This window comes from Sulfitobacter sp. G21635-S1 (assembly GCF_027213915.1).
GTDB lineage: Bacteria > Pseudomonadota > Alphaproteobacteria > Rhodobacterales > Rhodobacteraceae > Sulfitobacter.
Genome location: NZ_JAPWGV010000009.1, coordinates 113,397 through 166,744 on the forward strand (window position 1 = coordinate 113,397; position 53,348 = coordinate 166,744).

52 protein-coding genes and 1 tRNA gene (1 of these 53 only partly in view) are annotated in these 53,348 nt (G+C 64.0%); 28 read left to right on the forward strand and 25 right to left on the reverse strand.

All coding sequences use genetic code 11. The features are described from left to right. Nucleotides 1-344, forward strand: partial view of an alpha/beta hydrolase family protein gene (locus O4H53_RS11110; protein ID WP_269363798.1) — the 3' end only. Its footprint begins 628 nt before the window's first position; 344 of the gene's 972 nt are visible here — the last part of the coding sequence; the start codon falls outside the window, past its left edge; the stop codon is at nt 342-344. 64 nt (nt 345-408) lie between these two features. Here O4H53_RS11110 and folE2 read toward each other — a convergent pair whose 3' ends face one another. Continuing rightward, on the reverse strand, nt 409-1,503 hold the full coding sequence (folE2, locus tag O4H53_RS11115; RefSeq protein WP_269363800.1) for a GTP cyclohydrolase FolE2: 1,095 nt from the start codon (nt 1,501-1,503) through the stop codon (nt 409-411). A gap of 113 nt (nt 1,504-1,616) precedes the next feature. After that, on the reverse strand, nt 1,617-2,795 hold the full coding sequence (locus tag O4H53_RS11120; RefSeq protein WP_269363801.1) for an aminotransferase class V-fold PLP-dependent enzyme: 1,179 nt from the start codon (nt 2,793-2,795) through the stop codon (nt 1,617-1,619). Nucleotides 2,796-3,093: 298 nt separating this feature from the next. On the opposite strand from O4H53_RS11120, the gene O4H53_RS11125 reads away from it, so the two are divergent. Together O4H53_RS11125 and O4H53_RS11130 are read left to right on the forward strand one after the other, a co-directional pair. Further along, nucleotides 3,094-4,011, forward strand: coding sequence for a hypothetical protein (locus O4H53_RS11125; RefSeq protein ID WP_269363803.1), 918 nt, complete (start codon nt 3,094-3,096; stop codon nt 4,009-4,011). After that, nucleotides 4,008-4,664 carry a glutathione S-transferase N-terminal domain-containing protein gene (locus O4H53_RS11130; RefSeq protein ID WP_269363804.1) on the forward strand — a complete coding sequence of 219 codons (657 nt, stop codon included), beginning with the start codon at nt 4,008-4,010 and terminating at the stop codon, nt 4,662-4,664. Before O4H53_RS11125 ends, O4H53_RS11130 begins: the two co-directional genes overlap by 4 nt. Nucleotides 4,665-5,321: 657 nt before the next feature. Here O4H53_RS11130 and O4H53_RS11135 read toward each other — a convergent pair. Next, the gene (locus O4H53_RS11135) at nt 5,322-5,924 is read right to left on the reverse strand and encodes an inner membrane-spanning protein YciB (RefSeq protein ID WP_269363806.1); all 603 of its coding nucleotides are present in this window, start codon (nt 5,922-5,924) and stop codon (nt 5,322-5,324) included. 14 nt (nt 5,925-5,938) lie between these two features. Beyond that, the gene (locus O4H53_RS11140; protein WP_269363808.1) at nt 5,939-6,841 is read right to left on the reverse strand and encodes a DMT family transporter; all 903 of its coding nucleotides are present in this window, start codon (nt 6,839-6,841) and stop codon (nt 5,939-5,941) included. Between the two features lie 71 nt (nt 6,842-6,912). On the opposite strand from O4H53_RS11140, the gene O4H53_RS11145 reads away from it, so the two are divergent. Further along, entirely contained in the window at nt 6,913-7,413 is a 501-nt protein-coding gene (locus tag O4H53_RS11145) for an MgtC/SapB family protein (RefSeq protein WP_269363809.1), read from the forward strand. A gap of 3 nt (nt 7,414-7,416) precedes the next feature. Here the strand turns inward: O4H53_RS11145 and ftsY are convergent, their stop codons facing one another. Further along, nucleotides 7,417-8,859, reverse strand: coding sequence for a signal recognition particle-docking protein FtsY (gene ftsY, locus O4H53_RS11150; RefSeq protein ID WP_269363810.1), 1,443 nt, complete (start codon nt 8,857-8,859; stop codon nt 7,417-7,419). Nucleotides 8,860-8,964: 105 nt separating this feature from the next. Here ftsY and O4H53_RS11155 point away from each other — a divergent pair, with 105 nt between their 5' ends. Continuing rightward, nucleotides 8,965-9,843: a lytic transglycosylase domain-containing protein gene (locus O4H53_RS11155; RefSeq protein WP_269363812.1), complete on the forward strand. Its 879-nt coding sequence runs from the start codon at nt 8,965-8,967 to the stop codon at nt 9,841-9,843. A 57-nt stretch (nt 9,844-9,900) separates the two neighbouring features. Here the strand turns inward: O4H53_RS11155 and O4H53_RS11160 are convergent, their stop codons facing one another. Then, complete coding sequence (locus O4H53_RS11160) at nt 9,901-10,200, reverse strand: SH3 domain-containing protein (RefSeq protein WP_269363814.1); 300 nt, start codon at nt 10,198-10,200, stop codon at nt 9,901-9,903. A 180-nt stretch (nt 10,201-10,380) separates the two neighbouring features. Continuing rightward, nucleotides 10,381-12,093 (reverse strand): NAD(P)H-dependent oxidoreductase subunit E, encoded by a 1,713-nt coding sequence (locus tag O4H53_RS11165; protein ID WP_269363816.1) that lies wholly within the window; start codon nt 12,091-12,093, stop codon nt 10,381-10,383. 184 nt (nt 12,094-12,277) lie between these two features. On the opposite strand from O4H53_RS11165, the gene O4H53_RS11170 reads away from it, so the two are divergent. Genes O4H53_RS11170 through O4H53_RS11180 form a run of 3 tightly spaced genes read left to right on the forward strand, consistent with a single transcriptional unit; the run spans nt 12,278 to nt 14,140 of the window. Continuing rightward, nucleotides 12,278-13,291, forward strand: coding sequence for an alkane 1-monooxygenase (locus O4H53_RS11170; RefSeq protein ID WP_269363817.1), 1,014 nt, complete (start codon nt 12,278-12,280; stop codon nt 13,289-13,291). A gap of 49 nt (nt 13,292-13,340) precedes the next feature. Continuing rightward, the gene (locus tag O4H53_RS11175; protein ID WP_269363819.1) at nt 13,341-13,745 is read left to right on the forward strand and encodes a hypothetical protein; all 405 of its coding nucleotides are present in this window, start codon (nt 13,341-13,343) and stop codon (nt 13,743-13,745) included. Then, on the forward strand, nt 13,742-14,140 hold the full coding sequence (locus O4H53_RS11180; RefSeq protein ID WP_269363821.1) for a hypothetical protein: 399 nt from the start codon (nt 13,742-13,744) through the stop codon (nt 14,138-14,140). Before O4H53_RS11175 ends, O4H53_RS11180 begins: the two co-directional genes overlap by 4 nt. A 9-nt stretch (nt 14,141-14,149) precedes the next feature. On the opposite strand, the gene xseA is transcribed toward O4H53_RS11180, so the two are convergent. Continuing rightward, nucleotides 14,150-15,697 carry an exodeoxyribonuclease VII large subunit gene (gene xseA, locus O4H53_RS11185; RefSeq protein ID WP_269363822.1) on the reverse strand — a complete coding sequence of 516 codons (1,548 nt, stop codon included), beginning with the start codon at nt 15,695-15,697 and terminating at the stop codon, nt 14,150-14,152. Nucleotides 15,698-15,768: 71 nt separating this feature from the next. On the opposite strand from xseA, the gene purD reads away from it, so the two are divergent. Further along, nucleotides 15,769-17,031, forward strand: coding sequence for a phosphoribosylamine--glycine ligase (gene purD, locus O4H53_RS11190; RefSeq protein ID WP_269363824.1), 1,263 nt, complete (start codon nt 15,769-15,771; stop codon nt 17,029-17,031). Nucleotides 17,032-17,068: 37 nt separating this feature from the next. Here purD and O4H53_RS11195 read toward each other — a convergent pair whose 3' ends face one another. The 3 genes from O4H53_RS11195 to O4H53_RS11205 are packed head-to-tail and all read right to left on the reverse strand — an operon-like array spanning nt 17,069 to nt 18,595. After that, complete coding sequence (locus tag O4H53_RS11195; RefSeq protein WP_269363825.1) at nt 17,069-17,440, reverse strand: hypothetical protein; 372 nt, start codon at nt 17,438-17,440, stop codon at nt 17,069-17,071. Nucleotides 17,441-17,462: 22 nt separating this feature from the next. After that, the gene (locus O4H53_RS11200) at nt 17,463-18,272 is read right to left on the reverse strand and encodes an FG-GAP repeat domain-containing protein (RefSeq protein WP_269363827.1); all 810 of its coding nucleotides are present in this window, start codon (nt 18,270-18,272) and stop codon (nt 17,463-17,465) included. Beyond that, entirely contained in the window at nt 18,272-18,595 is a 324-nt protein-coding gene (locus O4H53_RS11205) for a 2Fe-2S iron-sulfur cluster-binding protein (RefSeq protein ID WP_269363829.1), read from the reverse strand. Before O4H53_RS11205 ends, O4H53_RS11200 begins: the two co-directional genes overlap by 1 nt. Nucleotides 18,596-19,267: 672 nt before the next feature. Between O4H53_RS11205 and O4H53_RS11210 the strand changes: the two genes are divergently transcribed. From O4H53_RS11210 to O4H53_RS11225, 4 genes are all read left to right on the forward strand, one after another. Beyond that, on the forward strand, nt 19,268-19,825 hold the full coding sequence (locus O4H53_RS11210) for a peptidoglycan-binding domain-containing protein (protein WP_269363831.1): 558 nt from the start codon (nt 19,268-19,270) through the stop codon (nt 19,823-19,825). Nucleotides 19,826-20,057: 232 nt separating this feature from the next. Beyond that, nucleotides 20,058-20,378 (forward strand): ArsR/SmtB family transcription factor, encoded by a 321-nt coding sequence (locus tag O4H53_RS11215; protein WP_269363833.1) that lies wholly within the window; start codon nt 20,058-20,060, stop codon nt 20,376-20,378. Next, entirely contained in the window at nt 20,375-20,821 is a 447-nt protein-coding gene (locus tag O4H53_RS11220) for an SRPBCC family protein (RefSeq protein ID WP_269363834.1), read from the forward strand. Before O4H53_RS11215 ends, O4H53_RS11220 begins: the two co-directional genes overlap by 4 nt. 35 nt (nt 20,822-20,856) lie before the next feature. Then, a complete protein-coding gene (locus O4H53_RS11225) occupies nt 20,857-21,213 on the forward strand; it encodes a GFA family protein (RefSeq protein WP_269363835.1) in 357 nt (118 codons plus the stop codon). A gap of 325 nt (nt 21,214-21,538) precedes the next feature. On the opposite strand, the gene O4H53_RS11230 is transcribed toward O4H53_RS11225, so the two are convergent. The 10 genes from O4H53_RS11230 to O4H53_RS11275 form a co-directional block, all read right to left on the reverse strand. Continuing rightward, the gene (locus O4H53_RS11230; protein WP_269363837.1) at nt 21,539-21,742 is read right to left on the reverse strand and encodes a hypothetical protein; all 204 of its coding nucleotides are present in this window, start codon (nt 21,740-21,742) and stop codon (nt 21,539-21,541) included. Nucleotides 21,743-21,981: 239 nt separating this feature from the next. Continuing rightward, nucleotides 21,982-23,463 (reverse strand): DegQ family serine endoprotease, encoded by a 1,482-nt coding sequence (locus tag O4H53_RS11235; protein WP_269363839.1) that lies wholly within the window; start codon nt 23,461-23,463, stop codon nt 21,982-21,984. Nucleotides 23,464-23,687: 224 nt separating this feature from the next. Then, on the reverse strand, nt 23,688-23,882 hold the full coding sequence (locus O4H53_RS11240) for a DUF2065 domain-containing protein (RefSeq protein ID WP_114275723.1): 195 nt from the start codon (nt 23,880-23,882) through the stop codon (nt 23,688-23,690). Next, on the reverse strand, nt 23,879-24,778 hold the full coding sequence (hflC, locus tag O4H53_RS11245; protein ID WP_269363842.1) for a protease modulator HflC: 900 nt from the start codon (nt 24,776-24,778) through the stop codon (nt 23,879-23,881). The genes O4H53_RS11240 and hflC overlap by 4 nt, the downstream gene beginning before the upstream one ends. Continuing rightward, on the reverse strand, nt 24,778-25,992 hold the full coding sequence (gene hflK, locus O4H53_RS11250) for an FtsH protease activity modulator HflK (RefSeq protein WP_269363843.1): 1,215 nt from the start codon (nt 25,990-25,992) through the stop codon (nt 24,778-24,780). The genes hflC and hflK overlap by 1 nt, the downstream gene beginning before the upstream one ends. A gap of 86 nt (nt 25,993-26,078) precedes the next feature. Further along, nucleotides 26,079-27,524 carry an FAD-dependent oxidoreductase gene (locus O4H53_RS11255; RefSeq protein ID WP_269363845.1) on the reverse strand — a complete coding sequence of 482 codons (1,446 nt, stop codon included), beginning with the start codon at nt 27,522-27,524 and terminating at the stop codon, nt 26,079-26,081. A gap of 20 nt (nt 27,525-27,544) precedes the next feature. Further along, nucleotides 27,545-28,333: a ribose-5-phosphate isomerase RpiA gene (gene rpiA / locus O4H53_RS11260; RefSeq protein ID WP_114275726.1), complete on the reverse strand. Its 789-nt coding sequence runs from the start codon at nt 28,331-28,333 to the stop codon at nt 27,545-27,547. Nucleotides 28,334-28,754: 421 nt separating this feature from the next. Continuing rightward, the gene (locus tag O4H53_RS11265; RefSeq protein ID WP_114275727.1) at nt 28,755-29,153 is read right to left on the reverse strand and encodes a pentapeptide repeat-containing protein; all 399 of its coding nucleotides are present in this window, start codon (nt 29,151-29,153) and stop codon (nt 28,755-28,757) included. Nucleotides 29,154-29,474: 321 nt separating this feature from the next. Next, the gene (locus tag O4H53_RS11270; protein WP_269363848.1) at nt 29,475-30,086 is read right to left on the reverse strand and encodes a hypothetical protein; all 612 of its coding nucleotides are present in this window, start codon (nt 30,084-30,086) and stop codon (nt 29,475-29,477) included. Between the two features lie 82 nt (nt 30,087-30,168). Then, nucleotides 30,169-30,825, reverse strand: a complete 657-nt coding sequence (locus O4H53_RS11275; protein WP_269363849.1) for a phage minor head protein — start codon at nt 30,823-30,825, stop codon at nt 30,169-30,171. Between the two features lie 821 nt (nt 30,826-31,646). Here O4H53_RS11275 and O4H53_RS11280 point away from each other — a divergent pair. The 3 genes from O4H53_RS11280 (at nt 31,647) to O4H53_RS11290 (ending at nt 34,275) form a co-directional block, all read left to right on the forward strand. Continuing rightward, nucleotides 31,647-32,351 (forward strand): glutathione S-transferase family protein, encoded by a 705-nt coding sequence (locus O4H53_RS11280; RefSeq protein WP_269363850.1) that lies wholly within the window; start codon nt 31,647-31,649, stop codon nt 32,349-32,351. Beyond that, the gene (locus tag O4H53_RS11285) at nt 32,351-33,724 is read left to right on the forward strand and encodes an L-serine ammonia-lyase (protein ID WP_269363851.1); all 1,374 of its coding nucleotides are present in this window, start codon (nt 32,351-32,353) and stop codon (nt 33,722-33,724) included. Before O4H53_RS11280 ends, O4H53_RS11285 begins: the two co-directional genes overlap by 1 nt. 344 nt (nt 33,725-34,068) lie before the next feature. Next, nucleotides 34,069-34,275: a cold-shock protein gene (locus O4H53_RS11290; RefSeq protein WP_067293393.1), complete on the forward strand. Its 207-nt coding sequence runs from the start codon at nt 34,069-34,071 to the stop codon at nt 34,273-34,275. Between the two features lie 67 nt (nt 34,276-34,342). Here the strand turns inward: O4H53_RS11290 and O4H53_RS11295 are convergent, their stop codons facing one another. Beyond that, complete coding sequence (locus O4H53_RS11295) at nt 34,343-35,287, reverse strand: NAD(P)-dependent oxidoreductase (protein ID WP_269363856.1); 945 nt, start codon at nt 35,285-35,287, stop codon at nt 34,343-34,345. Nucleotides 35,288-35,554: 267 nt separating this feature from the next. On the opposite strand from O4H53_RS11295, the gene O4H53_RS11300 reads away from it, so the two are divergent. Next, a complete protein-coding gene (locus O4H53_RS11300; RefSeq protein ID WP_114275733.1) occupies nt 35,555-36,466 on the forward strand; it encodes a pirin family protein in 912 nt (303 codons plus the stop codon). A 71-nt stretch (nt 36,467-36,537) separates the two neighbouring features. Here the strand turns inward: O4H53_RS11300 and O4H53_RS11305 are convergent, their stop codons facing one another. Both O4H53_RS11305 and O4H53_RS11310 read right to left on the reverse strand, forming a co-directional pair. Then, a complete protein-coding gene (locus O4H53_RS11305; protein WP_269363880.1) occupies nt 36,538-36,795 on the reverse strand; it encodes a hypothetical protein in 258 nt (85 codons plus the stop codon). A gap of 329 nt (nt 36,796-37,124) precedes the next feature. Further along, nucleotides 37,125-37,709 carry a TetR/AcrR family transcriptional regulator gene (locus O4H53_RS11310; protein ID WP_269363881.1) on the reverse strand — a complete coding sequence of 195 codons (585 nt, stop codon included), beginning with the start codon at nt 37,707-37,709 and terminating at the stop codon, nt 37,125-37,127. Between the two features lie 77 nt (nt 37,710-37,786). On the opposite strand from O4H53_RS11310, the gene O4H53_RS11315 reads away from it, so the two are divergent. The 10 genes from O4H53_RS11315 (at nt 37,787) to O4H53_RS11360 (ending at nt 49,393) form a co-directional block, all read left to right on the forward strand. Next, nucleotides 37,787-38,077: a hypothetical protein gene (locus O4H53_RS11315; RefSeq protein ID WP_269363883.1), complete on the forward strand. Its 291-nt coding sequence runs from the start codon at nt 37,787-37,789 to the stop codon at nt 38,075-38,077. A gap of 93 nt (nt 38,078-38,170) precedes the next feature. Beyond that, nucleotides 38,171-39,457 carry a homoserine dehydrogenase gene (locus O4H53_RS11320; RefSeq protein WP_269363885.1) on the forward strand — a complete coding sequence of 429 codons (1,287 nt, stop codon included), beginning with the start codon at nt 38,171-38,173 and terminating at the stop codon, nt 39,455-39,457. A 1,168-nt stretch (nt 39,458-40,625) separates the two neighbouring features. Beyond that, nucleotides 40,626-41,666: a hypothetical protein gene (locus O4H53_RS11325; protein WP_269363887.1), complete on the forward strand. Its 1,041-nt coding sequence runs from the start codon at nt 40,626-40,628 to the stop codon at nt 41,664-41,666. 5 nt (nt 41,667-41,671) lie between these two features. Next, nucleotides 41,672-42,322 carry a hypothetical protein gene (locus O4H53_RS11330; RefSeq protein ID WP_269363890.1) on the forward strand — a complete coding sequence of 217 codons (651 nt, stop codon included), beginning with the start codon at nt 41,672-41,674 and terminating at the stop codon, nt 42,320-42,322. A gap of 133 nt (nt 42,323-42,455) precedes the next feature. Beyond that, nucleotides 42,456-43,424, forward strand: a complete 969-nt coding sequence (gene glpX / locus O4H53_RS11335) for a class II fructose-bisphosphatase (protein ID WP_269363891.1) — start codon at nt 42,456-42,458, stop codon at nt 43,422-43,424. Nucleotides 43,425-43,512: 88 nt separating this feature from the next. After that, nucleotides 43,513-45,252 carry a single-stranded-DNA-specific exonuclease RecJ gene (recJ, locus tag O4H53_RS11340; protein WP_269363893.1) on the forward strand — a complete coding sequence of 580 codons (1,740 nt, stop codon included), beginning with the start codon at nt 43,513-43,515 and terminating at the stop codon, nt 45,250-45,252. A gap of 79 nt (nt 45,253-45,331) precedes the next feature. Next, nucleotides 45,332-45,406: transfer RNA gene (locus O4H53_RS11345), tRNA-Glu, on the forward strand. Nucleotides 45,407-45,952: 546 nt separating this feature from the next. Beyond that, nucleotides 45,953-46,717 (forward strand): sugar transferase, encoded by a 765-nt coding sequence (locus O4H53_RS11350; RefSeq protein WP_269363895.1) that lies wholly within the window; start codon nt 45,953-45,955, stop codon nt 46,715-46,717. A gap of 76 nt (nt 46,718-46,793) precedes the next feature. Continuing rightward, complete coding sequence (locus O4H53_RS11355) at nt 46,794-47,855, forward strand: CpsD/CapB family tyrosine-protein kinase (RefSeq protein WP_269363896.1); 1,062 nt, start codon at nt 46,794-46,796, stop codon at nt 47,853-47,855. A 227-nt stretch (nt 47,856-48,082) separates the two neighbouring features. Then, on the forward strand, nt 48,083-49,393 hold the full coding sequence (locus O4H53_RS11360) for a DUF874 domain-containing protein (RefSeq protein WP_269363897.1): 1,311 nt from the start codon (nt 48,083-48,085) through the stop codon (nt 49,391-49,393). Between the two features lie 879 nt (nt 49,394-50,272). Here the strand turns inward: O4H53_RS11360 and O4H53_RS11365 are convergent. Beyond that, nucleotides 50,273-51,577 (reverse strand): oligosaccharide flippase family protein, encoded by a 1,305-nt coding sequence (locus tag O4H53_RS11365; protein ID WP_269363898.1) that lies wholly within the window; start codon nt 51,575-51,577, stop codon nt 50,273-50,275. Between the two features lie 151 nt (nt 51,578-51,728). Here O4H53_RS11365 and O4H53_RS11370 point away from each other — a divergent pair, with 151 nt between their 5' ends. Then, a complete protein-coding gene (locus O4H53_RS11370; protein WP_269363899.1) occupies nt 51,729-52,925 on the forward strand; it encodes a glycosyltransferase in 1,197 nt (398 codons plus the stop codon). The last annotated feature ends 423 nt before the right edge of the window (nt 52,926-53,348 follow it).

The following is a 53,348-nucleotide window of genomic DNA, read 5'->3' on the forward strand; positions in this document are numbered from 1 at the left end:
GCCTGGCAGCCATGGGCAGAGATCCCCGCGTCACCTCGGTGATCGCGCTCAATCCGGAATATCCGGCCCTCCTCTCTGCCCCCCCTGCCGATCTGCGCAGCCTGCGGATCTCTCTGGGCAGTTCCGATGACGCGTCGGGGGATCAGAAGTTCACCCAGGCTGTTGAAATCCCTGGATCATCTGCCTTCGATGCCTTCGCGGCCTGCACCAGAGCCGGACCGGATATCCTGATCGAGGAAGACGGAGATGCGGCGCTCTGCGGGTTTTCAGCAGAGGCCCGCCAGACCATCCATCAGGAAATCTCCGGGGTGATCCTGTCTTTCCTCACCGGTGACAGCGAATAGGCCGGTACGAACCGTCCGCCGACAACGCCCGGCAGACCCTGCCGCGCGCTGCTGCCTTCGATGGTCAGCCGACGTGGAAAAGCGTGTTGAACAGCTTGGGGTCGATGCTGGCCACCTCGAAGGTCGGACCCTCCGTCAGGACCGAAATCGCATCATGCGAATGCAGGCTTTCCTGATGGCTTGCGATCACCCGGAAATCACCGATCCGCCCGTCCCGCTGCAACTGCTCGCAGAACAGCCGTGCCGCATCCTCGACAAAGATCGGATTGGCCGCATTCAGCTCGGCAAAGGCCTGTTCGTCCTCGCGCTTGACCATCACCTGCGTTTCCGTCGGCACCGCGCGGCGGCAGGCGTCGATCAGATCCTCGAACCACAGGCATTCGCGGGCGCAGTCGATCACCGCCGATATCCGCGCGACCGAGCGCTGCGAATGCGGCGTGGCCAGCTGCCCCCGGGTGGCGCGCGCATGTTCGCTGAGCTCCAGTGAACAGGGGCAGGTGCTGGAATAGACATAATCGAGGTGGATCATCTTCTGGCGCAGCCCGCCCTTTTCCACCAGTTCCAGCGCGATATCGTAATATTGATAACCCGACAGGCCGGAACGCAGGCTTTCGATCTTCATCGGGAAGGAAAACCGCATCTGGATGCGCGCATCCATGCTGTCGAGATCGGCCTTGTAATCGTCCAGCGCCTTTTCGATCACTTCAAAGCTGAAGGTCGCCTCCGCATGTTTGTAAAAGCTGCGCATGATGCGGGACATGTTGATGCCCTTCTTATCGGCCTCAAGGCTGACGGAACCGGTCACCGATGTCTCAAGCGTCAGATCGCCATTGTCGCGGGTGCGAAAACGGATCGGCAGCCGGAAATTGGAGATGCCGACATGCTGGATCTGTTGCTGCGCCCCCCGGATCAGGCTGCTGGGGCCGTTCTGAAGGTCCGGGAGCGTGGATTTATAGACCTCTCCCACCGCGAAATCATCCGGGTAGTCGCGCCGGAACACCGGATATTCCGGTGCATCGGACAACAGCCGGGCGACCGATGGATCAAGGGCTGCCACCTCTTCCGGGCTGGCGGTGCTGGCCCATGCCTTCAAAACGCCGAGCGCTTTTTCCGCGTCAGACCGCTCCGGTGCTTTTTCAACTGATGTGATCGCATTCATGGCTCAGGCTCCCCTTGTCCTTGCAGGCTCAATTTAGGGTGCCTTGACCGGATTACCAATCAAGATACCGCATTTCCGGCAGGCTGCGTGGCGAAACCCGACACGCCGGATGCTCAGACCGTCAGCGCCTGCATGAGATCCGCAATCAGGTCGTCCACATGTTCCAGACCCGCAGAGAGGCGCACCAGACCCGGCGAGATGCCCAAAGTGTCCTTTTGCTCCTGCGGCAGGCGCTGGTGGGTCGTGGTCGCCGGATGGGTCGCAATCGACTTCGCATCGGCGAAATTGTTGGAGATCGTGATGATTTCCAGCGCATTGAGGAAACGGAAGCAGGCTTCCTTGCCGCCCTTCACCTCAAAGGCAAGGACAGTGCCCCCGGCAGGTGCCTGCGCAAGTGCCAGCTCCTGCTGCGGATGCCCCGCATGGGTCGGATAGCGCACCGCTTCGACCATCGGATGGCCCGTCAGCGCTTCGGCCAGTTCATGGGCGGTCTGCGCCTGTGCGCGCACGCGCAGGCTCATGGTTTCCAGCGCCTTGAGGTGGGTCCAGGCGGTAAAGGGGTTCATCGCCCCGCCCGTGTGTTTCATATAGGCCTCGATCGGGCCCCGGATCAGCTCGCGCGGACCGCAGATCGCCCCGCCCAGCATCCGCCCCTGCCCGTCCACATGTTTGGTGGTAGAGACAATGGCGATATCCGCGCCACAGGCCTGCGCATAGGAAAACACCGGGGTTGCCATGGCATCGTCGGCCAGCACCAGCGCGCCGACCGCATGGGCCGCCTTGACCACATGACGGATGTCCACGATTTCCAGCGTGGGGTTCGAAATGCTCTCGAAAAAGACCAGACGGGTGTCGGGGCGGATTGCGGCATCCCATGCGGCGTTGTCGGTGCCGTCGATCAGGGTGATCTCGACCCCGAAACGCGCCAGCACGTCCTCAAGCACGTAAAGGCAGGATCCGAACAGCGCCCGGGAGGCCACCACATGGTCACCGGCCTTGACCAGCGCGGTCAGCGCCCCGCTGACGGCTGCCATGCCCGATGTGCAGGCGAAACAATCCTCATACCCCAGCAGATCCGCGATGCGGTCCTCGAACATGCGCACGGTCGGGTTGCCATAGCGGGCATAGATGAATTCATCCTCGCCCAGCGCCTGGAACCGCGCCTCGGCCTGTTCGGCGCTGTCATAGACGAAGCCCTGGGTCAGGAATACCGCCTCGCTGACCTCGCCGTATTGGCTGCGGCGGGTGCCCGCGTGAACCGCGCGGGTGCTGGGGTGCCAGTCTTTGCTCATGTGTTATCCTTCCGGCCCGGCCTTGCGGGCAATAAAAAACTCCAGACGCGGTCAAGCGAAAGGAGTCTTTCCTCGACCTTTTAGCAGTTCTTGACGGGTCTGGCCCGTCGTGGCCCGCAATCCGGTAACAAATCACCACGCAGGCTTGCTACTGCGCGGCTCCGGTCAGGTCAAGTGCGCAAAAGCGGCCGGCCTGTTGCGCCGGCGCATCGTCACGGTGGCGTAACCTGCGGGTAATCCCTGTGACATATGTTTGCGTCACCAAGCACCCACCAGATATAGTGGCAAGAGGCCCCGCATGGCCGTGATGCACCTCAATCTCGCGTTGCCGGAGGCGCCGATCCCCCGGGATGGCAACACCGCGCCCCTTGCGGCCGTCATGCGCCGCGCGGCGGCGGGTCACGGGCCAATCGTGGTGATGCTGCACGGATACAAATATGCGCCCGGCCTGGGGCGGCATTGCCCGCACCGGACCCTGTTTGCCGGCGGCGACAACTGGGCCCGGGGCCTGGGACTGGACCGGGATCAGGGCCCGCTGGGCCTGGCGGTGGGATGGGCGGCACGGGGATGGCTGCACGAAGTCCATGACCGCGCACAGCGGGTCGGGGTGGAACTGGCAAGACTGCTGAGCGCATTGCACCGCAGAGCGCCGCACCGGCCGATCCAGATCATCGCCCATTCGCTGGGGGCCGAAGTGGCGCTCAGCGCGCTGGAACACAGCGACGCAGGCGCAATCCGGCGGATCGCCCTGCTGACCGGGGCCAGCTTCAGCCAGCGGGCAACAGCGGCGCTGGACACGCCGGCAGGACGCCAGGTGGAACTGCTGAACGTCACCAGCCGGGAAAACGACGTTTTCGATTTCCTCTTTGAACGCATGATTGCGCCCGGGCAGCAGGCCGGCAGCGCATTGGGTCAGGGGATCCTGGCCCCGAATGTCGTGAACCTGCAACTGGACTGCCCTGCAAGCCTGCGCGGGCTGGCGGGTCTTGGCCTGCCCATCGCCCCGACGCGCCGCCCCGTCTGCCATTACTCCAGCTACCGCAGGCCGGGCACCATGGCGCTTTATGCCCGTTTCCTTGTGGCCCCGGGGGCCTTGCCCTTCGACCTGCTGCGCACTGCCCTTCCGGCACAGACAGACCCGCGCTGGTCCCGCCTTGGCATTCGCGGCAAAACCGGCATGATGACCTGGCCCCTGTCAGGAGACGCCACCCCATGACCGCCCCGATCGACCTTTACTACTGGCCCACGCCGAACGGCTGGAAAATCTCCATCGCGCTGGAGGAGATGGCCCTGCCCTATGAAACCCATCTTGTGAACATCGGCGCGGGTGAACAATTCGACCCCGGCTTTCTGAAAATCGCACCCAACAACCGGATGCCCGCCATTGTCGATCCCGAAGGCCCCGACGGCGCACCGATCCCGATCTTCGAATCCGGTGCGATCCTGCAATATCTCGCGCGCAAGACCGGGCTGTTCTGCGGCCGGACGGAGCGTGAACGCATCGCGGTGGACCAATGGCTGATGTGGCAGATGGGCGGTCTGGGCCCGATGGCGGGTCAGGCGCATCATTTTCTGAAATTCGCGCCGAAAAAGGATCCGCCGCAGGACATCCCCTATGCCAAGGACCGCTACCGCGCAGAGACCGCGCGGCTATACGGCGTGCTGGACCGGCAGCTTGCGCATCATGAATATGTGGCGGGGGATTTCGTCTCGATTGCGGATTTCGCGATCTGGGGCTGGGCCTCGCTCTGGGAGGGCCAGCAGCAGAGCCTGGAGGACAAGCCGCATATGGCGCGCTGGCTCGGGGTGATGGGCGCGCGCCCCGCTGTGCAGGCCGGCCGGGCGCTGCACGCTGACAAACGCCCTTAGCCACGGGTTTCGTTTTCTTCAAAGAAAACGGTCCGGACTTTTCAAAAAGTCCGGCACCTCAGCCCTTTTCCCACGCCAGAGAACAATGCCCCTTGCATCGGTGCATCTCACCACGGCGCAGGCCTGATACGGAACCCCGGCAAACGCCCGCAGCCGCCGCCGTTTTCTTCAAAGAAAACGAACCGGACTTTTCAAAAAGTCCGGCACCTCAGCCCTCTTCCCGCGCCAGAGAACAATGCCCCCCGCATCGGTACATCTCACCACGGCGCAGACCCGATACGGCACCCCTGCAAACGCCCGCAGCCGCCGCCGTTTTCTTCAAAGAAAACGGTCCGGACTTTTCAAAAAGTCCGGCGCCTCAGCCCGCTCCCCGCGCCAGATACAATGCCGCCTGCATCGGTGCATCTCACCACGACGCAGACCCGATACGGCACCCCTGCAAACGCCCGCAGCCGCCGCCGTTTTCTTCAAAGAAAACGAACCGGACTTTTCAAAAAGTCCGGCACCTCAGCCCGCTCCCCGCGCCAGAGAACAATGCCACCTGCATCGGTGCATCTCACCACGGCGCAGGCCTGATACGGCACCCCGGCAAACGCCCGCAGCCGCCGCCGTTTTCTTCAAAGAAAACGGTCCGGACTTTTCAAAAAGTCCGGCACCTCAGCCCTCGTCCTTCTCCACCCCGTAGTCCTGAAACAGCTTCCCCTGCATCATGAAAAAGGCGAACATCGCCACAGGCAGGCCGAAGGTCTTGAAATAGACCCAGGTCTCGGTCGCGAAACTGCGCCAGATCAGCTCATTCGCCACCGCCAGGCCAAAGAAAAACAACATCAGCCGCCGGGTCAGCAGCATCCAGCCCCCGTCCTGCAAGGGCATCATCTCTTCCATCACGTATTTCAGATAGGATTGCCCGCGCAGCAGCCCCACGGCGAGGATGCCGCCAAACAGCAGGTAGATCATCGTCGGTTTCATCTTGAAGAACCGGTCATCGTTCAGCCAGACCGACAGCCCGCCAAACACCACCACCAGGATCACGGTGGCCACCTGCATCCGGTTCAGCTTGCCGGTAAGCGCCCAGATCGCCCCGGTCGCCGCAACCAGCAGCGGGATAAAGGCGGCGGTCACCACGATGAACCCCTCGTAATCGGTCCCGCCGATGCTGAATGTCCGGTCCTTGAGCCTGAGATAGGCGATAAAGAACAACAGGATCGGCCCGTATTCGAGGGCCGATTTCACAAACGGGTTCACTTCCCTGCGCGCCATGTCCTGCTGCTCCTTTATCCGCCCATTTCCACTATCATAGCACCCGCTGCGATCAATGCCATCAGTGCCACCCGGCGCGGGCCAACCGTCTCTTTCAGAAAGACAACGCCGATCACGGCGGCAAAGACTGTCGATGTCTCGCGCAGCACGGCCGCCTCGCCCACCTTGTCGAGCCTTGTGGCCATCATGATCGCGCCAAAGCTGGCAAAGGCCACCAGCCCGCCGATAAACCCGCGCAGCATCAGCGGCCCCGGTTCGGGCGGTTCGGCCATCCGCCGCCAGCGCAGCGCCGCGATGACAGGCATCACCAGCCCGTCGATCATGAAAAACCATGCCAGGAAGGTAAAGGGATTCGCCGTGGCCCGGATGCCATAGGCGTCAAAGGTGGTATAAAGCGCCACGAAAAGCCCGGTCAGCACCGCCAGCCCCAGCGCCGCGTTCAGCGTGTCGCGCTGTGCCTCAAGCTTGCGCAGGTTATAGACCGCAAGGCCAAAGATCCCCGACAGCAGCACCGCCACGCCCAGCCATTGCACCCCGGTAAAGCGTTCGCCAAAGATCAGATAGGCCCCGATCACCGCGAACAGCGGCCCGGTGCCGCGCACCACCGGGTAGACGACGGTATAGGCCCCCTTGGTATAGGCCCAGGCCTGCAGCAGCTTGTAGACGATATGTATCGCCCAGGCCCCGACAAAGATCACCCACATATGCGGCTCGGGCCAGGGCACCACAAAAAGCGCAAAGGGCGCGGCCATCGCGCAATAGCAGAAATCAATCGCGCCGCGGGTCATCCAGGGGTCGTGACGCCCTTTCTGCAAGGCGCCGAAAACCGCATGCAGCACAGCCGCGGACAAGGCCAGGAACAGCGCCATCTGATGCCCGGCAGCGGTCCCTTCGATGGAAAGCAGCCAGTCGGTCATGGGCGCATCCCCGGAACCGGGGCCGGTCCGGAACCGTTACAGTCATGCGTGTTCACGACAAAGGCACCCCGATGTACGAAACAATCTTCGCGGATCTGACCAATACCTTCTCGGAGGTTCCGATGCCGGTTGCGGCCCTGCGCATGGCAACCGCGCTGGTTTTTGGCGCGGTCATCGGGCTGGAACGCGAATGGCGGACCAAACCGGCGGGCCTGCGCACGCATATGCTGATCTCGCTGGCCGCCTGCATCTTCATCCTGGTCGCCTTCGAGATCACCGCGCTGGATTTCGGCAGCAACGAGACCAAGCGGGTGGATCCCCTGCGCCTGATCGAGGCGGTCACTGCCGGTGTCGCCTTTCTGGCGGCGGGAGCGATCTTTACCTCGGGCGGCACCGTCAAGAACCTGACCACCGGGGCCAGCATGTGGCTGGCCGGGGCAATTGGCCTGTGCTGCGGCGCAGGGCGGATTCCGCTGGCGGTACTGGCGACCGTCCTGGCGCTTCTGGTGCTCACCATTGTGACATGGGTCGAAAAACAGGCGCCGCTGGACTCAGAAGAGCAGGATGATTGACCGTCATCGTTCGTAGCCCACCAGCGCATCGGCAAATTCCTGCGGGTCGAAGGGCGACAGATCGTCGATCTGCTCGCCCACGCCGATGGCATGGATCGGCAGGCCGAACTTGTCCGCCAGGGCCACCAGCACGCCGCCCTTGGCGGTGCCGTCAAGCTTGGTCATGACCAGGCCGGAAACATCGGAGATCTCCTGGAACACCTTGACCTGGTTCAGCGCATTCTGGCCCGTGGTCGCATCCAGCACCAGCAGGGTGTTATGCGGCGCGCTGGGGTCCTTCTTGCGGATCACACGCACGATCTTGGCCAGTTCCTCCATCAGGTCGCCCCGGTTCTGCAACCGTCCCGCCGTGTCGATCAGCAGCAGATCGGCGCCGTCTTCCTGCGCCTTGCCCATGGCGTCAAAGGCCAGGCTTGCCGGGTCCGATCCCTGCGCCGCCGTCAGCACCGGCACGCCGGCACGTTCGCCCCAGACCTGCAATTGTTCCACCGCCGCTGCGCGAAAGGTATCGCCGGCCGCGATCACCACCTTCTTGCCCGCCGCGCGGAACTGGCTGGCGAGTTTGCCGATGGTGGTGGTCTTGCCCGATCCGTTCACCCCCACCACCAGCACCACCTGCGGCGTTTTGGGATAGATCGGCAAGGGCCGCGCCACCGGATCCATGATCCGGGTGATCTCATCGGCCATCAACTGCTTGATTTCAGAGACGGAAAGTTTCCGCCCGAAACGCCCCTCGGCCATATTGGCGGTGACCCGCAGCGCGGTATCGACCCCCATGTCCGCGGTGATCAGCAATTCCTCAAGCTGTTCGAGCATGTCATCGTCCAGCACCCGGCGCACGACGGTCTTCTGCGCAGGGCTGCGGCCCATCAGACGGCCCAGAAGCCCGCCTTTCCTGACCGGTTCGGTGACCGTCTCGGCCAGTTCCGGCGCAACCGAGGTCATGGTGCTGCGCAGCGGTGCAGGTGCCGCCGGGGGCAGCACCGGATCAGCTGTTGGCGTGACCTCGGGCAGCGGGTCATCCTGTGGGATTTCCTGCGGCATCTCATGCGGCAAAGGCTCTCGCGGCGGGGTCGGATCCTGCGGCTGCGGCACCTCCGGCGGCGGGGTCGGATCAGGCAGCGGCTGCGGCGCGGGTTCCGGTATCGGCTGTGGCGCTGGCTCAGGCTCAGGCTCAGGCTCAGGCTCAGGCTCAGGCTCAGGCTCAGGCTCAGGCTCAGGCTCAGGCTCAGAAACCGTCACTTCGGGCGCGGGGTCAACCGGGGCCGGTTCAGGGTCCACAGCCTCCGGCATCGCGGCAGCAGCCGCGGCGGGGGCCTCTTCCATGATCTCGTCCAGGGCAACGGCATCTTCTTCACCGCCATCGCTGACAATCGCCTCCAGCCCTTCGTCGATCTTCGACGAGGACTTGAACAAACGGTCTTTGAGCTTCTTGAAAAATGCCAAGGGGGGTCTCCGTTCCGGTTTCCCCTGATCTATAGGCTCACCTGCCGGGATGGAAGGGCGGCCCGCGCAATTGACATGCCCGCGCGCACGTTTCACCAAGGGTCCATGATACGCCGGCTGATCCTGCTCCTTGCCCTCACGGTCCAACCCGCACTGGCCGATGCGCCGGGGCGGATGTGTTCTTCGGGCAAATGGGGCCATGTGGAATGCATCCGGCCCGCGCATTTCGTCTATGACACCTGCAACGCCATCCGCAGCTTCGCCAACCGCCACGGGCTGAACCGCGACTTCTTTGCCCGGCTGATCTGGCAGGAAAGCCGGTTCGATCCGAATGCCCTGTCCCATGCGGACGCGCGTGGCATCGCGCAGTTCATCCCCTCCACCGCAGCGCTGCGGGGCCTGAAGGACCCCTACAACCCCGCCGAGGCGCTGGAGCATTCGGCGCAATACCTGGCCGAAATGGTCACGCGCTATGGCAATGAAGGGCTGGCCGCCATCGGCTACAACGGCGGCGAAAGGCGCGCCGAAGGGTTCCTTCAGGGCGGCGAACTGGCCCCGGAGACGGTGAATTACGTGCCCATCATCACCGGATTGACCGCCGAGGACTGGCGCGACACCCCGCCAAAGCGCCATGACATGCGCCTGTCAAAGACATCCGCCTTTCTGCCTGCCTGCTATGAGATGGCCCGCAACCGCCGAATCACCGCGCTGGCCCGGCCCGAACCGCGCGTGAAACCCTGGGGCGTGCAGGTCGCCTTTGCCACCTCGAAAAAGCTGGCCCGCGCCCGGGTGATCGAACGCACCAGCACCTGCCGCGCGGCTGTACAGGGCGAAAAGACCGATCTGATCTACAAGAAGAACCGCGTCTCCGGCAAAAAGGGCTATTACTTTGCCCAGTTCGGGCGCAACACCCAGGCGGGCGCGCGCAAACTGTGCGACACCCTGCGCCGCCAGCGCTGCATCTGTCTGGTGGTGCAGAACTGAGCCGGGCGGAATTTTCGAAAATTCCGGCCCGATCTTTTCGAAAAGATCGGCGCCCGCCTATTTCCGCCGCAGGTAGGCGTAGGAGGCATAGCCCCGGACATCGCGGGCTTCCGCCAGTGTCACCGCGCACCACCGGGTCGGGCCGGTGGATTCGCAGCGCCCCACATCCACCTCGGTCCCGTTCGGCATCCCCAGAAGCTCGACAAAACCGGTGCCGGGGCCTGCCCGCAGCTTGAGCATATCGCCCTCTTCAACGCCAAACACCTCATAGCGGCCCGGCGATATGCCCGCCGAGGGTTGCGCGCAGCCACTGACGATTGCGCTGCTCAACAGCACGGCTCCGATCCATCCTCGCATGACATTCTCCTTTGGCGGCTTCGCCCCCCTTTTGGCAGCGCTTTGCCGCGAAGAAAACCGGCATCGCACAGGCGGCGGCAGATTTTCACCGCCGCCCGCCGGATCAGTTCGGCAGCGCGGCGGGAACCGGAATTTTCGAAAATTCCGACCCGATCTTTTCGAAAAGATCGCTGTGCCGCCTCAGATCTCGTCGGGGAAATGCTTCATCACCATCCGGATCGGATTCGGCGCCGCCTGGCCCAGCCCGCAGATCGAGGCATCGACCATCGCGGTGCTCAGCTCTTCCAGCAGGCCGGTATCCCAGCGCTCCGCCTGCATCAGCTTGACCGCCTTTTCGCAGCCGACCCGGCAGGGCGTGCACTGGCCACAGCTTTCATCCTCGAAGAACCGCAGCATGTTCAGCGCCGCTGCCCTTGCGCTGTCGGCCTCCGAGAGCACCACCACCGCAGCCGACCCGATGAAGGAGCCATGCGGTTGCAGCGTGTCGAAATCCAGCGGGATGTCGTCCATCGAGGCGGGCAACAACCCCGAGGACGGCCCGCCCGGCTGATAGGCCTTGAACGCATGACCCTCTGCCATGCCGCCCGCGGCCCCGATGACATCGGTGATGGTGGAACCCGCGGGCAGCAGATACATCCCCGGCTTTGCCACACGGCCCGAGACCGAATAGCTGCGCAGCCCCTTGCGGCCGTTCTTTTCGGTGCCTGACAGCACCTCCGGCCCTTCGCGGCACACCTTTGCGACCCAGTGCAAGGTTTCGATGTTATGCACCAATGTGGGCCGGTCAAAGATGCCCACCTGCGCCACATAGGGCGGGCGGTGGCGCGGGATGCCGCGCTTGCCCTCGATGCTTTCGATCATCGCGGATTCCTCGCCGCAGATATAGGCTCCGGCCCCGCGCCGCAGGTCGATATAGCCCGCCTCGGCGATGCCCGCCGCCTCCAGCGCCGCAATCTCGCGCGCAAGGATTTCCAGCACCGCCGGATATTCGTCGCGCATGTAGAGGAACACTTTTTCCGCCTCGACCGCCCAGGCGGCAATCAGCATGCCTTCCAGAAACAGATGCGGCGTGCGTTCCAGATACCAGCGGTCCTTGAAGGTGCCCGGCTCGCCCTCGTCCCCGTTGACCGCCATGTAACGCGGCCCGGCATTGCCGCGCACGAAGCCCCATTTCCTGCCCGAGGGGAAACCGGCGCCGCCAAGGCCGCGCAGCCCGCTGTCCAGCACCTTTTGCTGGACCGCTTCCCAGTCGCCGTTCAGGCGCAGGGCCGCAAGCGTCTCGTAACCGCCAGCCGCCGCATAGGCCGCGTAATCCTCATAGGCCGGCACATGGGCATGGGTGTCACCCGCCGCGATGGCCGCCTGCACCTTTTCCGGGGTGGCGTGGTCGATGTGGTTATGGCCGATCTCCAGCACCGGCGCGGTATCGCAGCGGCCCATGCAGGGCGCGCGCAAGACACGGACCTGAGCCGGGTCCAGCCCCTCCTCCAGCGCGGATTTCAGGGCCTGGGCGCCCGCCAGCTCGCAGGACAGGCTGTCGCAGACGCGGATGGTCAGCGCGGGCGGCGGGGTTTCCCCCTCTTTCACAACGTCGAAATGCGCATAAAAGGTCGCAACTTCATAGACTTCGGCCATCGACAGGCGCATTTCCTCGGCCAGCGCCCGCAGATGCGCGGCCGACAGATGGCCAAAGCTGTCCTGGATCAGATGCAGGAATTCGATCAGCAGGTCCCGGCTGCGGGGTCGGTCGCCCAAAAGCGCGCGCACCTCGTCCCAGGGCCCGTCCTGCAACTGCCGCCCCTTGGTGTGGTGCCGGCCCTTGCCCTTGCCCGATTTCCAGACGCCTTTTTCCGGCCCCTTGCCCTTGGTGTCCTTGTGATCGTCCAGCGCCATGTCACGTCCCCTTGTGCCCTGCCCCCGAGGGGTTGCGCCGACCCTAGCAAAACACGCCACCGCCCCACGATCAAAAAGCGACGATTTCACCGCAGTTTGCGCGGGGCAATTCCGAAATCCCTGTCTTTGCGTGACCGCATTTCGCCTATAAGAAACTCCCGACCCTGAACGGAGCCGCGACACGATGCCTTGGTTTGTCTTTGCCAGCCTGCTGCCTGCGGGGCTTTTGGCCCTGGCCTGCCTGCTGGGCGGCATCTGGCCACTGCTGGCGGTGCTCTCGATCACGGTCTTTGTCTTTTTCATGGACAAGCTGCCGCGCCGGGCCCAGGTCAGCGATGCGACGGGGCGCGCGCTTTGCCTGACCCTGGCAGTGGTGCATTTCCCGCTGCTGGCGCTGGGGGTCCGGGCGCTGGCGGCAGGGCAACAGCTCGACCTGACCGACAAGCTGCTGATCTTTGCCGGGCTGGGGCTGTTCTTTGGCCAGGTTTCCAATTCCAACGCGCATGAGCTGATCCACGCGGGCCGCCGGTTGCCCCGGCGCATCGGTGTGGCGATCTATGTCTCGCTTCTGCATGGGCATCACGTTTCGGCGCATCTGCGGGTCCACCATGTGCATGCCGCCACCGATGCGGACCCCAATTCGGCCCCCATGGGCATGGGGTTCTGGCGCTATTGCGGCCATGTGCTGCGCGGTGAATTCACCGCAGGGCTGCGCGCCGAGACGGCACATCGCGCCCGCGCGGCAACATCCCCCCCGGCATGGAGCCACCCCTACCTCGGCTATCTGGCCGGTGCGGCGGCCGCACTGCTCTGTGCCTTCCTGCTGGCCGGGTTCCGCGGTCTTGTCGTCTATGTCGGGATTGCCGCCTATGCCCAGTGGCAGTTGCTGCTGTCGGATTACGTGCAGCACTACGGGCTGCGCCGCCGGGTGCTGGAGACGGGCAAACCCGAGCCGGTCGGCCCGCAGCACAGCTGGAACGCGCCGAAATGGTATTCCAGCGCGATGATGCTGAACGCGCCGCGCCATTCGGATCACCACATGCGCCCCGCCCGCGCCTTTCCGGCGCTTGAGGTCACCCCCGAAACCATGCCGGTCCTGCCCCACAGCCTGCCGGTGATGGCGGTGGTGGCACTGGTGCCGCCACTCTGGCACCGCCTCATGGACCGGCGCGCGGCGCGCTGGCAGGATGTCGCGTGACCCGCGATGACCACTGGCAGCGGCGGCGGCTTTCTGGCACTCTGACCCCATGAAACACATCGCCCTGACCCTGTCGCTCCTGCTTGCCCTGCCCGCCCTGCCTGCCGCCGCGCAGGACCTGATGACAGCAGAGGAATTCGACGCCTACACCCGGGGCAAGACGCTCTTTTACGGGCGCAACGGCAGCGCCTATGGCGCGGAAGCCTACCACGGGAACCGCCGTGTCGAATGGTCCTTTCTCGACGGGGAATGCCGCGCGGGGGAATGGTATCAGGACGGCGAGCTGATCTGTTTCGTCTATGAAGACAACCCCGATCCGCAATGCTGGAGCTTCTCGCGCGGCACCGGCGGGCTGATCGCACGGTTCCAGAACGATCCACAGACCACCGAACTTTATGAAGCCCGGGATGTGGGCGAGGAAATGCTCTGCCTCGGCCCCAAGGTCGGCGTGTGAAACCGCTGCTGGCAGCGCTGCTGCTCTGCGCGGGCATGGCGCAGGCGGAACCGCTGGACACCGCCGAGGCCTTTCAGGCCTATGTCGGCGGCAAGACCCTCTATTTCGATCGGGGCGACGGGCGCGGTGTGACCGCTGCCGAAAGCTATCTGGAGGACCGGCAGGTGCGCTGGTCCGAACGGGGCGGCACCTGTATCGAAGGGCAATGGTATGCCGAGGGCGGGCTGATCTGCTTTACCTACGAAAACAACCCCGACCCGCAATGCTGGGCGGTGGAGCGGACCGCAACCGGGCTGGTGGCGGTGCTGCGCAACGGCGGCTTCCCGACCCGGATTTTCGAGGGTGATCCGGGCAATGATCCCTTTGAATGCCTGGGGCCAAAGGTCGGCGTCTGAGCCAGCGCTTCAGAACAGCGAGCCTTGTTCGGGCGGTTTGCCCGCCTTGCGCGGCGCGGGTTTGGCGCTGCCGGCCCCCACCGTGATCCGGCCATCGGCGAATTCGATCTCAAGACTTGTGGCCTTTCCTGCCGCCGCCTTGCCGGTCACCACCGCACCATCGCCGCGCACCACCGCATAGCCGCGCGCCAGTGTCGCCTTGTAGCTCAGGGTCTCGCGCAGCCGGTCCAGCGCGTCGATCCGCTGCCGCCAGCCGCGGGTCTGGCGCTGGCCCGCATCCGACAGGCGCGCAACCAGCGCGGCAAAGGCATCGGCCTTGCGCGCGCGGTCCTGCGCCAATGCGGCAGGGCGGAATCCCCGTGCCCGGCTTTCAAACCGGTCGCGCCGCGCCGCAACCCCGCGCGCCAGCGCCGGGGCAAGCCGCGCCGCGATTTCCCCCAGCCGCCGCCGGTCCTGCGCCAGGCGCTGGCGCAGGGTCGCGGGCCGCAGGGAGCCGGAGACATCCGCCAGCCGAACCCGCCGCCGCTGCACCCCGGCGATCAGCGCCGGTTCCAGCTTCTCGCCCGCGCGGTCCAGCCGCTGGCGCGGCCCGTCCAGCAGCGTTTCGGCACGGGGCAAGGCACGCGCCATGTCGCGCAGCCGCTGGTCACGGCGGCTCAGCCCCTGGCTGAGCAGCACCCGCATCCGCGCCTCCTGACTGTCGAGCCAGGCCGCCAGTTCGTGCCGCACCGGCACCGCCAGTTCCGCCGCCGCCGTCGGCGTGGGCGCGCGGCGGTCCGAGACATAGTCGATCAGCGTCGTATCCGTCTCATGCCCCACCGCCGAAATCAGCGGAATCTGCGAGGCCGCCGCCGCCCGCGCCACGATTTCCTCGTTGAACCCCCAGAGATCCTCGACCGAGCCGCCGCCCCGCGCGACAATCAGCAGGTCGGGGCGCGGCAGGGCGCCGCCGGGGGTCAGCGCGTTGAAGCCTTCGATGGCGCGGGTCACTTCGGGTGCGCATTTCGCGCCCTGCACCGCCACCGGCCAGATCAGCACCTTGCGCGGAAACCGGTCACGCAGACGGTGCAGGATGTCGCGGATCACCGCGCCGGAGGGCGAGGTGACCACGCCGATCACATCCGGCAGATAGGGCAAGGGCCGCTTGCGCGATGCCTCGAACAGCCCCTCCGCCGCCAGTGCCTTCTTGCGCTTTTCCAGCAGGGCCATCAGCGCGCCCATGCCTGCAGGTTTGATATCCTCGATCACGATCTGATATTTCGACTGGCCGCCGAAAGTGGTGATGCGCCCCGTGGCGACCACCTCCATCCCCTCTTCGGGCTGGGTGTCCAGCCGCGCCGACACGCCTTTCCAGATCACCCCGGAGATGACGGATTTGTCGTCCTTGAGGTCCAGATAGATATGCCCCGACCGGGGCCTGCTGACCCGGCCCACCTCGCCGCGAATCCGCACATGGCCGAATTCGCCCTCGATCACCCGCTTGATCGCACCGGACAGTTCGGTGACAGAGAATTCCGGGCTGTTCTGCCCCTCGCGGGGATCGTCGATCAGGTCCATGTCCTGTCCTTGTGTCTTGGGCAGCTGCAGAATAGAACGCGGGCAGACAAAGGCCAAGGGAGTGCAGCCCCATGAATATCCTCATTTTGGGCAGTGGCGGACGCGAACACAGCCTCGCCTGGGCGACGTTACAGAACCCCAAGTGTGACAAGCTGATCGTGGCGCCGGGCAATGCGGGCATCGCGATGATCGCGGATTGCGCGGATCTGGACATCATGGATGGCGGCGCGGTCACCGTGTTCTGCGACGAGAACAACATCGACTTCGTGATCGTCGGGCCGGAGGCGCCTCTGGCCGCCGGTGTCGCGGATGATCTGCGCGGCGCGGGCTATCCGGTCTTTGGCCCTTCGGCAGCGGCGGCAGCCCTTGAGGCCTCCAAGGCCTTTACCAAGGAAATCTGCGATGCCGCAGGCGCGCCCACGGCGGCCTATGGCCATTTCACCGATGCCGATGCCGCCCGCGCCCATGTGCGTGAACACGGCGCGCCCATCGTGATCAAGGCCGATGGCCTGGCGGCTGGCAAAGGCGTGATCATCGCCATGACCGACGAAGAGGCGCTGGCAGCGGTCGACACGATGTTCGACGGCACCTTTGGCGATGCCGGCACCGAAGTGGTGATCGAAGAGTTCATGGAGGGCGAGGAAGCCTCCTTCTTCGTGCTCTGCGACGGCGACACCGTGCTGCCCATCGGCACCGCACAGGACCACAAGCGCGTGGGCGACGGCGACACCGGGCCGAACACCGGCGGCATGGGGGCCTATTCCCCCGCCCCGGTGCTGACCGATGAAATCGCGGAACGTGCCATGGCCGAGATCATCCGCCCCTGCATGGCCGAGATGGTCCGCCGGGGCACGCCCTATCAGGGGGTGCTCTATGCCGGGTTGATGATCAAGGACGGCGCCCCGCGTCTGGTGGAATACAACGTGCGCTTCGGCGACCCGGAATGCCAGGTGCTGATGATGCGGCTGGGCGCGCAGGCCTTTGACCTGATGCATGCCACCGCCCAGGGCCGCCTGTCGGAGGCCCGCGTGAACTGGGCCGAGGATCACGCGGTCACTGTTGTGATGGCCGCAAACGGCTATCCCGGGGACTACGAAAAGGGCAGCGTGATCAAGGGGTTGGAAAGCCTGCCCGAGGACAGCGCCAATATGGCCTTCCATGCCGGCACCGCCCGCAAGGACGGGCAGTTCCTGGCCGCCGGTGGCCGCGTGCTGAACATCACCGCGCGCGGTGCCTCGCTGGCCGAGGCACAGGCCCGGGCCTATGCGATGGTGGACCAGATCGACTGGCCCGAAGGGTTCTGCCGCCGGGACATCGGCTGGCGCGCCCTGTGAGCCAGCTGCCCGCCCTGGACGTGACCGGCGACGCCGGTCAGGACAGCGGCGCGTCCTGGCAGGCCACCGGCAGGTCGGTGATCCGGGTGACCTCCTGAACCGACCCGCGCAGGGATTGCATGACCAGGGTGCCGTTGCGGTCGTGCGGATACCAGCAATGGCTGATATGTTCCTGATCTTCATAGCGGAAACAGACCTGGTCCTGGGTCAGGGTGACATGACCGTAGGTGCAGCTGCCGTCGCGCCGGGCCCAGACGGTCTGATGGCGCGACAGGAATTCCTCGACCCCGACAAGCCGGCCATCCAGCATGTTTTCAAAGGTCAGGGTGCGGCCAACGGCGCGGTCCATGAATTGCTCTGGTGTGATCCGGGTCTGGGCCAGCCCCGCCGTTGTGCCAAGTATCAGCATTATGACAGCGCAGCGCAGCATTTCAGCAGGCCAATGCCCTGGTGAAATCCGCAGGACCCCGGTGCGGCCCCGCATCGCGCGCCGTCAGCGCGCCGCCCGCAAGGCCAAGTGCGACGATTCGCTGCCAGTCCGCATCCGCGACAATGATCTCGGGCGCGCCGCCGCAGCGCCTGATCCCGCCTGCAATCCCGGTGTCGCCGATCCGGTGATTGGTAAAGCCTGCGCGGCGCGCGACCTGCCGCAGCCTGCCATCCTCGAACCGCCAGATCCGCAGGACTTTGGCCAGATGCGGCCGGTCGATATAGGCGATCTCCGTCAGCCCGTCGCCATCCAGATCCGCCACCCCGACCGGTGCCAGCCATCGGAACCGCTGACCGATATAGGGTGTCGCGGCGACCAGCCCGGCGCCATTGTAGACCGCAAGCCGCGCGCCCAGGTCGCGGTGGCTTTCCACCACGACCACCTCCTGCTGCCCGTCCCCGTCCAGATCGGCAAGCCTTGGGGCCACATCCTCGAACACGCGCTCGGGCGGCAGGGTCAGAATATGGGGGGTGGGCTGTCCGGCGTATTGGATCACCAGCGCGCCATGCTCCACCGCGTCCCCCAGGACGCCATGCGGATAGCGGGTGGTCGGCGCATCATAGCGCGCCCGGTCGATCGGCCCCTGCGGCAGATCCTGCGCGGCAAGGGCGGCACCGGCCCCCCCCGCCGTCATGACGCAAAGCGCCAGCCGCCCGCTGCGCAACTGCGCGCGCCACTCCCGGAACGACAGACGCAGCGCGCGTCTGGCAGCTGTATCTTCAAGTATCTTGAAGACACAGCCCCCGATCATCAGATCTGCTTTTCCGGCATCTGCACCCGCAGGCCGTCCAGCGCATCGGTCACCTTCAGCTGGCAGGTCAGCCGGGACCGCTCCGCATCGGGCTCATAGGCAAAGTCCAGCATGTCCTCTTCCATGTCGTCCTTTGGCGGCAGTTTCTCGATCCAGGCCGGATCCACGTAGACGTGGCAGGTCGAACAGGCGCAGGCACCGCCGCAATCGGCCTCGATCCCCGGAATATTGTTGTCGCGGGCGCCTTCCATCACGGTCATCCCGTTGGCGACCTCTACGACATGTTCTTTGCCACCATGTTCCACGTAGGTAATCTTGGCCATTCCTGGTCCCTTCCTGAGAAATCCTTTCATGGGTTTTAGCGGTGTGGCAATTTCTCTGCCACCCCCATTTCGCTGCTGATCAACAGCAAAACCATCACCGGTGTTCAGCATGAACCGACATAGCTGCGCAAGCCAATCGACAGGATTGCTGTCCTCGCTTCCGAATCCGAACCATCGCGCAGATCGTAGCGAAGGGCGGGAGAGAGACCTTTCCGCTTTCCCAAGCGCGGAATCAAGGCCGCAGGCCGCCGCGCATCGCCGGGCCGTCCCCTGGCACGGCGATTTGGCTGCTGTTATGCCACATCGTCATGTAGGATGTGCTTGGCTGCCATTAAGTGCCAGTCACTGAGGTCGGATCGCCGAACCACGGCCCGTCGATGCGTGGCTTGACGTTTCGTTGCGAACGGCAACAAAGTCCACTCAGCCGCCATTCGTCAACTTGTCGATGAAGGTCCGCTCTCAGCATGACTATGCCGACTGGGCGTGTCGATCCTGGCTGACTGGCTGTGTTGAAAGCCCCGGATCATGGCTGTCGGTTTGCGTGATCACCCCCATTTCGCCGCTGTGTCGCGGTGGCCGGGGAAACTGGCCCCGATGGGCCGGCTGCGCTAGGCAAGGGAGGCGAGACCCTCTAGAGTGATCAGCAAATTCCAGACCCAAAGGTATTGGGCCATGTCACAGGCGATTTTCCCACCGGCGCGCGTATTGCGCCTTTGCTTTCCTCTCTTGCTCAGTCTCGGGGTCGCTGCCTGCGATCTTGCGGCACCGGCAGCGGATGCGCCTCCGGAACCCGGCGTGGTGGAGGCCACGCGAAACGGGCCCGAGGGCGCGCCGCCGGGCAGTTGCTGGGGCCGCACGGTCAGCCCGGCGGTCTTTGAAACCGTGACAGAGCAGGTCCAGGTCGAACCGGCCAGGATGAACCCCGACGGCAGCGTGGCCAAACCGCCGGTTTACCGGTCGGAAACCCATCAGGAGATGGTGGTGGCCCGGCGCGACAATTGGTTTGAAACCCCCTGCCCCGAGGTCCTGACGCCCGAATTCGTGGCCTCGCTGCAACGCGCGCTGTCGGCCCGCGGGCTTTACACCCAGCAGATCACCGGCACCCTGGACGATGCCACCCGCGCGGCGGTGCAGCGCTATCAGAAGCCCACGGGGCCGGACAGCGGTGTGCTCTCGCTCGAAACCGCGCGTGGCCTGGGGTTGATCGCGGTGGCGCGCGACCCCGCCTAAAGCAGACAAGCCGAATCGCCGGCAAAAACCCCACGGGTTTCCCGCAGGGCCCCTTTTGGCCTGGGTCATATGAACATGCCCCCCCGGGGCCGGCCCTTGCAACAGATGATGCCATTGAGCACCCGCATCGGGCGCGACGCTTGCACCCGGATTCATGCAGGTATTTGCCTGCATGTATTGACAGGCAGGTAAATGCCTGCATATATAACCTCCATCGCTCAAGGAGAGTCGCATGGATGACGACAAGGTGTTCAAGGCGCTGGCCGATCCGAACCGCAGGCAATTGCTTGACCGGCTTTGCGACCAGAACGGCCAGACACTCGGGCAGCTCTGCACCTCCATGGACATGAAACGCCAATCCGTGACCCAGCATCTCGGCCTTCTTGAGCAGGCCAATCTGATCAGCACCGCCCGTCGCGGGCGCGAGAAACTGCATTTCATCAACCCGGTCCCGCTCTACGAGGTTTACGCGCGCTGGATCCGGAAATTCGAGGAAGGCCGTCTGGGCCTTCTCCACGACCTCAAACAGGAACTTGAAAGGAACGGGAAATGACCGACAAATCCGCCAGCTTCATCTATGTGACCTTTATCCGCACAACGCCTGAAAAGCTGTTCGAGGCGATCACAAGGCCCGAGGTCTGCCGCCGCTACTGGGGCCATGAGAATGTCTCGGAGGACTGGCAGCCCGGGTCCGACTGGCAGCACGTCAAGGTCGGGGAAACCCGCAGCGTCGAGCTGGTCGGCAAGGTCATCGAATGCGACCCGCCAAAGCGCCTTGTCGTCAGTTGGGCCAACGAAAGCCAGAAGGACGATCCTGACCAGTACAGCCGGGTCACCTATGACATCGAAGGCAAGGGCGACATGGTCAAGCTGACTGTCTCGCATGACGAATTGCAGCCCGGCAGCGGCATGTTGAAAGGCATCAGCGCGGGCTGGCCGATTGTCCTGTCCAGCATGAAATCCTTCCTCGAAACCGGTCAGGGCCTGGACATCTGACCGCATCCGGACACATCAGAACAAAGGAAAAGAAGATGAGCGCACAGACCTATCACGGAAGCTGCCACTGCGGTGCGGTGGCATTTGAGGTGACATTGGCACTGGATCACCTGGTGACCTGCAATTGTTCCATCTGCCGCCGCCAGGGCACGATACTCGGCTTTGCCCCGGCGGAAAACTTCACCTTGCTGAAGGGGGCGGAGAACCTGAGCGACTACCAGTTCGCCTCCGGCAACATCCATCATGAATTCTGCAAGACCTGCGGGGTGAAGTCATTCAGCAGGGGTGTGGGCGCGGATGGTGTCGAAATGCGCGCCATCAACGTGCGTTGCCTCGACGGGGTGGATATCGACAGCCTGTCGCCGCAGAAATACGATGGCGCAAGCCTGTAGGGGTGACAGGGCCCGGCGCCTGCTGGTGATCACGAAACCCGGCACTCAGACGGAGCAGGTCAGATGGCGGCATTGCGGACAGAGCTGCCGTGCCATTGGCGCGGTGCATACCCCCAAGCGCCTCTGCCCGGCGTCAGCCGGGCATCGCCCGACCTCCCCCCGGAGGGCGATTTTGCACCGTCAGCCAAGCCATGATCCGGTCTGCGGGCTGAAACGTTTCCCATCACATACAGGTCTGGAACGCCCTCCAGGTCGGGCGATGCCCGGCTGACGCCTCATGTCAATAAGGACTCTTTCCGGACCTTCGCTGCGACGGGTGTGAAGGTCAGATAAACGGGAAATTGCTGCCGTCGAACAGTGGAACCCAAGCCCGGAACAAGCCGCAGGCGCCGGGCCATCGCCTGCCCGTGCGTCGCACCAGAGGTGCGCCGTTGATCGTCGGCATGCCTTTGGCATGACGGGTAGGCGATTTGGTGAGGCTGGGTGTTCCCTCGATGGGGTTCATCACGGTTGAGAAATAAAGTGGCATGAACCAAAGTCAGCATCGCCCACCCCGGGCAGGCGACGGCCCGGCTTGCGCTTCGCGTCACTCTGGGCTCGAACCTGCCTTTTGCCGCGGTTTCGATGAATGACAGCTCTGCCCCCGCCCCATCCTTCCGACATCGCATCGCCCTCCGGATCGACGATGGTACGCCAAAGCCGGTTTTGCCCGGCATCTGACGAAGGCGCGACCTTTCGCACCTTCGCATCACGACGGGCAAGGAAGGCTCAGCCGTTGTCCAGCGTCAGCGCCACGAAGCGGGGATCACCGGCGCGGCGCACCAGCAGCAGGAGCGATTTGCGGCCCGCGTCCTGTGCCGCTTCGATCCGCGCTTCCAGATCCGCGATGGAGGTCACCTTCTGCTGACCGGCCTCGGTGATGATATCGCCGATACGCAGCCCTTTCTCGAAGGCTTCCGATGCTTCATCCACCTCGGTCACCGCCAGGCCATCGGTGCCCGCATCGGCCCCCAGTTCCTCGCGGATCTCATCGGTGAGCGGCGTCAGGGTCAGACCCAGCATGGAGGTCTGGGCCGGTGCATCCTGCGGCGCATCCTCGGGGGTCGCGGCCGGTTCCTCGCTGTCCGCATCCTCGCGGCGGCCCAGCACCACCTTGACGGTCTGGCTCTTGCCCTCGCGCATCACGGTGACGCGCACGCTGGCCCCGACCGGCGAATTGCCGACCTGGCGCACCAATGCGCGCGTATCGGCCACTTCGACACCATCAAAGGACATGATCACATCCCCGGTCAGCAGGCCCGCTTCCTTGGCGGGGCCCTCCGGCACATCGGTGATCAGCGCGCCGGTTGCCTTGGCAAGGCCCATCGCATCCGCCACGTCCTGCGTCACATCCTGAATGCGCACGCCCAGCCAGCCGCGCCGGGTCTCGCCATATTCCTTGAGCTGGTCGACCACGCGGGTGACCACGTTGGAGGCCATCGAGAAGCCGATCCCGATGGAGCCGCCATTGGGTGACAGGATCGCGGTGTTCACCCCGATCACCTGGCCGTCCATGTTGAACAGCGGCCCGCCGGAGTTGCCCCGGTTGATCGCCGCATCGGTCTGGATGTAATCGTCATAGGTGCCCGACAAGGCGCGGTTGCGCGCCGACACGATGCCCGCGCTGACGGAAAACCCCTGCCCCAGCGGGTTGCCCATGGCGATGACCCAATCGCCCACACGCGCCTTGTTGCTGTCGCCGAAGGTCACATAGGGCAGCGGGCTGTCCGCCTCTACCTTGAGCAGGGCAATGTCGGTGTTGGGGTCGGTGCCGATCACCTTGGCGATCAGCTCCTTGCCGGAAAAGAATTCGATGGTGATCTCATCCGCGCCGTCGATCACGTGGTTGTTGGTGACCACATAGCCGTCTTCCGAGATCACAAAGCCGGAACCCAGCGCAGAGGAGCGGCGCGGTCTTTCGCCGTTGCCGCCATTGTTGCGGTCGCGGAATTCGCGAAAGAAATCCTCAAAGGGAGAGCCTTCCGGCACGATGCCCTGCGGGCCGGTGCGCCCTTCGACAACCGTCGAGGTGGTGATGTTCACCACCGAGGGGCTGATCTGTTCCGCCAGCGGGGCCAGGCTTTCTGGCTTGGCCAATACCGCGATGGCCTGCGCCACAATCAGCACAAAGGCCAGCAGGCTCAACATCAGCCCCCGGAACATCCGGCTTTCATGGAATGGGACGGCGCGCACTTGTGCCCGTGACTGCATTGGGTCTTCTCCTGCTTTATCCGATGGGGCAAGCCTGCCCGAAACATCTTGCCGACAGAGTGCATGGTGAACCTATGCACCGCAATATCAAAGATGTGCCTGATCACGGGGTTTTCAACAGCGCCGGGCCCAATCTGTGCAGGGCGGCCGCCCGCTGGCGCCTGAAACGGGCCGGGGCGTCATCGTGACAGGGATTTACCGGGGTGTTCAGCCCCTGCGCCGGCTTACAGGCCGATCTGGAAGGCGGTCCAGATCAGGATCAGCCCACAGACCACGACCAGCGCACCGATCTGCCGCACCGCCCCCTGCGGCATCTCGCGCAGCAGTTCCAGCATACGCTCCAAAAGCGAAGGGGCCAGCGCATAGACCAGCCCCTCCAGAACCATCACCAGCCCGAAAGCCAGCAGCAGCAATGTCACCGGGTTTCACCCTCGACAGAGCGGCTGCCCTGGTCGGACCGCAGATAGTTGAAGAACTCCGAATCCGGGGACATGACCATGGTCGAATTCGACCCTTTCAGCGCTTCTTCATAGGCGGTCAGGGACCGGTAGAATTCAAAGAATTCCTGATCCTTGCCATAGGCCTGCGCAAAGATCTTGTTGCGCTCGGCGTCTGCCTCACCCTCGATGATGCGCGCATCGCGGCGCGCTTCGGAGAGGATTTCCTCATAGGTCCGGTCGGCCAGCGCCCGGATCCGTTGCGCCGCTTCCTGGCCACGGGCGCGTTCGTCTGTCGCCTCGCGGTCCCGCTCGGCGATCATCCGTTGCAGGGTCGCGTCAAAGTTCTGCTCAGGCAGGTTCGTCTGCCGCAGCCGCACATCCACAACGCTCAGCCCCAGCACGCTTGCACGCTGGTCCGCATTCTCGCGGATCTGGTCCATCAGCCCCGACCGTTCCGGCGACAGGATGGTGTTCGACGTCACCCCCTGCGAGCCGAGCACGGCGCGGATCTGCGATTCCATGATGCCGCTCAGGTCGTTTTCGGCCTGACGCTGGCCGCCGACACCAATGGCCTGACGGAACTGCACGACATCATCAATGCGGTAGAGCACCAGCGCATCGACCAGCAGGCGCCGGTCATCGGCCGGTGTGATCTCGATCAGCTCGGTCTCAAGCGTGAGGATCCGGTCCTCGAAGCGCACGACCTCGTCCAGCAGCGGCACCTTGAAGCCGATGCCCGGCTCGGTCCTGACCTGCTTGATCTGGCCAAAGCGCAGAACCAGGGCTTTCTCGCGTTCGTCCACGACAAAGATCGACGACAGCAGCGCGACAAGCGCAATCACCGCGATGGGTATCAAAAATCCGATCCTGCGCATCAGTTCGACCCTCCATTGCGACGCAACTCGTTCAGCGGCAGATAGGGCACGACGCCCTGCCCCCCGCCGGTGCCGCCGACACCACCCTCAAGGATGATCTTGTCGACATCGCCCAGCACCTTCTGCATGGTTTCGATGTAAAGACGCTTGCGCGTCACCTCCGGGGCCTGCTGATATTCCGTCAGCACCGCCTCGAAACGGCTCGCCTCACCTACCGCGTCATTGACGACACGCGCCCGGTAACCTTCGGCGGCTTCCAGCAATTGCGCGCTTTCGCCGCGCGCTTCGGCGGTGCGCCGGTTGGCATAGGCATCCGCCTGACGTTCAAGCCGGTCGCGTTCCTGTTCGGCCGCCTGCACGTCGCGGAAGGCATCCACAGCCGATTCCTGCGTGGTGACACCATCGGTGTTGGTGATCGTGACAGTCTGGCTGGGCGGGTCCACCTTGTTCAGGTTGACACGCAGGATGTTGATCCCGGTTTCACGGTTGTCCAGCGTCGTCTGGATCAGTTCCTTGACGCGGTCTGCCACCGCCCCCCGGTCCCGGTTCAGGATCGGTGCCAGTTCGGACTGCGCGATGACCTCCCGCATGGCGGATTCCGAAATCGCCCGCACGCTGGCTTCCGGGTCGCGCAGCGAGAACTTGAAATCGCGCGCGTTCTTGATGTTCCAGACCACCTGAAAGTCGATGTCCACGATATTCTCGTCCGTGGTCAGCATCAGGCCGTCATTGTCCGATGCACCGCGGCCCACGCCGATCTCTTCGGTGCGGTTGGTGGTCACGTCAAAGACTTCTGCGGTGACAAAGGGCCATGGGGCAAAGTTCAGACCTTCGGTGCCGACCTGGTAAAATTCACCCAGGAAAAGCTCGATGGACTGCTGTTCGGGGCGTACCGTGTAAAAGCTGGTAAAGGCCCAAAGCCCCGCCGCCGCCAGAAGGCCAAGCCCGACCGTGCCGCGCGTCAGCGCAGGGCCACCATTGCCGCCACCGCCGCCGGTGCCATTGCCCCGGTTCCGGTTGCCGCCGCCCATCAGGACGCGAAGCTGTTCCTGGCCCTTCTTGACCAGATCGTCGATTTCGGGGATCTGCGGCTTGTCGCTGCCCTGCCCGCGGCCACCCTGGCCACGATCGCCGCCCTGTCCGCCTTGCCCCTTGTCACGACCTCCGCCGTTGTTGCCGCCCCCTCCCCAGGGGCCGCCCGAATTGCCAGCCATAAGTCTTTTCCCCTCTGTGCCGCGAAACACGGCCTTCTCAAGTTACTCTATGTACGCTTTTGAATGTGGGCGCAAACAGCCCGGATTCAAGCAGTGCGGACCGGCTTGCGCATGGTGACCAGTTCTTCCGACATGGTCGGATGCACCGCACAGGTTGCATCGAACTGTTCCTTGGTCAGCTTCGCCTTGACCGCAATGCCCGCCATCTGGATCAATTCGCCCGCATTGGGTGCGACGATATGGCAGCCCAGCACAACGCGGGTTTCGCGCGACACCACCAGTTTCATCAGCACCCGGTCGGATTTGCCCGCAAAGGCGCTCTGCATCGGTTTGAACGAAGTGCAATAGATCTCGACCGGCTCGCGGTCGCGCGCCTCTTCCTCGCTCAGCCCCACCGTGCCCATCTCGGGCTGGGTGAAGATGGCCGAGGGGATCAGATCATGATCCACCGGGGTCGGATTGCCGCCAAAGACGGTCTCGACAAAGGCCATCCCCTCGCGGATCGCAACCGGTGTCAGGTTCACCCGGTCGGTCACATCGCCGATGGCATAGACCGAGGGCACGCCGGTCTGGCTGTATTCATCCACCTTGATCTCGCCGCGACGGCCCAGGGTCACGCCGATCTCTTCCAGCCCCATGTCCTTGCTCGACGGGTCGCGCCCGGTGGCGAAAAGCACCATGTCAAAGACCTTTTCGCCGCCATTGGTCGATTTGACCCAGACCGGCCCGGACCGGCCCGCGGCCTGTTTCACGCCTGCCCCCATGGAGGCAGCGGATGCGGTGGGCTGCGGGCCATCCTTGCGGTCCTCGGCCAGGGCCATCTCGACGATATTGGTGCCGGTGTGCAGGTCGATGCCGCTGTCGCGCATGCTTTCGGCGACAAGCCCACGCGCTTCGTCGTCAAAGCCACGCAGGATCTGCGCGCCACGGTAATATTGCGTCACCTCGACACCCAGACCGCGCAGGATGCAGGCGAATTCACAGGCGATATAGCCGCCGCCGATGATCAGGATGGATTTCGGCAGCTGGTCCAGATGAAAGATGTCATCCGACACGATGCCCAGCTCCGCATTCGGTAGATCAGGGCGCACCGGATGGCCGCCGGTCGCCACCAGAATATGTTTCGCCGTCTTCGTGGTGCCATCGGCCAGTTCCACCGTATGCGCATCCTTCAGGCGCGCGCGCAGATCAAAGGTCTCCACCCCGGAATTGGCCAGCAACTTGCGATAGACCCCTTCCAGCCGGTCGAGTTCCTGCGTCAGCCGGCCCCGGAAATCCTGCCAGTCAAACGGCCCCTGCCTGTGGTCCCAGCCATAGCTTCTCGCCTCTTCCACCACATCGGAATAGGTGGAGGCAAAGACCATCAGCTTTTTCGGCACGCAGCCCCGGATCACGCAGGTGCCGCCATAGCGGTCATCCTCTGCCAGCGCGACCTTTGCCCCGTATTCGCCTGCGGCGACACGCGCGGCGCGCACCCCGCCAGAGCCGCCGCCGATCACAAAAAGATCATAGTCGAAATCGGTGTCAGCCATTGGTTCTTCCTTATTCTCGGTCACTCGCTGAGGTCGGAAAACAGATTGTCCGTTTCCACAAAGTCCAGCCGCTCCGTCGCGACTGTCCCCTCATTTATGTCGCGCACCTCGACCCTGCCATCCCCGTAGCCGATCACGACTGCGTCACAGATGTCGATGAACAACCCGTTCTCGACCACGCCGGGCATCTGGTTCAGAACCAGCGCCAGCTGCCGCGCATTGCCGATCCGGTTCAGGTGCAGATCGAGGATATGGTTGCCCTCGTCGGTGATGAAGGGGGTATCACCGTTCATCCGCAGGGTCGAAGACCGGCCCAGCACATCCATCGAGATCAGCGTTTCCTCCACCAGCGCCTGGGTGGTCTGCCAGCCAAAGGGGATCACCTCGATCGGCAGGGGAAAGGCGCCCAGATGTTCGACTTCCTTGCCGATATCCGCGATGACCACCATCTGGTCGCTTGCCGTCGCCACGATCTTTTCCTGCAGCAGCGCGCCGCCGCCGCCCTTGATCAGGTTCAGCTCGCCGTCGAATTCATCCGCCCCGTCAATGGTCAGGTCCAGCCATTTCGCCTCATCCAGCGAAATCACCTCGATGCCCACGTTGCGGGCCAGTTCCGCCGTGCGCGCCGATGTCGGCACGCCCCGGATGCGCAGCCCGTCATCGCGCACCATTTCGCCCAGGCAGCGCACCAGCCAGGCGGCGGTGGACCCGGTGCCCAGCCCCACGCGCATGCCGTCTTCGACAAACTGGGCCGCGCGTTTCGCGGCAACAAACTTTGCCTTGTCGATGGGAGACAGTTCTCCGGCCATGAGGCAGCTTCCTTTTGCGTAACCTGACCGGGTTATAGGGACATTAGCGGCCCGGTGCGAGGGGCTAGCGCCGGGTTTTTGTGTGAAATCGAAAGCACCGGGCCAAAACCGCCCCGGGGCCGGTGCGCCAACCCGGCGGTCACCCATGCGGCATCACGCAGCACCCGCCATCAGCGCCGCAATCGCGGTGCCAGGGCGGGACAGGCACCGGCACCGGCGGCATCGATTCCCCCCGGCAGCGCCAGCCGGGCCAGTCCCGTGCCGGGGGGAGGATTCTATCCGTTTTCATCATGGCTGTCCGGCACCGACACCCCCGGACACGCCGAAAGCCTGCGCGGAAGAGTACCGCAGTGACAAAAACGGTCGTTTCTGCCGGTGACAAAAACCTATGAGTAATGACCGAAATCGTCCGACAATCACGCTATGAAAGCTGGGGAAAGGTCCGTTCCAAATTGGTCCCGGAGAAGGTGAGCCCTGCAACCTGCGCACCTATACATGTTGCTCTGAACCAGCTCCCTCCAACAACTGTTGCGTTTGTGAGATTAGCATTGTCGAGGTTTGCTTTTGTGAAGTCCACATTCTTGAGTATTGCCCCAGAGAAATTTGCACCACCCAAGTTCGCACCGTAGAAATCGACGTTCTCTAAAGTCATACCGGAGAAGTTCGAGGCGGGTATAACGGCTCCATTCAAGTTCAAGCCGTTGGGCCGAGTACCTCTAAAATCGAGGCCTAGTTCTTCCAAGTAAGTGCCTAACTCTTGGTTTTTGCCCTGCCCTGAGCTGAAAGCTTCCAGCCGTTTTTGTAGGTCAAGATTTTTCATGGCCAATATACCACTCTGTCTGAGATACCTCTACGATCAACCTCTTCTTGCAGAGAGTGGAGGTCCGTTTCCGTCAGGAACCCGGTATCAATGATTACATTATGCCCTGACCGAAGTTCTCGCTCAATCTTTGCAACGTCGGTGGTCACGTCGAATCCGCCTGCACTTGCGGGGAATCCGCTTCTGAAGCCCTTGACGTCCCACGCTTGGTTATTCGCATCAATGAATTCGGCTGCGCCGGTGGGGTCGCGAACAATAGGCCCCGGAACTAGCCCGGCCTCCTCGGCACCGAGACCAATTTCTCGCTCTCGCATACCTTGTTCACGTATGGCACCCCCCGTGTGACGGGTCGGCAGCAAGAGCATCAAGCTCTTCTTGTGTACGTTCAATGGCAACGATGTTTGGCCCCGTCTCCTCTGGGATTGGGGTTGAAATGATGGTGTCGGTTGGATCACCGGGAATAGGAGAACCGGTGTTGTTTGGCAGGCCCAGCTCATCAATGGGATAGGTTTCAAGCCACTGCTCGATCCGTTCTGGGGTGAAACCGGGTAGTTCTCCCAGTCGGCGCTCACCTTCTGTCAATTCAGGGAAGACCTCGACCCAGCCTTGTGCCAGCTCGCCTTCCTGAAGCCGTAAATCCCCGCGTGCGAACGCTTCTCCGGCGGCTTCAATGAAGTCTTGCAAAGCGCGCTGTTTCGCGGGATCGCCACCATCGCCTGTTTCCAAAATGGTACCAGGGTTGAGCAACTCGAAAAGCGCAGCTGCCTCAGCGCCGATGCGTGCAAATTCGGGGTTCTTGGGCAGAACCGGATACCCCCCGCTGCTGATCCCCTCCTGTATGAGCGCATAGGCTGTTGCGGCCAGACGACCTTCGACGGTGGCAACATCGACACCAAGCCGCGCACCTGCCTCATCCACGCGTCGATCACGCATGGCTTCCGTCCAGTCCTGCAATGCATCAGACGCAAGAAGCGCCGCGCCAACGCCAGTCAGAGCGCGTAGGCCACGTATCGCATCAGTTGGATCGACAGCGGGAAAGCCACCTGCCGTGGGTGCGAAATCCGCCAGTACCACATTGCTCTGGACGCCGGGCAAAACAGGCTCGGCGTAGCACCGGCAATTGTGTGCTTCTCCTGGATGCCCGCCTTCCGGGGGGATCATCCCAACGGAAAACGCGGTCATCATATGCAGCGTGGCTGTCGCGCACTTTAGCATCATCGCGCGAGCGCCAGATGTACTGCACAATCCCAAGGTCTTCCTGCCGGAGCTGGTTGATCAATCCTGCGAAGGCACGCAAAAGGCGTTCTTCCATTGCGGTTCGAAGCGGACGCAATCGCTGTTGGTGGTTCTCATATTCGCTGAAAATACTCTCAAGGCGCAGGTCCCATGCATCAAGCGCCTCTTCCTTTGCATCCGACACATCCCGCAGATCAGCTTTGGTGACAGTTGGAACCGTGTCCGGCGGAGTCAGTGCATTCAGCAGCAGCTGGGTGTTCTCGGAAATCACCTCATCGAGGCGTTCGCTGAAATCGGCCCTCAAAGCAGAATAGTTTGGGAACGTCGATTTAAGTGACAATCCCAGACGACGACCAACAATGCGACCATCGCGCCGTGCAATAACATAGTGACCGTTACCACCATGTCTGAGGAAGTCGCTGAAACTGTGTTGCATGGAACCTCCGCGCACGTGCGGAACAGGTTCTATCCATCATTGGTAAAGGAAGCCCAAGACCATCGTTCGCTACGCCTTCACAAAACGCAACGGGGATGTATGCGTCCATGAACGAGATTGCCAAAAACTCTATGCCAAAACCTGTGCGTCAAAAACGGTGGTTATCGGCTGTGACAGAAACGGTTGAGTTTTGGCACATTCTGCGGTGCGAAGAAGGTCCGGAACGAGCCCTTTCCGCTTCGCCCCGGCGCGGAATCAAGGCCGCAGGCCGCCGCGCATCGCCGGGCCGTCCCCAGGCACGGCGATTTGGCTGCTGTAATTCCACATCGTTATGTAGGATGTGCTTGGCTGCCATTAAGTGCCAGTCACTGAGGTCGGATCGCCGCACCACGGCCCGTCAATGCGCGGCTTGACGTTTCGTTGCGAACGGCAGCTCTGTCCGCACACCGGACATAACCCCCCTGCCAACACTAATGCGCCAAAAATCCCTCATTTTCGCCACTCCGCGAGGCTCAACCGCCATCGTTGAAAAATCCTGTGCCACAAACCTCTGGCAAAAGTGCACCGCGTTTTGTCACGGTTTTGGCCAGCCGATCAAAAGCTGCCGTTTATGCCTCTCGCAGCATCGGGTATTTTCGGAACTGAGCCGACCCCCGCTGACCCTGTCTCCGCAGTACCGGTTTGCCTGCGCGGCACTGGCAGCCCGCCCCGAACATCCCGTCGATCCTGGCGGCACCTGGACGATCGTTTTGGTGTCGACCAGCACATCAAGCGTCGTTTTCGAACGTGCGCGCGGCCCTGCCTGCGCTAGGTCAGGTTTCATGAACCGATATGTCCTTCACTACGCCCCCGACAATGCCTCGCTGATCGTCCGGCTGGCGCTGGACCATATGGGCCGGCCCTTCGAGACCAGGCTGGTGAACCGCGCAACGGGTGAGCAAGGCTCGCCCGCCTATCGCGGGCTGAACCCCCACGGGCTGATCCCGGTGCTGGAGACGCCGCAGGGGCCGATCTTCGAGACCGGCGCGATCCTGCTGTGGCTGGCCGATACCCATGGCGGCATGGCCCCGGCACCGGATCACCCCGACCGGGCGGCCTTCCTCAAATGGCTGTTCTTCGTGTCGAACACGCTGCACCCGGCCCTGCGCATGACCTTCTATCCGGAAAAATATGCAGGCCCCGATCCGGCGCATCAGTCTGCCCTGCGCCAGACCATGCAGATGGCACTGGCATCGCATCTTGCACAGCTCGACAGGCTGGCGGCCTCCGGCCCGGCCTGGCTTGACCCGCAGACCCCCGGCATCCTGCATTTCTACCTCGCCTGCTGCCTGCGCTGGTGCGCGCTTTACCCCCTGGCCGCCGACCGTTCATGGTTCCGGCTTGCGCAGACCGCCCATCTGCACAATCTTTGCCTGATGCTTGAAACCCTGCCCTGCACCCGCGCCGCGCAAGCTGCCGAAGGGCTGGGACCAACCCCATTCACCGCGCCACAACTGGCCACCCCGCCCGAAGGAAGTGCCACCTGATGTTCCTCTCCGTTTTCGACATGTTCAAGGTGGGCATCGGCCCGTCCTCCTCCCACACCATGGGCCCGATGGTCGCCGCCGCGCGGTTCCTCGACATGATGCGCGCCTCGCCCTTCCATTTCGCGGGGTTGCGCGCCTCGCTGCACGGGTCGCTGGCCTTTACCGGTGTCGGCCATGCCACGGACCGCGCGACGATCCTGGGCCTCGCCGGGTTCACCCCGCGCGATTATGACCACGAACGCGCCGAGGCGGTGCTGAAACAGATCGCCGAGACCCATGTGATCGAGGTCGAGGGGCTGCCGCCCCTGCGTTTCGACCCCAGGGCCGACATGGTTTTCGACTACGACACCAAGCTTGCGGGCCATGCCAATGGCATGTTGCTGATGGCCCGCGACGCCCAGGGCGATGTCGTCCTGCGCGAGACCTTCTATTCCGTTGGCGGCGGTTTTGTCATGACCGAGGCCGAACTGGCCGCGGGCAAGGATACCGACGAGGGCGCACCGGTGCCCTACCCGTTCAAATCCGCCGCCGAAATGCTGGAGATGGCAAAGTCATCGGGCAAGAGCATCGCGGCAATGAAACGCGCCAATGAAATCTCGCGCGGCGGCGAGGTCAACCTGCGCGAAGGGTCCAGGAAGCTCTGGCAGGTGATGAACGACTGCATCGACCGGGGGCTGACCACCGACGGCATCCTGCCCGGCGGCCTGAGCGTCAAGCGCCGCGCCAAGGGCATTTACGATGCGCTGATGGCCGAGCGTGGCCAGAACCAGCGCGCGCCCCATACGATCAACGACTGGATGAGCGTCTATGCCATGGCGGTGAACGAGGAAAACGCGGCCGGCGGTCAGGTGGTCACCGCGCCCACCAATGGCGCGGCCGGCGTTATGCCCGCCACCCTGCGCTATTACCTCGACCATGTGCCCGGCGCATCGGAAAGCCATATCGAGGATTTCCTGCTGACCGCAGCCGCCATCGGCGGGCTGGTCAAGTTCAACGCCTCCATCTCGGGGGCCGAGGCGGGCTGTCAGGCCGAAGTGGGCTCTGCCGCCGCGATGTCTGCGGCGGGTCTTTGTGCCGTCATGGGCGGCACGCCGGAACAGATTGAAAATGCCGCTGAAATCGCGCTGGAGCATCACCTTGGCATGACCTGCGACCCGGTGCGCGGGCTGGTGCAGGTGCCCTGCATCGAACGCAACGGCCTGGGCGCGATCAAGGCGGTTTCGGCGGCTTCACTTGCCCTGCGCGGCGACGGCACCCATCTGGTGCCGCTGGATGCCTGTATCGAGACGATGCGCCAGACCGGGGCGGATATGTCGGAGAAATACAAGGAAACCTCGCTGGGCGGTCTGGCGGTGAATGTGCCGAACTGCTGAACTGCGGCACGTCGCGCGTTGACGGACCAAGGCGCGGTGCCTGCCCCCCAAGCGCCCCGCCTGGCGCACGACGAAACGCTGCGGCAGGACGGCTCGTCGCCGGTCAGGGCGCATGATGCCGTCAAAGCCGCCGATTGTGGGCAAAAACCTGCCCGCCCGCACAGGGCACGCAGGGTCACCACATCACCCACTTGATTTGCCATGGGATTTCCGATATGCGGGCGGGGCAAACGTTATTCTTTTTCGACCCACTGTCTCCTTCATACGGCGTTCAGTCCCGATCCAGATCGACCACGCCAAGCTGTCGCATACCGCGGACAGACCCAAAAACGGAGACTACGGATATGGCCACTGGCACCGTAAAATGGTTCAACACAACAAAAGGCTTCGGCTTTATCGCACCCGATGGCGGCAGCAAGGACGTTTTCGTCCACATTTCTGCTGTTGAGCGCGCAGGCCTGACCGGCCTGGCAGACGACCAGAAAGTGACATTCGACATCGAAGCGGGCCGTGACGGTCGCGAATCGGCGACGAACATCGCACTGGCATAAGCCATCCTGCGACGAGATTTGAAACGCGGTCCCTGGAAAGGGGCCGCGTTTTGCGTTTCAGGGCAGGCTACCGGCGCAGCGGCACCTCATACCCGCGCGCTTCGGGTTCATCGTCGGTCAGCTCGGTCGGAAAGCCCGCTGCGGTGATGCTGAGGCCCGTCGCCTCCTCCAGCCGTTCGATCATCCGGTCCGACTGGGCGCTGACACCATAGCGGCGCTGCCCGTCGCTCAGCATCTTGATCATCAGCGGCGACAGTTCCAGCGGCACCCCGTTGTCATCGGCCAGCTTCTGGAACAGGCCCACGTCCTTCTGCACAAGGTCGAGGGTAAAGTTCACATCCCGCGACCCCGACAGGATCAGCTGGCTTTCGGTCTCATGCACGAATGAATTGCCCGAGGATGCCGCAATCGCCTCATAGGTGACGCCAAGGTCCATGCCCGCCGCCTTCATCACCGTCAGCGCCTCGCAGAGTGACAAAAGGTTGATGGTGGCCAGATAGTTGGTCATGACCTTGAGCGTGCTGGACACCCCCACATCGCCCACATGCAAAATGCGGCGGCCCATATGGGTCAGGATCGGCAGGACCTTTTCAAAGGTCGCACGCGTGCAGCCCGCATAGATGCTGATATTGCCGGTATCCGCCCGGTGGCACCCGCCCGAGACCGGGCAATCCACCGCCTCACCGCCCTTTGCGATCACCGCGTCGGCATGGGCCTTGATCTGATCGGCATCGGTGGTCGACATCTCCATCCAGATCTTGCCGGGGCCGACATGGGGCAACATCTGCGCCAGCACGGCGGCGCAGGCGGCGGGACTGGGCAGGCAGGTTATCACCACATCGCAAGCTTGCATCAACGCGCCGGGACCGGCGGCGGCTTTCGCGCCTTTCGCCACCTTCGCGGCGACAAGTTCCGCGTTCAGGTCATGCACATGCAGCTCGATCCCGTTGCGCAGCAGAGATCCCGCCAGCTTGCCACCGACGTTCCCCAATCCGACAAATCCGACTTTCATCCATCTCTCCTGTCCGGGCCCCCCCCCATCAACGCGGCTGACCTGCGACCTGTCGCGCCTGATTGCGACGGGTCAGGCGTCGGGTCAGCAACGCGGGTCCTGCCCGGAGGCTAATTGCGTAGCCGCCCAGAAAGCTGAAGTCGGAGCGGTTGCCGCAAGGATTCCCCGCAATCTCGCATTTTTGCACAGAGCCCGTGCCTGCAATTCTCTTTTCAGCTGCGCGCGGCGCACCTATCTGTCTTGCAGCTTCAGACAAGGAGAATTGTCATGTCCCTCAGACCCACACTTGAGACACGTCGCGCAATCCCCACGCTTGAAGGTGCGGGCGTCAAACTGCACCGCGCCTTTGGCTTTCAGGACCCGTCGGAACTGGACCCCTTCCTGCTGTTCGACGATTTCCGCAACGAACGGCCCGAGGATTTTGAAAAGGGCTTTCCCTGGCACCCCCACCGGGGGATCGAAACGATCACCTATGTGCTGGAAGGCACGGTCGAACATGGCGATTCCCTGGGCAATACCGGCACGCTGGGCGCAGGCGACGTGCAATGGATGACCGCCGGTTCCGGCATCCTGCATCAGGAAATGCCCGCCGGAAACGCGCGCGGTCAGATGCATGGTTTCCAGCTTTGGGGCAACCTGCCCGCCGCGCAGAAGATGACCGCGCCGCGATACCAGGACGTGACCTCGGCCGATATTCCGGTGGTGACGGATGACGACGGCACGCAGGTCAAGGTGATCACCGGCAACTTCTGGGGCAAGACCGGCCCGGTGGACGGGATCGCGGCAGACCCGCAATACCTCGACATCACCGTGCCTGCGGGCGTGAAAAAGACCTTCCGCATCGACACCTACCGCCGGGCATTCGCCTATGTGTTCCAGGGGGCCGGCGCCTTTGCTGATGCCTCTGCCCCCTCCGGCGTGCTGCTGGAAAAGGAAGTGGCCGGCGAAGAGGTCAACATCCGCGATCTCAGCGGCGACCGCACCCTGATCCGCTTTGGCACCGGGGACGAGGTGACCGTTCAGGCGGGCGAGGAAGGGCTGCGTTTCCTGCTGATCTCGGGCGCGCCGATCGAGGAACCCGTGGCCTGGCACGGCCCCATCGTGATGAACACCCGGGCCGAGCTGGAACAGGCCTTTGCCGACCTGCGCAATGGCAAGTTCATCAAACCGGCGCATTGAAACAGGGGTGGGCCATGCGCCCACCTCACTTTCTCAGGACTGTGCGATGTGATCCGGTTGCAGGGTGCCGGTCAGAAATGGCCGTTTCGCTGCAGGCGCCACAGAATCACAGCACCTGCCCCGATCACCACGACAAAGCCCTTGACCCCAAGCACGACCCGCGCGCCGTACATCAGAAGCACAAAGCCGAACATGATGCCCGCGACCAGCAGCGCCGTGCCATTGCCATGACCCGCCAGCCGGATCACGAGGAATGTGCCCAGGGTCATCAGCGTGGCCACCATGGGCATGATCTTTTTCAACCATGCAAGATGTTCGTCCTCGGTCATGCCGCCATCCTAGCACATTCCGGCATGTCCCGGAACAGCCAGGCGGCAGGCCTGTTGCGCCCCCCGGCGCACGCCCGGGTCAGCATGTCTTAACCCCCCTGGCCTAAAACCCTGCCCTGTCATGACACAGCCGCAGGGCTTTCACCCCTGCGGTATCGACCCGGAGAAGAGGCCCGGCACATCCGGGCCATATCTGAACGGTTCAGGAATGCGGGGTAAAATCCCGTCTCATACCTCCGATCTGGCGGCGCCGCCTTTTTACCGACGCTTCGTGATCATCAGATATCAACAGCCAAACATCACCGCCGGGGATGCCCCGCGCGGGTGTTTCAGGCTGCGCTGACCGCCTTGCGCACCATGTCCCAGTATTGCCCGACAACCTCGTCCAGGGACAGCCGTCCGCTCTCGCGGAACCATGTGTTCACCCCGGTCAGCATCGCGATGATCGCCAGGGTCACGATCTTGGTGTCCTTGACCGCGAAATCGCCGCTGTCCACACCCGCACGCAGGACGTTTTCCAGCCGGTTCTCGTACATCCGGCGCAGCCGCTCGACCTCGGCGAAATTCTCCTCATCAAGGTTGCGCAATTCCATATAGGCGATGAAGACCTCATCGGGCCGGTCGGCGTGAAACCTGATGTGGAAGGCGACAAAATCCTCAAGCTGCGCCAGGGCATCGCCCCTTGGCACCGGCAGGGCACAAAGCAGCGCCTCAAGGTGGTCGCGCATCAGTTCGAACAGCAGGGTCTGCTTGTCGGGGGTGTAATTGTAAAGCGCCCCGGCCTGCACGCCCACCTCTGCCGCGATGGCGCGCATCGACACCGCCGCATAGCCGCCGCGCGCGAACAGCTTCAGCGCCGCCGCACGGACCCGTGGCCCCGTGATATCGGAATGTGAACCTGTTGTACGCGCCATGACCCCTGATTACTGAAACTGCATCCGAAAGCAAAGCCCGCTTGCGCTGTCAGACAGGCTGGTGCAAGAAAGTTGTCATGAGCATACGCCCCCCGATTGCCCTGCTGGCCGCCTGCTGCCTTGCCGCCTGCACCCAGTTTCCCGAGCTGGACCGGACGATTTCGCCCGAAATGGCCGCCGCCGATTACCCCGCCCTGGTGCCGCTTGAACCTTTGCTGGCGCAGGCCACCGCGGGCAGGGTCGATGCGCAGGCCACCCAGGCCCAGCTTGAGGCACGGGTGGCGCGGCTGAGGTCACGCGCGGCACGGATGCGCGGTGCCATCCTGTCGGGCCGGGAACGGCAGCGTCTGGCAGAAGGTCTGCAATAGCGCCGCTTCCGCGGTCCTGCGTTGCACGCCGCCTGTGAAACCGCTACATCGCGGCAGAACCAGAACCCTGACCACACCCAAAGGATATCGCCCATGTCTGATCCCCTTCGCCTTGGTATTGCCGGACTGGGCACAGTGGGGGTCGGCGTGGTGCGCATCATCCGCCAGCAGGCCGCCCTGCTGGAGGCGCGCACGGGCCGCAAGATCACAATTTCCGCCGTCTCTGCCCGCACCAGGGGGCGGGACCGGGGTGTCAGCCTGGACAGCTACGCCTGGGAGGACGACCCCGTCGCACTGGCCGGCCGCGATGACGTCGATGTCTTTGTCGAACTTATGGGCGGTGAGGACGGCCCCGCCAAGAACGCCACTGAAGCCGCGCTGAAAGCAGGCAAGCAGGTGGTCACGGCAAACAAGGCGATGCTGGCGCTCCACGGTCAGGCGCTGGCCGAACTGGCAGAGGCGCAAGGCGTCAACCTGCGTTTCGAGGCGGCTGTCGCGGGCGGCATTCCCGTGGTCAAGACGCTGATGGAGGGCCTTGCCGGCAATGCCATCACCCGGGTGATGGGCGTGATGAACGGCTCGTGCAACTACATCCTGACCCGGATGGAGAATTCGGGCAAAACCTATCAGGAGATCTTTGCCGAGGCCGATGGCCTGGGCTATCTGGAGGCCGATCCGCAGCTGGATGTGGGCGGCATTGATGCCGCGCACAAGCTGGCGATCCTGTCCTCCATCGCCTTTGGCGCGCAGGTGGATTTTGCGGGCATTCATCTGGAAGGGATCGAGCGGGTCAGCATCGAGGACATCCACGCCGCCGCCGACATGGGCTACAAGATCAAGCTGCTGGGCGTGGCGCAAAAGACCGGGCGCGGCTTGGAACAGCGGATGCAGCCCTGTCTGGTGCCCGACACTTCGCCGCTGGGACAGCTGGATGGCGGGACCAACATGGTGGTGCTGGATGGTGATGCGGTGGGCCAGATCGTGCTGCGCGGCGCGGGTGCCGGCGAAGGCCCCACCGCCAGCGCGGTGATGGCCGACATCTGCGACATCGCGCGCGGCACGCTGATGCCCGTCTTCGGCCAGCCCGCCGCCAGTCTGCAACAGGCGAAATCCGCCATGTCCAAGACCCCTGCCCCCTATTACCTGCGCATGACGCTGGTCGACAAACCCGGCGCCCTGGCCAAGATCGCCACGGTCCTGGGCGAAGCGGGTGTCAGCATCAACAGGATGCGGCAATACGAACATGACACCGGCACGGCCCCGGTGCTGATCGTGACCCACAAGACCATCCCCGCCGATCTGGACCGCGCGATTGCCGCCATGGATGGCACCGGCGTGATGGCCGGCGCGCCCATCGCCCTGCGCATCGAAGAGGTCTGAGGCACCGGACCTGGGGCAATCGGCTCCGCTCTTTCCCTGACCGCATGGGTCCCGGCCCGGTTCGGGCATCTGGCGCGGTGTGGGTGAAGGGGAGGTGAGCGGCCAGAGCTGCCGACGGTCACAAGCACCCAGGCCCGGAACAAGCCGAAGGCGCCGGGCCATCGCCTGCCCGCCCCTCGGGTAGGCGATTTGGTGAGGCTAGGTGTTCCCTCGATGGGATTCATCACGGTTGAGAAATTAAGTGGCATGAACATAGGGCAGTATCGCCCACCCCGGGCAGGCCTGGCCCGGCTTGCGCTTCGCGTCACTTTGGTCTCCTTCCGGACCTTCGCGAGAGGCGTGTGACGGTCAGGTAAGCGGACGAAGTTGCCGTTTGCTGCGAAACGTCAAGCCGCGCATCGACGGGCCGTGGTGCGGCGATCCGACCTCAGTGACTGGCACTTTATGGCAGCAAAGCACTTCCAAGCTGTCGACAAAACCCAACAGCAGCCAAATCGCCGTGCCGTGGGGCGGCCCGGCGATGCGCGGCGGCCTGCGGCCTTGATTCCGCGCTTGGTAAAGCGGAAAGGGCTCTTTCCTGCCGTTCGCTGCGACACGTGTGACGGTCAGATCTGCGGACTTTGCTGACATGTCCGACATTCGAAACAGGTCGCGCCCGAACCGAGGGGTGGGCGAGTAGCGCCCGCGTCACGCCGCAGGCGTGCCGCCTGCGAATGAACTGGCGCGCCTCCGGCGCGACGGGGGCGGTTCGGGCGCTGCCAAAGCTTTGCTTTGGCAATGCGTCCTCACATTGAGAGCACAGGTTGGGCTCTTTCCGGACCTTGCCTGCGACACGTGTGAAGGTCAGTTAAGCGGACGCCGATCACAAGCACCCAGGCCCGGAACAAGCCGCAGACGCCGGGCCATCGCCTCACATCTCCCCGGCCTTGAAGCCGTCATTCGCCGCGATCTGTGGCAGGCTCCGGTCTATCATTTCAGATCAGTTCATAACGTGACGGCCAAAGCCCTCTGGCCCTCAACACCCCCCGCCTGCCGGGACGGTAAGGATTCCCGTACTTGGCGAACTTCTACCTATGGTTGATATTGAGACGGGGCGCAGGCATCGCGGATGCCAACAGATTTCCAGACGCCCTGACCTTTAGTCCTGTCCATTTCACGGAGAGATCCAATGCAAATACATATTGAAGAAGTCCCCACGGAGATCAGGCGCCGTGCGGCACAATTGCTCGAAACCGTCAGGGGGACCGATATGGACCCCACCGGCGGCAAGGCCAGCCTGACCCGCGAGGTGACGGCCTTGTTCCGGCCCGACATCGACGATGTGGCCTATTACGAATTCGCCGTCGATCTTGGCCGGGGCGATGACCGGCGCACCGCTTTCACCGGGCGCGGTGACGAAGGCGCGAAACGGGCGATGCCCGCCGCGACCGGCTTCATCATCGCGGCCAGCAAGGGGCATGACCATCCTATCGCCCATTGGTCGCTGGACCGCGAACCGCCCAGCCGCCAGATCGCGGCCGCAGCGGAAGCGAAAGGCAGCAAGGTCGACCGCATCTTCAAGGTCGATTCGCTGTCCTACATCGGCGAGACCGCCGGGGGCGAGATTGCCGGTCAGACCGGGCAATTGCCCCTGCCCATCGAAGGGTTGCCCGATGACATCGAAAAGGCGCGAGGTCGGATTTCCTCCACCCTGGTGCGTCCGGCGCGAAAAGCAAAGGACGACAGCGACCCCGGCGGCGACACACCCGAGACGGTGACCCGGGGGGCGCGGCCCCAGCGGGTCAAGCTGCGCGCGATCGACAGCTGGGCGGACCTGCGCAAGAGCTATGCAAAGGCCTTTGGCCCGCTGCTGAAGGGCCTTGCCAGAAACGCCGCCCCCGCCTGGGAGATCGAGGACCTGGTCGCCAGGATGGGCGAAGGCATCATGACCGGCACCACCCGCAGGGTTGCCCTGCTGGAAGCGGATGCCGCCGTGGAGGTCTCCGGCGAGGGCGCGCGCCTGGTGAAGATCGAAGCGCTGGAAACGCCCGGCGGCAGCGGCGCCGTCGCGCTGCATGTGGCGGATGAAAAGCTGGCGCAGGAGGTCTCCTTCGAGATGCACATCGCCTACCGCTCCGGCCTGCGCGAAACCCTGCCGTTTTTCGCGGTTTCATCCAGCACCCCGTCGGACCGCAAGCCCGACAGCGGCATGAACTTTTTCGAGGAGTGATTTCAATGGCCTATACATATTACTGGGCGGACGGACACGTCAGCGAACAACCCTACAACCAATATACCGTCAACGGCTGCGCCATCGGCTGCGGCTCGCTGGCCTGGACCATCCTGTTTCTCTGGGGGGACCGCCAGGCCGGCTCCGGCAACAGCTACTGGGCACCGCGCTGGGGGCTTTACCGGCAGGACGGCGGCACCGGGGCGAATGTGATCTCCCCCACCTCGCAGACCGCGGGCGTCAACAATGTGATCGAGGAAATTGCGGATGATGTGGGCACTTTCTGCATCTTCGGCCAGGGCGCGACCTACCCCTGGGAGATGAGCGATGCCAGCGCCTATTTCGTGGGCCGCACCGGGACCAGCCTGACCACCCATTACAATGCGCTGGGCATCTCGGAAGGCCGGCTGCGCGAATATGCGCGCAATTCGATCCGCGACCGGGACACGCCGGCGGTGATCGGCACCGGCTGGCTCAGCCATTATCCGGTGGCCTATGGCTATGCCTGGCAGAAACGGGTGGTGCGCAAGTGTTTCATCTTCTGCTGGAACGAAACCGTCTATGACCGCTGGTTCTATGTGAACCAGGGCTGGGGTGGCAGCGGCAACGACTGGGTGCCCGCAGACACCTGGTTTGCGGGCGAAATCTATCCCTGACATCCGGGGCAGACCCCGGCAAACCCGGTCCGCGCACGCGGGCCGGGACAGGGCCGCCCAGCCCCGCGCGCTTGTGCGAAACCCACTGGCGCGCTAGAGGACGGGGCAGAATTCAAACCAGCTAGGAATTATCATGCCCACATCCGCCGATTTTCAAGACCGTATGCTGTCCCTGGGCCTGGCCCGCGTCTCCGAGGCCGCGGCCCTCGCCTCGGCCAGGCTGATCGGCAAGGGCGACGAGAAAGCCGCCGACCAGGCCGCCGTCAACGCCATGCGCACGCAGCTGAACATGCTGGACATCGCGGGCGTGGTTGTCATCGGCGAAGGCGAGCGGGACGAGGCACCGATGCTTTATATCGGCGAGGAAGTGGGCACCGGCAACGGCCCCGGCGTGGACATCGCGCTGGACCCGCTGGAGGGCACCACGCTGACCGCCAAGGACATGCCCAATGCGCTGACCGTGATCGCCATGGGCCCGCGCGGTTCGATGCTGCATGCGCCCGACACCTATATGGACAAGCTGGCCATCGGGCCGGGCTATGCGACAGGTGTGGTCACGCTGGACATGACGCCGGGCGAGCGGGTCAAGGCGCTGGCGGCGGCCAAGGGCTGTGCGGTTGCGGACATCACCGTCTGTATCCTGGAGCGTCCGCGCCATGAGGACATGATCGCCGAGGTCCGCGCCACCGGTGCCGCGATCCGGCTGATCACCGATGGCGATGTGGCCGGTGTCATGCATTGCGCCGATCCGCAGACCGGCATCGACATGTACATGGGCGCAGGGGGTGCGCCCGAGGGCGTGCTGGCCGCCGCCGCGCTGAAATGCATGGGCGGTCAGATGTACGGCAGGCTCCTGTTCCGCAACGACGACGAACGCGGCCGCGCCAGCAAGGCGGGGATCACCGATTTCGACCGCATCTATACCCGCGACGAAATGGTGACCGAAGACGTGATCTTTGCCGCGACCGGCGTCACCGGCGGCACCATCCTTCCGGGTGTGAAACGCGAGCCGGGCTGGCTGACCACCGAGACCCTGATCATGCGGTCCAAGACCGGCTCCGTGCGGCGCATCAATTACCGGACACCGGTCGCGCAGGATTAAGCGCGCGCCCGGGGGCGGGCGACATTGACCGCGCGCCCGGGGCCGGCGTTGCTTTGGTGTATTTTTGGAACAATGAAACGGGGTGAAGGTGAGTTTTCTCGGCGTTGAAGCCTCCCTGACCGGGCGGCGCTGGGTCGGGCCCGGTGTCGAGGCGGAGCGGTCGGCCGAGCTGCTGGTGCAGCGCACCGGCCTGCCGCAGGCCGTCTGCCAGGTGCTGGCGCGGCGCGGGGTGGCGCCGGAAGAAGCCACGGGTTTTCTTGCCCCCGCCCTGCGCGACCTGCTGCCCGACCCGCGCGGCCTGAAGGATATGGAAAAGGCGGCGGCGCGTTTCCTGGTGGCATTGGGGCGGCGCGAGCGAATCGCGGTCTTTGCCGATTACGATGTGGATGGCGGCAGTTCCGCCGCCCTGCTGCTGATCTGGCTGCGCCAGATGGGCCATGGTGCCACGCTTTACGTGCCGGACCGGATCGACGAGGGCTATGGGCCCAATGACGAGGCCATGGCGGCGCTGGCGGCGGAGCACGACCTGATCATCTGTGTCGATTGTGGCACGCTTTCCCATGGGCCGGTGGCGGCGGCAGCGGGGGCCGATGTGGTGATCCTGGATCACCACCTGGGCGGCGAGACCCTGCCCGAGGCGCTGGCCGTGGTGAACCCCAACCGCCAGGACGAGGATGGCAGCCTGGCGCATCTCTGCGCGGCGGCGGTGGTGTTCCTGATGCTGGTCGAGGCAGGCCGGCGGCTGCGCTCGGCGGGGCGGACGGGCCCCGATCTGATGGCGATGCTGGACCTTGTGGCGCTGGCCACGGTTGCGGATGTGGCGCCGCTGACCGGCGTGAACCGGGCCTTTGTCCGGCAGGGTCTCAGGGTCATGGCGCGGCGCGACCGCCCCGGGCTTGCAGCCCTTGCGGATGTGGCGCGGATGGATACCGCACCGACGGCCTATCACCTGGGCTTTCTGCTGGGGCCGCGGATCAACGCGGGCGGGCGCATCGGCCAGGCCGACCTGGGCGCGCGCCTGCTGGCCTCTGACGACCCGCATGAGGTGGCGGCCCTGGCCGGGCGGCTGGATGCGCTGAACACCGAGCGGCGCGATGTGGAGGCGGGCGTGCGTGCCGCGGCACTCGCACAGGCGGAGGCGCGCGGTTTCGATGCGCCGCTGGTCTGGGCCTCCGGCCCCGGCTGGCACCCCGGCGTGGTCGGCATCGTGGCCTCCCGGCTCAAGGAGGCCTCCAACCGCCCCGCCATCGTCATCGGTTTCGAGGATGGCATCGGCAAGGGATCGGGCCGCTCGGTCAGCGGCATCGACCTGGGCGCCCCGATCCAGCGGCTGGCCGCAGAGGGGCTGCTGATCAAGGGCGGCGGGCACAAGATGGCTGCAGGGCTTACCGTGGCCGAGGACAAGCTGGAGGCCGCGATGGCACGGCTGGGCGAGCTGCTGGCCCGACAGGGCGCGCATCTGGCGGGCCCCTCGGACCTGAATGTGACCGGGCTGCTGATGCCCGCTGCCGCCACCGTCGAACTGGCAGAACAGATCGAGGAGGCAGGCCCCTTTGGTGCCGCCGCCCCTGCCCCGCGCTATGTCTTTGCGGAGATGAAAATTCATTTCGCCAAACGGGTCGGGGAAAGCCACCTCAAGATCAGCTTCGGAGACGGAATCGGCCCCAAGATGGATGCCATCTGTTTCGGGGCCTATGACACCCCGCTGGGGGCCGCGCTGGAGGCCCATGGCGGTGCCCGGTTCCATCTGGCGGGGCGGCTGGATATCAACAGCTGGCGCGGCAGACAAAGCGTTCAGCTGCGGCTGGAAGACGCGGCGCGGGCCTGATTGCAGTTTATCGCGCTCCTGAGGAAATTTCTGCTTGCGCGCCCTGTCTGAAAACCCTAATGAACCGCTCACGACCCGTGGCCCGTTCGTCTATCGGTTAGGACGCCAGGTTTTCAACCTGGAAAGAGGGGTTCGATTCCCCTACGGGCTGCCACTTTTCCCCATCAGCTGATCACCCCCCGATGCCGGTCTTTCCGGGTGGGGATGGGCCTTGCGCCGTCTCACCCGCCAGCCCTTTCACGCGCGGCCCGCGCGCCGGGGTGGCGGGGCCACGGCCCGGTCAGATCCCGATTGTGGCAGAAGCCCCCCCGGCTGGCAGACAATCAGCACGCCTGCGCAGGATTGTTCGGGCCGGAATGGGTGGATTTGCAGCGAAACATCCCCGAGTTCCCGCCAGGCGGGAAATATCGCCATGTTTCGGCATTGAAACAAACTGTTTCCGATAAATGAGGCCAAAACTGGCCGAAATCTGTTAATAAATGTGCCGAGCCACGGTGCGCTTCCCACCCGGCCCTGGAACCATGCTGCGTCTGCAAAAAAGTGATCGGGCACCCCCTGTCACGCTGCACAATTTGAGCGTATGCAGCTTCGGCGTCTGCTGCCGGTGTTCCCTGGTTTTGGCGGGGCGAGTGACCAGTAAAGACTTTGGGCGGCACCAGCCGCGCTGAGACATTGTAATATGCGGCCCTGGGGGGTTGTGATGAAGAAATTCCAAATGGATCGGCCAGGTTACGGCCTGTTCGATCTTGGTGAACAGCGGTCTGCGGCAGAGGGTCTCATGGGCCGCGCAGACCTTTTGACTGCAGAGGCAGCCTCCCTTTGGGATGCGGCGATTGCCCGTAAACATGCGCCGGCAAAACCCTATCGGAACGGTCTGAAACGGGTCATGGATCTGGCCCTGATCGTGCTGACCATGCCGTTCTGGCTGCCGGTGATTGCGGCATGCGCGCTGGCGCTGTGGATCGAGGGCGGGCAGCCGTTCTACCGGCAACAGCGCCTGGGCCGCGACGGCAGCCGGTTTTCGATTCTCAAGCTGCGCACCATGGTGCGTGATGCCGACCGTGTGTTGCAGGACCTGCTGGCCACCGACCCGGAGATCAAGGCGGAATGGGACGCGTTGCAAAAGCTGCGCAACGATCCCCGGATCACCCCGGTCGGCCGCTTTCTGCGCGCGACGTCGCTGGATGAATTGCCCCAGCTTGTCAACGTGTTGAAAGGCGAGATGTCACTGGTCGGTCCGCGCCCGATGATGCCCGACCAGCTTGGCCTTTATGGCAACCCGCGGGCCTATTTCGCGGTGCGCCCCGGTCTGACCGGCCTGTGGCAGGTCAGCGCCCGGAACAACAACAAGTTCACCTACCGCCATGGGGTCGACGAGGCCTATGAAAACGCCCTGACCTTCCGGCTCGACCTGACCATCCTGTACAAGACAGTGGGTGTGGTCCTGCGCCAGACGGGGTATTGAGCCTTGCCTTGCTTTTGCACCGATAAACACTGTGGTATCATCCCTCCCCATGTCAGACACCCCGAAGGAGCCCGGTATGAAGGATAATCTTCACAGGGCCGCCGCCACAGCACAGAGCAATGACAGTGAATCCTGGGCCCGGACCAGCGGCCTGCGGCACAGCATCAGGCCGCGCCGCCGCTTGCCGGATGATCTGATGGCCTCGGATGATCTGAAGGCGTCGGATGATCTGATGGCGGAGGTGATGCGCGCCAGGGCACCGGCACAGACCGCGCCGGAGGTGGTGGAAACAATCGCTGAGCCAACATTGGCCGAGCCCAACGTTCAGGCCCCGGCGCGGTCCGCTGCGGCCCTGTCCATCCCTGCCCTGTCCGTCCCGGCCGAAACCGCCATGCGCCATGTGCCGGGTGCCGGGCTGGCAGAGCGGAACGTGCCGCAGTGGGAAGACCTTGAGCTGGTGACACCGGGCAACCGGCCCAACCGCGCAACGGCGATCCCGGTGCTGGATGCGGCGCGCGACAGCCTGGCCGTGCAGGCCTTTGACCTGCTGCGCACCCGTCTGCGCAAGACCACCGGCGAAAACGGCTGGGTCAATATTGCGGTCACCGCGCCGACCCGGGGATGTGGCACCACCTTCACCGCGCTCAACCTCGCGCTGAGCCTGTCGCGCATTGCCGGGTCCCGCACCGTGCTGATGGATCTGAACCTGCGCGAACCGGGCCTGGACCGCGCGCTGGACGTGACGGCACCGGGCGAGATGCGGGATTTTCTGAGCGGTGACGCACGGATCGAGGATCATGTCCAGCGGGTCAGCGACACGCTGGCGCTGGGGCTGAACGCGCGGCCGGACATGGATGCGGCGGAAACCCTGCAGCACCCCGCCCTGTCGCGGACCCTGGACCAGATGCGCGCGGCGCTGCGCCCCGATCTGGTGATCTATGACATGCCGGCCATGCTGGGCCATGACGATGTCTCGGCCTTCCTGCCGCAGCTTGACGGCATCCTGCTGGTTTCTGACGGGTCGCAGACCATGGGCAGGCAGCTGGTCGAATGCGAACAGATGCTGGACGGTCAGGTCCCGCTGCTGGGGGTGGTCCTGAACAGGGCGCGCAGCAACAGCCTGCCGCACTACAAATAAGGCGTTTCGGGAAATCATCGCGTCAGGTAGATCGCAGATGCCCCGAGAGCGCGAAGCGCGGCAGGGTATGTGCGATTGAACATTTTCCCGAAACGCTACAGGTCGGGAAACCGGTGCGATCCGGCAAATTTGTGCCTCAACTTCGCCCGATTTCCATGGTGAAAGCCGAAGAACCCCTTGATGGCCGTGGCTGTCCCGGGGGCATTTTGCATTGAGGTGACGGGTACATGGGGCCGATCTATTCTCTGGCGGATTTTCTGGACATGGTGCGCCGCCGCATCGGGGTCATCTCGTTCGTCTTCATCGCCGGGTGTTTCGCCTCGCTCTACTGGGCCCTGTCGCAGCCGCATGTCTATGAATCCGCCGAAGTCATCCAGATCGAACAGCCCAAGATTGCCGATTCGCTGGCCCCCTCGACGGTCGAAGGATCCTCGGCGCGGCGGCTGCAGCTGATCCAGCAGCAATTGATGGCGCGCAGCAGCCTGTTGGAAATCATCGAGAAATTCGACCTGTTCGAGAATCTGACAGCCCTGCGCATGTCCGAAAAGGTCGATCTGCTGCGCCGCTCCGTCACGATCAACGGGGTTGCCGCCACCCGCGAGGGTTATGCCGATGACGGCACCATCGCGGTTCTGACCATCACCGCGCGGCTGGACAATGCCGAACAGGCCCAGGCCGTCGCCCATGAATTTGCCAACCGCACCCGCGATCTGACCGCCGCCCAGCGGCGCGAACAGACCCGCGAGACGCTGGAGTTCTTCTCTGCCCAGGAAGACCAGCTGATCGCGGAAATCGCCCGGCTGGACGACGAAATGGCCGCCTACCGCAGCGCCCATGACATCTCCATCGAGGGGACGCTTGAATTCGTCCGCTCCGAAATCGCCAGCCTGAACGACGCCTTGCTGGAACTGGACCGCGAGATCATCGCGACCCAGCTTGCCCGCAGCCGGATCGACCGCAACGCCCGCGCCGCCACCGTGGCCAAGGAAGAGGCCGAACTTGACGGGGAACTGGCCAGTCTGGGCACCCAGCGCGACCTGCTGCAGGAACGCCGTGCGGAACTGGCGGCCAGCATCGAAACCTCCCCCGAGGTCGAAAGCACATTGACCAAGTTTCAGCGCCGCATGGAGCAGCTGCAGGGCCAGCTTGACGTGATTGCGACCCGCCGGAATGAGGCGGAAGTGGGCTATTCACTGGAAACCGCTGCGCGGGGCGAGCGGCTGATCACCCTGGAAGAGGCCCGCGTGCCGGATTTCCCGGTCAGCATGAGCCGCAAGAAACGCGCGGTGATGGGGGCCGGCGCGGCGCTTTTGGCGGGGCTTGCGCTTGCGTTCCTGCTGGAGCTGCGCCGCCCCGTCATCCGCACCGCCCGCCAGATGGAGCGGGAAACCGGCCTTGTCCCGGTTGTGTCGATACCGCAGGTCGGCCGGGTGAAGCGCAGCAAGGGTCTTGCCAAACTCTGGCAGGAACGCAGCGAAGCCGGTCAGAAGGGGCGCAATGCCCGTCTGGCCCGGCAGACGGATGTCCGGCGCAGCTGAGCGGCGGTTCTGTCGAATGTCGCGCAAGCCGGCTCCTGGCGGCGCATTTGCTGAATCCTGTCGCTGGGCCGTGGCGGTCATGCCTGACGCCGCTGCCACGCGTTTCTGATCCAGACCGGACTTCAGGCGTGGTATGGATCAATGCCAGGTGGGTGAGCGGGGCTTTTCTGCCGTTCGCAACGAAACCCCAAGCCGCGCATTGACGGGCCGTGGTACGGCGATCTGACCTCAGTGACTGGCACTTTATGGCAGCCAAGCACATCCAAGCCATCCGTGGCACACGACAGCAACCAAATCGCCGTGCCAGGGGACGGCCCGGCGATGCGCGGCGGCCTGCGGCCTTGATTCCGCGCTTGGTAAAGCGGAAAGGGCTCTTTCCGGACGTTCGCTGCGACACGTGTGAAGGTCAGTTAAGCGGGGCTTTGCTGCCATGTCCAACATCCGAAATTGGTCGCGCCCGAACCGAGGGGTGGGCGAGTAGCGCCCGCCCCGTGGGGGCGGTTCGGGCGCTGCCAAAGCTTTGCTTTGGCAATAGGTCTTCACTTTGAGCGCACAGGCTGGGCTCCCTCCCCCCGTCCGCTGCAATTTTCACGAGTGACCGCTGGGGTGGGTGCGAAACGCTGCGGCGCATCAAGCCGCAACGGACGACATGTCATACATGACATGTCAAAAATGACAGGTCTTGCATGACATGTCTGCAGGTGCGGGAAGTGGGCGGCACATGTCGGCAACCAAAGCGCAGAGCGTTAACTGAAGAGCGCGAAGTGTGAAGAGCAAAGCGCGAAGCCTGGCGTTTCGACTTTGACCCGAACCACCTGAAATCTCCTGAAATCAAGGATTTCAATGCATCATAGCCCGCGCGAAACACCCCCTGCCGGATCAGACCGAGGCGCCAAGGGCGCGCAAGGTGTCAAGATGAAGCCAGAGCGCAAGGGCAGCGGCGACCACGCCCGCCACGAAGAAGGTCAGATCATGCCGCGCATCCCAGACGGCATGGACCCGCGCCAGCCAGATCAGCACCAGATGCGACAGCGCCATGGCCAGCCCCATGCCCAGGATCGCCCCCACCAGCCCGGCATGGATCGCGCCTGCCAGCAGCATCGACACCTGCAGGCTGGACCGCGCCGCCGAATAGATGAAAAAGCGCCGCGAATCCCCTGCCGCAAGGGCGGCCTGGTCATAGGTCATGCCGATCACCTGCGGGATCAGCGCCAGGGCCAGCAGCACCACAACCCCGCCGGAACTGGCGTAGCGGCTGTCATAAAGGTGATCGACCAGCCAGGGCCCGATCAGCGCCATCACCACCAGCATGCCGCCGATGCCAAGGGTCAGCCCATAGCGGATCCGGGCCAGCCGGTGCGGCTCTGCCCCCTCGCGGTAGATCGGGATCATGACCCGGCCCGTCACGCTCAGCCCCAGCAACAGCGGGAAACTGGCCAGGAAATAGCCGATGTTGTAGATGCCCAGCGTCTCCAGCGTCAGGAACTTGCCGAGGATCGCCTTGTCGCCCTGGCTGGCAAAGAACCAGAACAAGGTGGAGAGGAAGATCCACTTGCCGAAATGGATCAGCTCGGTCGCGGCGGTCCTTTCCCAGCGGAAGCGGTTGCGCTGGCCCGGCAGGCCATAATGGGTCAGCAGCAGCTTGGCCCCGGCCCCCACGACACCACCGATGACCAGGGCGGAAACCGATTGCAACACCACCGCAAGGCCGATCATCACCGCGATGCCGATCACCTGCGAGCTCAGGTCCAGCACCGTCAGCCGCCCCATCAGCAGGTGGCGCTGCGCGGTTTCGATCCGGGTCGGGTTGAACCCGCCCAGGATCAGCGCCAGACCGGCAATGGGCAGATAGCGGGCCAGGTCGGGCTGGTCGTAGAACAGGGACACCGGATAGGCCAGCACGCAGGCCGCACCCCAGAGCCCGATGCCGCGCAAGACCTGGATGGTCCAGGCGGTGTTGAGGAAATCCGGGTCATCGCCCCGCTTGCTCTGCGAAATCGAGGGCGAGATGCCGACATCGGAAAACAATGTCAGGCCCACGGTGATCACGCTGATCAGCGCCATCAGGCCAAAGGCTTCGGGAAACAGCAGCCGTGTCAGGATCAGGTTCGATGCCAGCCGGATCGCCTGCGAAGCGCCATAGCCCAACAGGATCCACGAGGCCGAGCGCAGCGCGCGCGCCATCAGCCGGTTATCCTTCAGCACTTCAAAAACCCGTGCAAACACTCGAAAAAAGCCTCACTTCTGCCTCAGGCGCTGAATAGAGCGTCCTTGCGTCCTGCGCCAGCGCCATGACACGGCAATGGGGCAAAGTTGTGAAGAACAAGGAAGAGCCGTGAAGATCGCCTATATTCTCAATACCTATCCGCAACCCTCGCAGAGTTTCATCCGCCGCGAGATCCGCGCGCTGGAGCGTCAGGGTCACAAGGTCACCCGGATCGCGATGCGGCGCTTTGACGGCCAGCTGGTGGACCCGCAGGACATCGCCGAGGCGGAACAGACCAACTATCTGCTTGCCAAGGGGCCGATGACATTGCTGCGGGACAGCCTGCGCGCCCTGGGCCGCAATCCCGGCGGGTTCCTGGCCGCCTTGCGGATGGCGCTGGAACTGGGCCGTCGCTCCGAAGCGGGCCTGTTGCGCCATATGATCTACCTTGCCGAAGCGGCCCATGTGGCGGCGCAGTGCCGCGCTGCCGGGGTTACACATGCCCACGCCCATTTCGGCACCAATGCCCCTGCCGTGGCGCTGCTGGCGCGGATGCTGGGCGGGCCGAAGTTTTCCTTTACCGTGCATGGCCCGGAAGAATTCGATGCGCCCCGCGCCCTGTCGCTGGGGGCCAAGATGAAGGCCGCCGATTTCACCGTCGCGATCAGCCAGTTTGGCCGCTCGCAGCTGATGCGCTGGGCCGATCATGCGGATTGGGACCGCATCCATGTGGTGCATTGCGGGGTGGAGCCCGAGCGCTTCGCCGATCCTGCCCCGCTTCCCGAGGGGCCGCGCCGGGTGGTGGCGATTGGCCGGCTGGTCGAGCAGAAGGGCCAGATGATCCTGATCTACGCGATGGCACAGGTCAAAGCCGACCTGCATCTGACCCTGATCGGCGACGGCGAGATGCGCGACCAGATCGAGGCGCTGATCGACCGGCTTGACCTGCGGGGCCGCGTCACGCTGACCGGCTGGGTTGATGAGACACGGGTGAAGGCGGAACTGGCGGCAGCCCATGCGATGGTCATGCCCAGCTTTGCCGAGGGCCTTCCCATGGTGGTGATGGAGGCGATGGCCGCCGCCCGACCCGTCATCGCGACCTATGTCGCGGGCACCCCGGAACTGGTCCGCCCGGGGGAGACCGGCTGGCTGGTGCCTGCGGGCGATGTCTCTGCCCTGGCGCAGGCGATGGATGACCTTGCCACCCTGCCACAGGCCAGATTGGCCGAGATGGCCGCGGCCGGTCGGACACGGGCGCTGGCGCGCCATGACATCGACACGTCGGCGCAGAAACTGGCGGCACTGATGGGATCCGCTGAGGCGTAGGCTCTGGACCCATTAATTCTACATACTCAGCGGCGATTTCACGAAATTTCAATGGTTTGGGGCGTGCAGCCAATAGTGGTTCTATTTGCAAGCGACCCAAGACATTGAAATGAAGTGAAATCGCCGCCCGTCGCTCCGAAGGAGCGCCGAGTCATGTTGGCACGCCTTTGGCGTGACGGGGTTGACGGATTTTCCCGCAGCCCATTGCCCGGCAGGGCATCGCGCAGCAATGTCCCGAGAGGAGGCGGCGCATCTGCTTGAAATAGAACCACTATTCTTGCGCAGATGTTCCTGGTCTGCGAAAAAATCTGTCAAACTGAGTATATAGAATTAATGGGTCCAGAGCCTAGGTCGTGTTGACATTCATTGTCGCCCACCCGCGCGAGACGGATTTTGCCGCTGGCGCCCTGATGTGAGCGCAGC

Excerpts from the sequence above, each read along its gene's own strand:
- O4H53_RS11155 (WP_269363812.1), top strand. The coding sequence starts at position 8,965 with ATGATACGCCGGCTGATCCTGCTCCTTGCCCTCACGGTCCAACCCGCA.
- O4H53_RS11230 (WP_269363837.1), bottom strand. The coding sequence starts at position 21,742 with ATGCCACTTTATTTCTCAACCGTGATGAACCCCATCGAGGGAACACCC.
- O4H53_RS11285 (WP_269363851.1), top strand. The coding sequence starts at position 32,351 with ATGTTCCTCTCCGTTTTCGACATGTTCAAGGTGGGCATCGGCCCGTCC.
- xseA (WP_269363822.1), bottom strand. The coding sequence starts at position 15,697 with ATGGACCTGATCGACGATCCCCGCGAGGGGCAGAACAGCCCGGAATTC.
- O4H53_RS11280 (WP_269363850.1), top strand. The coding sequence starts at position 31,647 with ATGAACCGATATGTCCTTCACTACGCCCCCGACAATGCCTCGCTGATC.
- O4H53_RS11125 (WP_269363803.1), top strand. The coding sequence starts at position 3,094 with ATGGCCGTGATGCACCTCAATCTCGCGTTGCCGGAGGCGCCGATCCCC.
- O4H53_RS11365 (WP_269363898.1), bottom strand. The coding sequence starts at position 51,577 with ATGGCGCGCGCGCTGCGCTCGGCCTCGTGGATCCTGTTGGGCTATGGC.
- O4H53_RS11120 (WP_269363801.1), bottom strand. The coding sequence starts at position 2,795 with ATGAGCAAAGACTGGCACCCCAGCACCCGCGCGGTTCACGCGGGCACC.
- O4H53_RS11205 (WP_269363829.1), bottom strand. The coding sequence starts at position 18,595 with ATGGCCAAGATTACCTACGTGGAACATGGTGGCAAAGAACATGTCGTA.
- O4H53_RS11195 (WP_269363825.1), bottom strand. The coding sequence starts at position 17,440 with ATGCTGATACTTGGCACAACGGCGGGGCTGGCCCAGACCCGGATCACA.
- O4H53_RS11290 (WP_067293393.1), top strand. The coding sequence starts at position 34,069 with ATGGCCACTGGCACCGTAAAATGGTTCAACACAACAAAAGGCTTCGGC.
- O4H53_RS11200 (WP_269363827.1), bottom strand. The coding sequence starts at position 18,272 with ATGATCGGGGGCTGTGTCTTCAAGATACTTGAAGATACAGCTGCCAGA.
- glpX (WP_269363891.1), top strand. The coding sequence starts at position 42,456 with ATGCCCACATCCGCCGATTTTCAAGACCGTATGCTGTCCCTGGGCCTG.
- O4H53_RS11140 (WP_269363808.1), bottom strand. The coding sequence starts at position 6,841 with ATGACCGACTGGCTGCTTTCCATCGAAGGGACCGCTGCCGGGCATCAG.
- O4H53_RS11355 (WP_269363896.1), top strand. The coding sequence starts at position 46,794 with ATGAAGGATAATCTTCACAGGGCCGCCGCCACAGCACAGAGCAATGAC.
- O4H53_RS11135 (WP_269363806.1), bottom strand. The coding sequence starts at position 5,924 with ATGGCGCGCAGGGAAGTGAACCCGTTTGTGAAATCGGCCCTCGAATAC.
- O4H53_RS11170 (WP_269363817.1), top strand. The coding sequence starts at position 12,278 with ATGCCTTGGTTTGTCTTTGCCAGCCTGCTGCCTGCGGGGCTTTTGGCC.
- O4H53_RS11235 (WP_269363839.1), bottom strand. The coding sequence starts at position 23,463 with ATGCAGTCACGGGCACAAGTGCGCGCCGTCCCATTCCATGAAAGCCGG.
- O4H53_RS11330 (WP_269363890.1), top strand. The coding sequence starts at position 41,672 with ATGGCCTATACATATTACTGGGCGGACGGACACGTCAGCGAACAACCC.
- folE2 (WP_269363800.1), bottom strand. The coding sequence starts at position 1,503 with ATGAATGCGATCACATCAGTTGAAAAAGCACCGGAGCGGTCTGACGCG.
- O4H53_RS11320 (WP_269363885.1), top strand. The coding sequence starts at position 38,171 with ATGTCTGATCCCCTTCGCCTTGGTATTGCCGGACTGGGCACAGTGGGG.
- O4H53_RS11325 (WP_269363887.1), top strand. The coding sequence starts at position 40,626 with ATGCAAATACATATTGAAGAAGTCCCCACGGAGATCAGGCGCCGTGCG.
- rpiA (WP_114275726.1), bottom strand. The coding sequence starts at position 28,333 with ATGGCCGGAGAACTGTCTCCCATCGACAAGGCAAAGTTTGTTGCCGCG.
- O4H53_RS11210 (WP_269363831.1), top strand. The coding sequence starts at position 19,268 with ATGTCACAGGCGATTTTCCCACCGGCGCGCGTATTGCGCCTTTGCTTT.
- O4H53_RS11305 (WP_269363880.1), bottom strand. The coding sequence starts at position 36,795 with ATGACCGAGGACGAACATCTTGCATGGTTGAAAAAGATCATGCCCATG.
- O4H53_RS11255 (WP_269363845.1), bottom strand. The coding sequence starts at position 27,524 with ATGGCTGACACCGATTTCGACTATGATCTTTTTGTGATCGGCGGCGGC.
- hflC (WP_269363842.1), bottom strand. The coding sequence starts at position 24,778 with ATGCGCAGGATCGGATTTTTGATACCCATCGCGGTGATTGCGCTTGTC.
- O4H53_RS11145 (WP_269363809.1), top strand. The coding sequence starts at position 6,913 with ATGTACGAAACAATCTTCGCGGATCTGACCAATACCTTCTCGGAGGTT.
- O4H53_RS11270 (WP_269363848.1), bottom strand. The coding sequence starts at position 30,086 with ATGCGTGATCGACGCGTGGATGAGGCAGGTGCGCGGCTTGGTGTCGAT.
- O4H53_RS11360 (WP_269363897.1), top strand. The coding sequence starts at position 48,083 with ATGGGGCCGATCTATTCTCTGGCGGATTTTCTGGACATGGTGCGCCGC.
- purD (WP_269363824.1), top strand. The coding sequence starts at position 15,769 with ATGAATATCCTCATTTTGGGCAGTGGCGGACGCGAACACAGCCTCGCC.
- O4H53_RS11175 (WP_269363819.1), top strand. The coding sequence starts at position 13,341 with ATGAAACACATCGCCCTGACCCTGTCGCTCCTGCTTGCCCTGCCCGCC.
- O4H53_RS11350 (WP_269363895.1), top strand. The coding sequence starts at position 45,953 with ATGAAGAAATTCCAAATGGATCGGCCAGGTTACGGCCTGTTCGATCTT.
- O4H53_RS11275 (WP_269363849.1), bottom strand. The coding sequence starts at position 30,825 with ATGCAACACAGTTTCAGCGACTTCCTCAGACATGGTGGTAACGGTCAC.
- O4H53_RS11160 (WP_269363814.1), bottom strand. The coding sequence starts at position 10,200 with ATGCGAGGATGGATCGGAGCCGTGCTGTTGAGCAGCGCAATCGTCAGT.
- O4H53_RS11215 (WP_269363833.1), top strand. The coding sequence starts at position 20,058 with ATGGATGACGACAAGGTGTTCAAGGCGCTGGCCGATCCGAACCGCAGG.
- O4H53_RS11315 (WP_269363883.1), top strand. The coding sequence starts at position 37,787 with ATGAGCATACGCCCCCCGATTGCCCTGCTGGCCGCCTGCTGCCTTGCC.
- hflK (WP_269363843.1), bottom strand. The coding sequence starts at position 25,992 with ATGGCTGGCAATTCGGGCGGCCCCTGGGGAGGGGGCGGCAACAACGGC.
- O4H53_RS11220 (WP_269363834.1), top strand. The coding sequence starts at position 20,375 with ATGACCGACAAATCCGCCAGCTTCATCTATGTGACCTTTATCCGCACA.
- O4H53_RS11130 (WP_269363804.1), top strand. The coding sequence starts at position 4,008 with ATGACCGCCCCGATCGACCTTTACTACTGGCCCACGCCGAACGGCTGG.
- O4H53_RS11165 (WP_269363816.1), bottom strand. The coding sequence starts at position 12,093 with ATGGCGCTGGACGATCACAAGGACACCAAGGGCAAGGGGCCGGAAAAA.
- O4H53_RS11295 (WP_269363856.1), bottom strand. The coding sequence starts at position 35,287 with ATGAAAGTCGGATTTGTCGGATTGGGGAACGTCGGTGGCAAGCTGGCG.
- O4H53_RS11300 (WP_114275733.1), top strand. The coding sequence starts at position 35,555 with ATGTCCCTCAGACCCACACTTGAGACACGTCGCGCAATCCCCACGCTT.
- O4H53_RS11310 (WP_269363881.1), bottom strand. The coding sequence starts at position 37,709 with ATGGCGCGTACAACAGGTTCACATTCCGATATCACGGGGCCACGGGTC.
- O4H53_RS11265 (WP_114275727.1), bottom strand. The coding sequence starts at position 29,153 with ATGAAAAATCTTGACCTACAAAAACGGCTGGAAGCTTTCAGCTCAGGG.
- O4H53_RS11225 (WP_269363835.1), top strand. The coding sequence starts at position 20,857 with ATGAGCGCACAGACCTATCACGGAAGCTGCCACTGCGGTGCGGTGGCA.